Source organism: Yersinia sp. 22-579, assembly GCF_030433455.1.
Taxonomy (GTDB): domain Bacteria; phylum Pseudomonadota; class Gammaproteobacteria; order Enterobacterales; family Enterobacteriaceae; genus Yersinia; species Yersinia enterocolitica.
Map to the genome: position 1 here is coordinate 1 of NZ_JAUJTZ010000012.1, position 57,671 is coordinate 57,671.

Here is a 57,671-nt window from a genome sequence, read left to right on the forward strand (position 1 = left end):
TCTTCTGCCTGCCGAAACAGGCTTCGATATCGTCTTGCGAGTGCCCACACAGATTGTCTGATAAATTGTTAAAGAGCGTTCGTTACCCGTTTGCCTTGCGGCGAATCTTACGGTAACGCGGGAGGCAGATAATACGCTTTCCCGCTGAAGAGTCAAGAGTTTATTTGGTTTCTTTCGAAGTCAAACTCAATCATTTCTCTTCCTGACCCGGCGAAGTGTGTTTCGTTGTTCCCGGTCAGTGGAGGCGCATTATAGGGAGTTCCTGACAGCCTGCAACCCCTAATTTCAAAAAACTTTTCAACCGTGTTTTTTTTCAGCAAAAATGGGGAAAAAGGCCAGAATTTAAACAATTATTAAGCTAAACATTAACTACCCAAGTTAAACAGTAGAGTAAAATAGAAGTATAAGAAGATAGATAGGACAAAACACCATGCAACTAAATACCCAACAGCAGGCCGCCCAGCGTAATCTTTCGTATCTGTTGGCCGAAAAAATTGGCCAGCGCATTCTTGCGGGGGAATATGAAGCCGGCAGTATATTGCCTGGCGAGATAGAGTTGGGAGAGCAATTTGGTGTCAGCCGTACCGCAGTACGTGAGGCGGTAAAGATGCTCGCCGCAAAAGGCATGTTATTACCGCGTCCGCGTATCGGCACCCGAGTGATGCCGCAAACCAATTGGAACTTCCTTGACCAAGAGTTGCTGACCTGGTGGATGACCAGAGAGAACTTCGATCAAGTGATGCAGCACTTCCTTATATTAAGGAGATCACTCGAGCCTCAAGCCTGTTCTCTGGCGGCTATCAATGCCAGCGGAAAACAAAAAGCCCTGTTAGCATCGTTAATGACAGAAATGTGCGAGCTGCATGCCTATTTTAATCGCGAACGATGGATTCAAGTGGATGCCCAATTTCATCAATTGATCTATGAGGCCAGTGGTAATCCATTTTTAACGTCTTTCGCTAATTTGTTCAGTTCGGTTTATCACAGTTACTTTCGTTCTATTACCGGCGATGAGGTGATTAAGCTGCAACACCATCAAAATATTGTTGATACCATTCTGGCTGGCGATAGCCAAGGTGCGTTGCTAGCTTGTCAGGTGTTATTAAAAGAGAAAGACTAACGGTCAGATGTTCTTTATATCTATATATAGATAGAGAGGGTACTCACGCCCACCCAATATAATCAGGACGGACAATGATAAAATCTGCGCGCAGCATGGCGGGTCTCCCTTGGATAGCCGCCATGGCTTTCTTTATGCAGGCTTTGGATGCCACCATACTGAATACGGCACTCCCTTCAATCGCTGAAAGCCTTAATCGCTCACCTCTAACCATGCAATCAGCTATTATCAGCTATACCCTCACAGTGGCGATGTTGATTCCGGTGAGTGGTTGGTTGGCAGATCGTTTCGGCACTCGGCGCATTTTCATTTTGGCTGTTTCATTATTTACACTAGGGTCATTACTGTGTGCGCTTTCAGGTTCTCTACCATTTTTGGTGGCATCCCGAGTTATTCAAGGGGTGGGTGGTGCCATGATGATGCCCGTCGCCAGGCTAGCACTTATCCGGGCTTATCCACGCAGTGAGTTATTGCCAGTATTAAATTTCGTCACCATCCCCGGATTAATCGGCCCTGTCATGGGACCATTATTAGGGGGGTTATTGGTCACCTACGCCACATGGCACTGGATTTTTATCCTTAATATTCCCATCGGCTTACTGGGTATCTTTTATGCCCGTAAATATATGCCCGACTTCACCATGCCGAAACGCGCTTTTGATATTATCGGTTTCCTGTTATTCGGTAGCAGCTTGGTTATGATATCCGTGAGCCTGGAAATAATGGGCCGCCCAGATATTGCCAGCTACCTGCCAGCTGCTGTGCTATTGGGCGGTTTATTAATGCTGCTCTTCTATATATTCCACGCCAAAGGCCATCCTAACCCACTAATTGGTTTACCGCTGTTTAAAACCCGAACCTTTTCCGTCGGCATTGCGGGTAACGTAGCTTCACGTTTAGGCACTGGCTGCGTTCCTTTCCTGATGCCACTCATGTTACAAGTCGGGTTTGGTTATTCCGCTATTATTGCTGGTTGCATGATGGCCCCCACCGCCATTGGTTCGATGATGGCAAAATCAGCGGTAACTCAAGTTTTGCGCTCACTGGGTTATCGCACGGTGTTGGTGGGCATTACGGCTATTATTGGTGTACTGATCGCCTTGTTTGCTTTTCAAGCACCGGGGATGTCACCTTGGTTGATGATATTGCCACTGTTTATATTGGGTATGGCGATGTCGACACAATTTACAGCAATGAACACCATTACTCTGGCTGATTTAACCGATAACAATGCCAGCTCAGGTAACAGTGTTTTAGCAGTGACCCAGCAACTGGCGATTAGCTTTGGTGTTGCCATCAGCGCTGTGGTTTTGCGGTTTTACGATGGGTTGTCGTTTGGGAATAATATTGACCACTTCCACTACACCTTTATTACGATGGGTGCCGTGACATTGCTGTCATCCGTGGTGTTCTTATTACTCAAACCTAGAGATGGCGATAACTTGATTCAGGGCCGTAATGTGAAAAAGGTTACGCAGCCCGCAGAGAGTGAAGTTTAACGAGTAGCGACCGACCCGCGCTCGATTAGCTCGGGAGTGAGAATCAGAACTTGTGGTTCCGCTTCCGGGTTATTTAGCCGATGAATAAGAGTATCAATAGCCAACTCACCGAGATCATCTTTGGGCTGATGAATGGTCGTCAACGGCGGCGTCATATATTGTGCAATTTCGATATCATCATAACCAATGACTGCCATGTCCTGCGGAATCGATAACCCAGCCTGATGTAAGGCCTGATAAACCCCAACCGCCATCGCATCATTACTGGTAAAGACCGCTTCAGGGGGCTGCGGCAATGCCAGTAGCTGCTTCATGGCAACCAAGCCGCCCCCAAATTCAAAATCACTGGCCACTTCATAATCAGGGAGCACCGGTAGGCCCGCGCGATCCATTGCCTGGCGGAATCCTTGCAAACGTTCTTTAGCCGGTGTTTTATCTTGTGGGCCAGCAATACAGGCGATACGAGTATATCCTCTGGCAATCAGGTACGAGGTTGCCATTTCCCCGCCTAATAAAGAGTTATCCTGGATGACATCATTCACCCCTTCAAAAGGGGCCCAGTCCATCATAATGATCGGTAGAGAAGGGTAGCAGCGCAGAATATCCTGTGACGGGCGATGACTTTCGGTACACATCAGTAGCAAACCATCGACACGTTTTTGCATGAGAGTTTCAATACTACGACTCATGCGATCGATGTCACCTTCGGTATTACACAAAATCAAACTGTAACCGCGCTCATAGCAACTGCGCTCCACACCACGAACCACTTCAGCGTAAAACGGGTTGCTACTGGCAGTGACTAACATGCCGATAGTCCGGGTTTCATTGAGTTTTAAACTACGCGCTAACGCAGATGGGGCATAGTTAAGTTGCTTGATGGCAGCGAGCACTTTGTCGCGAATAGGATCGCTAACAAAACGATTTTTATTAATAACATGCGAGACAGTAGAGGTTGATACGCCCGCTAAGCGGGCGACATCTTTCATGGTGGCCAAAGTTATACCCGATCTTGTAAGAAACTATCGATCTCGGCCCGCCAAGGAATGGAAGGTTGTGCGCCAGGGCGAGTCACTGCAATCGCAGCCGCAGCATGAGCAAAACGGACGGCTGAATCCATTGATTGGCCTTCCAGTAAAGCAGTCAATAATGCGCCATTGAATGTATCACCGGCGGCAATGGTATCTACTGCATTAACTTTAAAGCCAGCGACTAATTTGCCCAGGCCTTGCTCACTAAGCCACACTCCACGGCTACCCAAAGTAATAATCACAGTGGCGATACCTTTATCATGCAAAATTTGCGCGGCTTTCGCTGCGTCATCATCCTGCTCAATATGAATGCCCGTTAAGCGCTCAGCTTCTGTTTCATTTGGAGTAATCATATCCACCAGCGATAACAGCTCATCTGGCAGTTCGCGTGCAGGGGCTGGATTCAGGATAACCTGAGTTTGATGCTGTTTTGCCAATTTAGCGGCGGCGATAACCGTCTCAAGTGGAGATTCCAGTTGCATCAATAATGCATCTGAATCAATAACTTGCTGTTGATAACAGCCAAGATACTCCGGTGTGACTGCCGAGTTTGCCCCAGCATGAATACCAATGACGTTCTCGCCTTCACCATTAACAAAAATCAGCGCTACCCCTGTCGTGGTGCCTGCTACCGCCTCAATAGGTGCGGTATCAATATTGTCACTGGCTAATTGCAGACGTACCCGGTCACCAATATCATCTTCACCCACACAGGCAATAAACGCGATATTCGCCCCACTACGGCCAGCAGCAACGGCCTGATTAGCTCCTTTGCCACCGAAAGCAACTTTATACTGCTTCCCGATCACCGTTTCACCTGGACGCGGAAACTGCTCAATATTCAGAATATGGTCGGCATTGATGCTGCCCAAGACCACCAGTTTACCTGTTTCCATCGTATTTATTCCTTTGTAAATGACGCCGCTGCCGGTACGTTTTGTTTTCCGTTTTAAGGCAGCGGCGTTATATGCCATGCTTTTCGATATTATTAGTGAATGACGATATTATTTAGTCACTAACTTCAAATCTACTGGGATAACGGCCTGGACTTTCTCGCCTTTCAATACTTTATCCGCAGTTTGTACACCAATGACACCAATCTGGTCTGGGCGTTGAGCAATAGTTGCGCCCATTTTGCCACTTTCGACAGCTTTAATACCATCGTCAGTGCCATCAAAACCAACCACTAACACATCAGTTTTGCCCGCAGTCTGCAAGGCGCGTAAAGCACCCAGCGCCATTTCGTCATTCTGAGCAAACACAGCCTGAACATCTGGATGAGCTGTCAGCAAGTTCTGCATAACGTTCAAACCTTTAGTCCGATCAAAATCTGCTGGCTGACTAGCTAACAACTGGAATTTGTTTTTTTCCATTGATTGTTTGAAGCCTTCGCCGCGCTCACGAGCAGCAGATGCACCAGCTATCCCTTCCAACTGAATGACTTTGGCATCACTACCGACTTTCTTAGCAATGTAATCACCCGCCATTTTGCCACCGAAACGGTTGTCAGAGGCTACGTGGCTCACCACCGTGCCTGCATTAGCCAGACGGTCGAGAGTAATGACGGGAATGTTTGCCTGATTGGCCATTTTAACCGCGTTGCCCACGGCATCTGAATCAGTTGGGTTGATCAATAGCAATTTGGTGCCGCGCACAGTTAAATCCTGCACGTTAGCTAATTCTTTAGCTGGGTTGTTTTGGGAATCCAAAATCACCAGGTTGTAGCCCAGTTTATCCGCTTCTTTTTGTGCACCGTCTTTCATTGAAACAAAGAACGGGTTATTCAGCGTGGAAACAACCAACGCAATCGTGTCTTTTGCCAACGCGTTAGCACTGACGGTAGCGCTCAATGCAACAACAGAGATCAAAGTAGCCAGTTTCTTCATTTTCATGGTCGCAATTCCTGTAGGGAGAGAGGTTATTTGCTGCTTTTATTGTCTACCAACACCGCAAGCAGGATAACCACTGCTTTGACGATCATTTGGTAGTAAGAGGAGACACCCAATAAATTCAAACCGTTATTTAAAAATCCGAGGATTAATGCGCCGATCAGGGTGCCAACAATCCGCCCTTTACCCCCAGCAAGACTGGTACCACCCAAAACTACGGCTGCTATAGCATCCAGTTCATAACCGGTACCGGCAGTAGGTTGTGCTGATGATAAGCGGGCAACTTCGATAATCCCTGCCAATGCCGCTAACAACCCACAGAGTGAATAAACAATAATTTTAACTTTATCAACACTGATACCAGAGAGGCGTGTTGCGGACTCATTGCCCCCCAGCGCATAAATATAACGACCCAGACGCGTGTGGTGTAGCATGTACCATGCGGCAATAAAGACAATCGCCATCAGCCAGATAGGCGTTGGGATACCCAATGGACGACCAATACCGAACCAACCAAAGGTATCTGCTACATCAGTAAAACCGGTGTTTATCGGGCTACCATTGGTATAAACCATGGTGACACCACGCAGTAACAGCATCATGACCAGGGTAGCAATAAAGGCCTGCACTTTGCCTTTAGCCACAATCACCCCAGTGATGCCGCCGACAAACGCCCCCAATGCCAGCGCGGCCCCCACGGCAACCAGCGCATTAACTTCCAACCCGACAATGGAGGCCGCAACAGCGCCGGTCAGCGCCAATAATGACCCCACTGACAGGTCAATCCCTGAAGTTAGGATAACCAGTGTCATCCCGACGGCCATAATGGCGTTGACGGAAGTCTGCTGGAGAATGTTAAACATGTTATTCAGAGTAAAGAAGTTCGGGCTTAGTGACGAAACCACAGCAATCAGCACCAGCAGCGCAATCAGTGATTTTTGTTCTAATAACCATTCTTTACTGAACCAGCGCTTGGTATTAATCGTTTGGGAACTCATATCTGATTACTCCTGCTCTGCACACTTTCACTTACCAATAAATCGCGCTTGCCGACGGCAGCGGCCATCAACACTTCCTGGGTAGCCTGTTCAATAGAGAACTCACCGCTTAGTTGGCCTTCATGCATCACAATGATACGGTCACTCATGCCCAGCACTTCCGGCATTTCCGAGGAGACCAATATGATGCTCAGCCCTTCTTGTTTGAATTGATTGATTAACTGGTAGATCTCTTTTTTGGCCCCGACGTCCACACCACGAGTCGGTTCATCAAGGATCAACACTTTTGGTCGGGTCATCAAACCGCGAGCGATAGCCACTTTTTGCTGATTACCACCAGATAACAGACCAATCGGCTGTTCCATGGAAGGCGTTTTAATGTTAAATAAACGAATGAAATCCGCCACCGCCTGCTGTTCATCAGCATGTTTGAGCGAACCGCCTGAACGGCTGAAATAACGCAATGCAGTCAAAGACATATTCTCTTTAACTGACATTCCGAGTACTAAACCATCCCGTTTACGGTCTTCAGAAATATAAACAATGCCATTGGCTAAACCGTCCTGCGGTGAATGAGTCACGACTTCACGGCCATCCAACATCACAAAGCCCGATTTACGCGGCAGCGCACCATAGATGATTTTCATCAGCTCAGTGCGGCCAGCGCCCATCAGGCCAGCCACTCCCAAGATCTCGCCACTGTAGAGTGTGAAATTGACATTCTCGACGCCAGGGCCGCATAGCTGTTTGACCTGTAAACGTTTTTCGCCGCGCGGTAAATTCAGACGCGGGTATTGCTCTTCCAATTTACGGCCAACCATCATTTCAATCAGAGAGTTTTCAGTGAGTGTATTAACCGGTTTTTCGGCGATAAACTGCCCATCACGAAATACGGTGACGTCATCGCAAATCTCAAAGATTTCTTTAAGACGGTGGGAAATATAAACAATGCCACGACCTTCCGCTTTCAACTCTTTAATGACATTAAATAAAGAGGCTGTTTCGGTATCAGTCAGAGCATCAGTAGGCTCATCCATAATGATGACTTTGGATTCAAAGCTCAGCACTTTGGCGATTTCCACCATTTGCTGATCACCAATCGAAAGCTCGCCCACCAGCCGATGGCTGCTGTAGCTGATATTAAGGCGCGCCAACAGTAAATCAGCTTCGGCATACATTTTTTTCCAATCAATGCCGCCAAAGCGATTAACAAACTCGCGCCCTAAAAAGATATTTTCTGCGATGGTTAACTGTGGAATCAGGTTAAGTTCCTGATGAATAATGCCGATACCCGCTTCCTGCGACTCTTTCGGGCCATTAAACACCACTTCTTTACCCAAAAAGTGCTGGCTGCCGGCATCCTTATTGTAGATGCCGGTCAGCACTTTCATCATGGTCGATTTTCCGGCCCCATTTTCGCCTACCAGTGCCATCACCCTGCCAGGATAGACACTTAGCGCAGCACCTGAGAGTGCTTTGACGCCGGGAAAGGCTTTATCAATCCCTTTCAGTTGCAGCAAAGGTTGCATAAACGCCTCAGAAAGTTACGCCGGAGCAGAGAATGATGTTAGCAAAGGGGGAACATTCCCCGCTACGAATCACTGCCCGGCTTTGTTTGGTCTGCTCTTTAAAAGCCTCATGGCTGATATAGTGCAAAGCAATTTGGTTTCCCTGGTGTTGCTCAAGTTGTGATAGTTGTGCGAGTAACGTTTCATGGAGTTGCGGGTTATTTTTAACAATCTCCTGCGCCAGGTAAGCACTCTCAACCTGCATTTCTTGCGTTACCACCTCAAAAACCTGAAGGAATCCAGGGACGCCTTGAGTCAGTGCCAAATCGATACGCGTGGTGGTTGCCGGTATTGGCAGCCCCGCATCACCTATCACAATCTGATCGGTATGGCCCAAGCGAGAGATAACAGCGGAAATATCAGAATTTAGTAATGCACCTTTTTTCATTTTCTACTCCAACAGCGAAACGTTTCGCTGATACTGAGTTTAGAAAAATGGCAGCAGAAGGCAAACCCAATTTGGTGAAATTGTGATCGCCATCGAAACGTTTCGCTGAACAAATGAAAAATGGAATGATGAATGTAAAAAAGGTGAGGTTAAAGTGCCCGTAACGGTGAAAACAGGCGGATCGTAAAGACGCCACACTTCTTTTGTTAAAACAAGCTTCCCTGGGAGCTCGACTCGCGCCGTCCCTGGCGCGTACGCTTTACTCTTCTACCTGCCTTCACCTTGCAAGATCGAATCCTTAGGGTTTGTCAGCGATCTGAGGCCGTTATGTTTAACGGCCTTCTAAGTTAAATCTCTACCTGCGTCCCTAGCTCAATGACCCTATTCGGTGGGATCTCAAACTGATCGGCTGCGCGCAGCGCATTACGACTAAGGGCCACAAACAACTTGCCGCGCAAGAACAAATACCACGGCCGCTTGGTCAGGATAAGTGACTCGTGGGACATAAAGAATGACGTTTCCATCATCTGGCAAGGTAACCCCTCCAAACCACAGCGATGGAAAATCTCTTCCACATTCGGGGTTTCGCGCCAACCGTAACTCGCCACAACCCGCCAGAATGTCAGAGATAGCTGCTCGATAGTCACTCGATTAACATTATGGACATAAGGCGCATCTTCAGTTCGCAGTGTCAGTAGAACAACCCGATCATGTAACACTTTGTTATGTTTAAGGTTATGTAGTAATGCAAACGGGATGACATTCATCGCCCGAGACATATACACCGCCGTGCCAGGAACACGTACCGGAGGCGATTTCTCCAATGAGGCAATCATCGCCTCCAGAGAGTTACCGTGTTCGTGCATACGGCGCAGCAAGCTGAAACGCTCACTCTTCCAAGTGGTCATGATGATAAACATCACCAGGCCCAATGACAGTGGTAACCAACCGCCGGAGAACAATTTCAATGCGTTAGCAGAGAACATCGGCACATCAATAACCAATAATGCCACCAGCAAGAAGTAGACAAAGAAGCGATTCCAGTGCCAGTTTTTCAGTGCCACGGTGCAGAACAGAACACTGGTAATAACCATCGTGCCCGTTACCGCGATGCCATAAGCCGCTGCCAAATTACTGGAACGTTCGAAGCCGACAATCACCAATACCACCGCCAGATACAGTGTCCAGTTAATCACCGGGATATATATCTGGCCTGACTCCATTTCCGAGGTATGAATAATACGCATCGGCGGCAAATAGCCTAAACGGACGGCTTGCCGGGTCAAGGAGAATACACCGGAGATAACAGCCTGTGAGGCAATTACCGTCGCCAACGTTGCCAGTATTAACAGTGGAATCAATGCCCAGTCAGGGGCGAGTAGGAAGAAGGGGTTTTTGATAGCTTCTGGGTTTTTCAATAATAACGCGCCCTGGCCAAAATAATTCAGCACCAATGACGGTAAAACCACAGTAAACCACGCCAATCGAATAGGAAATTTACCAAAGTGCCCCATATCTGCATATAAGGCCTCCACCCCTGTAATTGCCAACACCACCGCACCAAGGGCAAAGAAAGAAACAGACTTATATTCAGTAAAGAAGCTGATTGCCCATTTAGGATTCAGTGCAGCCAATACTTCTGGATTGGCGATAATGCTGCGCAACCCCAGCAGCGCCAGTGTCAGGAACCAAACCAGCATCACCGGGGCAAATAATTTACCCACGCTACCGGTACCGTGTTTTTGAATAACAAACAGCAGAGTTAAAACAGCAATCGAGCAAGGGACAATATAAGGATCAAGTGCAGGTGCGGCAATTTCCAGCCCTTCGATAGCCGACATAACGGATATGGCTGGAGTGATAACCACCTCGCCATAAAAGAAGCTACCGCCAATTAAGCCGAGAATAACCAAAATTGAAGTGGCTCTGGAAGAGGTATTACGCCCAGCCAAAGACATTAACGTTAAAATCCCCCCTTCACCGGCGTTATCCGCGCGCATGACATAGGTCAGATATTTAACCGAGACAATCAGAATTAACATCCAGAAGATCAGTGATAAAAAACCAAATACCACATCAGGACGGACATCAAAACCATAATGACCAGAAAAACACTCTCTCAGGGTATAGAGTGGGCTGGTACCAATATCACCATAAACGACCCCTATTGCAGCCAGGGTTACCGCCGATAAAGATTGTTTTTTATGTTCTGTGCTCATAATTGATTTCTTTTTGCTAGAACATCCATAAGCCGATGCGTGCACTTAGTCATCGCTACTGCCTGTTATGTATTCTTATACGCCTGCCAAAAGGCGCACAGTATGCACCATTTCAATAGATTGCCTACTCTTAAATCAAACAACAAAAAGTACGAAAATAGATCGACTACAAATAGCTGATGATATAAAAATATTACTAATCAATGAGCTATCCTATTAAGAAAAAAATGCTATACCACTAAGAAAAAGAGGATCTATTCCCCCTGATCAGGTAAAAATCAATCAACTAACGGAATATATAGAGCAATTATGGCGCAATCATCACAATTAGCAGAAAGAATCTCCCGCTTGAGCAGTGCCCTTGAAAGTGGTCTGTATGAAAGACAGGAAGCTATCCGCTTGTGTTTGCTGGCCGCACTGAGTGGCGAAAGCGTATTCCTGCTCGGCCCACCGGGGATTGCTAAAAGTCTGATTGCTCGACGCCTAAAATTTGCTTTTAGAAATGCCCGGGCATTTGAATATCTGATGACCCGTTTTTCGACACCGGAAGAAGTATTTGGCCCACTCTCGATTCAAGCTCTGAAAGAAGAGGGGCGCTATCAGCGCATGACTGGTGGTTATTTACCCGAAGCTGAAATCGTATTTCTGGATGAAATTTGGAAAGCTGGTCCAGCCATTCTGAATACTTTGCTGACCGCTATTAATGAACGACGCTTTCGTAATGGTGATCGGGAAGACAGTATCCCAATGCGTTTGTTGGTGACGGCCTCTAACGAATTACCCGATGCAGATAGCAGCCTGGAAGCGCTTTATGACCGAATGCTGATCCGCCTATGGCTGGATCGCGTGCAAGAAAAGCAGAACTTCCGCTCATTACTACTCAGCCGACAAAATGAAAATCATAATCCGGTAGCTGAAAATCTCAGTATCAGCGATGAAGAGTTTTATCAGTGGCAACCCTTAATAGACAAAATAGCCCTACCGGATAACTGTTTTGAGCTTATTTTTCAGCTACGTCAGCAGCTCAGCGCACAAGAGCAAGCGCCGTATGTCTCTGACCGACGGTGGAAAAAGGCTCTGCGTTTGCTGCAAGCTAGCGCCTTCTTCAGCGGACGAAATGAAATAACGCCAATAGACTTAATTTTGCTGAAAGATTGCTTATGGCATGATTTAAGTTCGCTTAAATTGCTACAGCAACAGCTTGAACAGTTGCTAACTGAACAGGGGTATCAGCAACAAAGCCTATTAATGAAGCTCCAGCATATCAATGCTCAATGGTTGAAACACCAACAGCAGCAAAGTGACCATCAAGCACTGACGGTAACCAAACAAAGCGGTATGTTCAGCCGTAAACCGCAATATTCTCTGCCAGACCATCTTACTGATAGCACCCTGACACTGTTCTTGCAAAAACCACTCAGTTTACATGACATTCAGGTCAATCACCTGCAAATAGAGAAAGAGGCGCTGGCTCAATGGTTAAATAAAGGTGGGGTTTTACGCGCCAAATTAAATGGTGTCGGTTATGCCCAATCTATTGATGCTGAAGTTGATGATCAACTGCATATCACGGTGCTGGATGTCAGTCGCCAATCATCAATACTGTCGCAACCCGGAGCTTCCACTGCCAGTGTGCCCCCCGAGCTGCTGGTGGAGTTGGCGGAATTGGAAAATAGCCTGGCAGAGCAACGGCGGCTATTCAGTCAACATCAACCTTGCTTGTTTACGCCGTCCTCTTGGTTAGCAAAAATAGAAGCCAGCTTATTGAATGTGGCTGAGCAAGTGAAACAGCTACAACAAAAACTACGCGGTCATTGATCTATGCTCAGCCTGGCAACATTGGATTTGCTGCTATCGATAAGTGAAAGTGAGCTTATCGAAGAGATGGTGGTGGGGTTACTGGCCTCACCGCAGTTAGCCATATTCTTTGAAAAATTTCCGCGCATTAAACGGGCACTAATGAAGGATATCCCCGGCTGGAAGCAAAACTTACAACAGCGAATTCGGGAGGCAAAAGTCCCCGCTGGTCTGGCAAACGAGTTTGCTTTATACCAACAGAGTCAATTGGAAGATAGCCCGCTATTTTATGCCCATCTCCCGCAGATTGTGGTGCAACTGCAACAATGGCATTCCCCTTTCGCCACACAAGCTAAAACATTGCTGCACACCGCTGATTTAGATACAAATCCCCAAACCGGTGATAGTTTTCAAACTCTCTTCTTACAGCGCTGGCGTGTCAGCCTAACCTTACAAACCATCACCATCCATCATCAACTACTGGAACAAGAGCGAGAGCAACTTTTAGCTGAGTTACAACAGCGGCTTGCGCTCAGTGGTGCTTTGGAACCCATTCTTGCAACTAATGATGGAGCGGCAGGGCGGCTTTGGGATATGAGCCAGGGGCATTTGCAACGTGGTGATTATCAGTTATTGCTGCAATATGGCGATTTTCTGCAACAGCAGCCGGAATTACAGCAACTTGCAGAGCAATTGGGGCGCAGTCGATCCGCCAAAGCGCAACCTACCCCTGATGCCCGCTTTGAACCTTATACCGTGATGGTTCGCCAACCTGATACCGTGCCAGAAGAGGTCAGTGGCATTCACCAGAGCAATGATATTCTACGATTATTGCCGACCGAGTTGGTCATGCTAGGAATGAGTGAGCTGGAGTTTGAGTTTTATCGCCGCTTACTGGAGCGACGTTTACTCACCTATCGCTTACAAGGTGATAATTGGCAGGAAAAAACCTTACAGCGCCCTATCAGCCTTAAAAGTCATGACGAACAACCTCGCGGCCCCTTTATTGTCTGTGTCGATACATCGGGTTCGATGGGTGGCTTCAATGAACAATGTGCCAAAGCTTTCTGTCTGGCCCTGCTACGTATTGCGCTGGAGGATAATCGCCGCTGTTACATCATGCTGTTCGCGACAGAAATCATTCACTACGAGCTATCATCAGCCAGTGGTATTGAGCAGGCGATACGCTTTCTCAGCCAACATTTTCGTGGCGGCACCGATTTGGCGGCCTGCTTAGCCAGCACTCTAAGCAAAATGGAAGAACGAGATTGGTATGATGCCGATGCCGTGATTATTTCAGATTTCATTGCCCAGCGCTTACCCGAGGAATTGATCCGAAAAATTAAAATCCAGCAGCAAGCTCATCAACACCGGTTCCATGCCGTGGCGATGTCGGCCTATGGCAAGCCCGGTATCATGCGGATTTTTGATCATATCTGGCGCTTTGATACCGGGTTAAAAAGCCGTTTAATGCGCCGCTGGAAGCGCTAAGAAACTATTCTCGCTAAGAGACTATTCTAGTTCAGTAACCCAGCCCCGACGTTAATTGATAATCCCAAGATCGTCATATTGAAAATAAAGGATAATACTGACTGCAAGAGCACCACTCGACGGATATCTGACGTGCCAGTCGAGACATCAGCGGTTTGGGAAGCGACCCCTATAGTGAATGAAAAATAAAGAAAATCCCAATAAGTAGGCTCAGTAACCTCTTTAGGGAAAATTAACGGGAGAACAGCGTCTGACTCATCGCGGGATAAATAAAATAAATGGGCATAATGCATAGTAAAAGCGGTTGGCAATAATAACCACGAGACCAATAAAGTCATTCCTGTGAGGACTAAATGGAATGCTTTGGCAGAACCCGATAACTGATTCGCCGTGCTTAACTCAAACAGAATAACCAGAATACTCGCCAAACACGCCATGCTAACAATACTTAGCACCATACTGGCACTTTCATCCTGCACACGAGCTATTAATCTGATTTTTTTCGGATCATTGCGCAATAATTGCAGCCATAAAAAGAACAAATAGAGCCATGCAAATATATTCCAACTCACCATCAAGCGCAGTAATACAGTGAAATGTGATGGCAACAGGAAGTAAGTGATTATTCCAGCACCAACAGATAATAGCAGCCTTGGACGCGCATGTGAGTAATGTTTAAGAGGGTGAAATCGGGCCATAACGTCAACAACCTTATAGGTGAAATACCTCAGTATTATGCCACCTACAGCATAGATGAAAGAACCCGCTTATGTTTATGATGTTAAAAACCCGCTATAGCTGCATAAGCCATAACGGGTTTAAATAATTCAGAGATGATCTGCTGGGAATTATAGCAAGCCTTCTACCTTCTCGCTGACTTCTGCCCCCCACACACCACATTGCACCTGACCAATATGCTGTAGTTGCAGCAATAACATCACTAAACGGGACTGACCAATACCCCCACCGATTGTCTGCGGCATTTCACCTTTCAGCAGCGATTGATGCCATTCCAGTTTCAGACGATCTTCATCTGATGTCAGCGCTAATTGGCGTTTCAGTGCTTCTGCATCGACGCGAATACCCATGGATGAAATTTCAAAAGCATCTTCCAGCACGGGGTTCCAGACAATAATGTCACCGTTTAGCCCAGCAAAACCTTCTGCACTCGGAGAGGTCCAGTCATCATAATCCGGGGCACGAACATCATGAGATTTACCGTCAGCTAATTTGCCGCCAATCCCAATCAAGAAAACAGCACCCAGCTCTTTAGCAATGGCGCGTTCGCGACCTTTCGCATCCAGATCAGGGAATTTAGCGCGCAGGCTTTCACTGTGGATAAAATGAATCTGTTCTGGCAAGAAAGGTTTTATATCAAATTCTGCACTGATCGCTGCTTCGGTTTCTTTAATAGCCGCGTAGATTTTGTTAACCGTGGATTTCAGATAAGCCAGGTTGCGCTCGCCATCACCCATGACGCGCTCCCAATCCCACTGATCGACATACACGGAATGAATGGCGCTCAAGCGATCTTCATCAGGACGCAATGCTTTCATATGGGTGTAAATTCCTTGGTCAGCACCAAAATCAAAGCGACCTAAGGTTTTACGCTTCCATTTAGCTAATGAATGAACAACTTCAAAAGTTGCGTCTGGCAAGCTTTTTACTTTTACCTGAACGGCTTTCTCTGAACCAGACAGGTTATCTTGGGTACCGTCACCCACACGGCTCAGGATGGGTGCCTGCACCTCAATTAGGCCCAATTGCTGCTCTAGTTGACGGGAAAAGAAGGATTTTACAAAACTGATCTGTTGTTGTTTTTGGATAAATTGCTTTTTCATTGTCATTTTCTCAATTCGTTGCTGTCGATTATGCAAATTGTCTGTTGTGCCGTTTGGCTTGTCATCGATTAAGCAACAGAATGAGGGTTAAATTCAATATCCAATAAACAATATTGCCTTTTCACTTTTAATCATTCATTTTTATGTGTCTATAATTAGATAATCGATAAAAAAAGGGGGTTAATATGAGTGAAATTTATCAAATCGATAATCTCGATCGTGGCATCCTGAACGCATTAATGGAAAATGCGCGTACACCTTATGCGGAATTAGCCAAAAATTTTGGTGTTAGCCCAGGAACCATTCATGTCCGAGTTGAGAAAATGCGTCAGGCAGGGATTATCACCGCAGCTTGTGTTCACGTTAATCCAAAACAGCTGGGTTATGACGTGTGCTGCTTCATTGGCATCATTTTGAAAAGTGCCAAAGATTACCCCTCTGCGTTAAAAAAACTGGAAAGTTTAGAAGAAGTTGTCGAGGCTTATTACACCACAGGCCATTACAGCATCTTTATTAAGGTCATGTGTAAATCGATAGATGCACTACAACAGGTACTTATCAACAAGATCCAAACCATTGATGAGATCCAGTCAACCGAGACTCTTATTTCCCTGCAAAACCCCATCATGCGTACCATCGTGCCCTGAGCACTAAATAACTATACCCACATTATCCACAGGTAGATCCCAGCTGATTCACAGCGTACAATACCGGTTCATTACTTCGGTTGGGTTCTTTATGGCTGACATTACCTTGATCAGTGGCAGTACGCTTGGCAGTGCTGAATACGTTGCTGAACATTTAGCTGAGAAATTAGAAGAGGCGGGTTTCACGACAGAAACTCTGCATGGTCCGGAATTAGACGAGCTGGCCCTGGATGGTATGTGGCTAATTATCACTTCCACTCATGGTGCAGGTGATCTACCAGACAATCTTCAACCCTTATTAGAACAAATCGAGCAGCAGAAACCGGATCTCTCACAGGTTCGCTTTGGTGCTGTTGGTTTGGGCAGTTCAGAATATGACACTTTCTGTGGTGCGGTCAGAAAATTAGATCAGCAACTGATCATCCAGGGAGCCATGCGTGTAGGTGATATTTTAGAAATTGATGTCATCAAACATGAAATTCCTGAGGACCCGGCAGAGATTTGGGTTAAAAACTGGATTAATTTACTCTAATTTGCTTAAAGATCACGCGAACGAATGTGGATAAGTAAGCTTGAAAGCAGGGTATAAGCAGTACATATCCACATAACAACCTTAGTGACTTAAAGTGCCTGTGCATAACATGCCATTTAGATCCCAGCTTATACGCAATAGGATCACCGATCATTCACAGCAAACGATCCTCCTTAATTACATGATCTTAAATGTGAATAATCACTTATCCACAGAGGATCATGATCCTAATAAGAGATCTAATAAAGAGATCTTTAAATAAAAAGATCTTCTTTTAATTAAGAGCGATCCTAAGCTGCTTGGTCGATCGTCTAAACTTGAGTAGAATCCCCCACCCCAGGGCAAACACAGAAATTCGCATAACGGCGAGGTGCAGTACCATGTTTTATCCAGATCAATTTGACGTCATCATCATTGGTGGTGGCCATGCCGGCACGGAAGCTGCAATGGCAGCGGCACGCATGGGACGTCAGACCTTATTGCTGACGCACAATATCGACACGTTGGGACAAATGTCTTGTAACCCAGCGATTGGCGGTATTGGTAAGGGGCATTTGGTAAAAGAGATCGATGCTCTGGGCGGGTTAATGGCAATGGCAACTGACCAGGCCGGTATTCAGTTTAGGATACTAAACGCCAGCAAAGGGCCAGCGGTAAGAGCAACCCGAGCCCAAGCCGACCGTGTTCTGTATCGCCAAGCGGTACGTACCGCATTGGAAAACCAGCCTAACTTGATGATTTTCCAGCAGCCAGTAGAAGATCTGATTGTTGAAAACGATCGTGTGGTCGGTGCTGTGACCAAAATGGGGTTAAAATTCCGCGCTAAAGCTGTGGTTTTAACCGTCGGCACTTTCCTCGATGGCAAAATTCATATTGGCCTTGAGAACTACAGCGGCGGCCGTGCAGGTGATCCGCCATCCATATCGTTGTCACAACGCCTGCGTGAATTACCGCTACGAGTAAATCGCCTTAAAACCGGTACTCCGCCACGTATTGATGCTCGAACTATTGATTTTAGCCAATTAGCCCCGCAACTGGGCGATACACCTATTCCGGTCTTTTCATTCCTGGGGAATGCCAGCCAGCATCCAGAGCAAATGGCATGTCATATCACCTACACCAATGAAAAAACCCACGAAGTGATCCGTAATAACCTGGATCGCAGCCCAATGTATGCGGGGATCATTGAAGGGATCGGGCCACGTTATTGCCCATCGATCGAAGACAAAGTCATGCGCTTTGCTGATCGTAATTCACATCAGATCTTCCTTGAACCTGAAGGTCTGACCAGTAATGAGATCTACCCAAACGGTATTTCTACCAGCTTGCCTTTTGATGTTCAGATGCAGATAGTCCGCTCGATGAAAGGGCTGGAAAATGCACGCATCGTTCGTCCTGGTTATGCCATTGAATATGATTTCTTTGATCCTCGTGATTTGAAACCGACTCTGGAAAGTAAATATATCCAGGGCTTGTTCTTTGCCGGGCAAATCAATGGGACTACGGGCTATGAAGAAGCTGCGGCTCAAGGGCTGCTTGCAGGCCTCAATGCTGGCCGTTTCGCCAACGATGAAGATGGATGGTCACCTCGCCGCGATGAAGCTTACCTTGGCGTGCTGGTGGACGATTTAAGCACCCTCGGCACCAAAGAGCCGTACCGTATGTTTACCTCACGAGCGGAATATCGGTTGATGCTGCGTGAAGACAATGCGGATCTGCGTTTGACTGAAATGGGCCGTAAGTTAGGGCTGGTCGATGATGCTCGTTGGGCTCACTTTAGCCAAAAAATTGAGCAAATTGAAAAAGAACGCCAGCGCCTACGTGATATCTGGGTTCATCCTCATTCTGAGAACGTAGCTGAAATCAATGCGGTGCTGAAAGCTCCATTGTCTAAAGAAGCCAATGGAGAAGAATTACTGCGTCGCCCTGAAATCGACTATCGTTTGTTAACAACGTTGCCTTCATTTGGCCCAGCATTAACCGATCCCCAAGCAGCAGATCAGGTTGAGATTCAGGTTAAATATGAAGGTTATATTGCCCGTCAGCAGGAAGAGATCGAAAAACAGTTACGGAATGAGAATACCTTATTGCCCGCTGATCTCGATTATCGCCAAGTGTCTGGTTTGTCGAATGAAGTTATTGCTAAATTGAATGATCATAAACCTAACTCGATCGGGCAAGCTTCACGTATTTCAGGCATTACACCTGCGGCAATTTCCATCTTGTTGGTTTGGCTGAAAAAACAAGGTTTGTTGCGCCGTAGCGCATAACCATCAAACATTTGCCGGGCTGCAAGAATAAGCAGCCCGGTCATTCAGCCACAACCAACTATTCAAACCACCGCTAAGCTAGATTATCATTCCACATATTGGCTTATTACACGCTGACAGAGTTTTTTCAGTCAGAGGATACTGTTGTGTTAAAAAAATTAGATTCCCTGCTGAATGCAGCAGGTATTGAGTTACCCGATCAGCAAAAACACCAATTGATAGGCTATGTGGAACTGCTTGATAAGTGGAACAAAGCTTATAATCTGACTTCCGTGCGTGACCCAATGCAAATGCTGGTGCGGCATATTCTGGATAGCATAGTCGTTAACCCACACTTGCAAGGCAGCCGTTTTATTGATGTCGGCACGGGGCCAGGGCTTCCAGGGATACCGTTGGCCATCGTGCGGCCCGATGCACACTTCGTCTTGCTTGATAGCTTGGGTAAGCGTGTTCGCTTTTTACGGCAGGTACAGCATGAGTTAGGGTTAAGCAATATCGAACCGGTACAAAGCCGTGTTGAGGACTTTGCCGCAAAACCGCCATTTGATGGTGTAATAAGCCGTGCATTTGCATCCTTACAAGATATGCTGTCTTGGTGTCATCATTTGCCCGCTAAGCCTGAAGGGCGCTTTTATGCGCTTAAAGGGGTAAGGCCGGATGATGAATTAGCAACATTGCCTGAAGGGATAGTTGTTGAGTCGGTTGTTCGACTGCAGGTACCAGAGTTGGACGGTGAACGTCATTTGGTTATTCTTAAGTCAAACTAACTTTGTTATTTATCAAAAAAATGTAATAAATCCTTAGAGTAAGTAAGGTGAATTGTCTGCGATAGCACTTTTAATATTGGCTATTATTTAGCCGCTGACTATAGTTCGGAAAGATTATATTTAACGCCTTGTTTACAATATCAGCAGCAATGAACGACATAATCATATTGAAGATGTTCAAATAGTCACTCTGGTCATTATTTTATCGGAGATATCATTCTTTTTATGTGTCCGAAGTGTTGCTGGATTATTATCTGAAATGTCAACGGTAAGTTTTTACTAAGTAGATAAGTTGTTTGATAATAGTTTAAATTTAACATTATGATTTATAAAAGTTTTTAATGGCTCTTTTCGTTAAAGACAAAGCAGGCTGTTATGGGCTATAAATCGTTTTGTTTTAAGTTTTGTGATCAGTTGCACGCTTTATTGATAATAATTGGAATCGTCAGACAATTGAATTTGGCCTATATTCCGAGAGCAATCTGCTGAAAAGAGCCAGAAAGTAAAAAAATTGAATAATTGTTCACCTTTTCGTTACTTATCGATTGAATTCGTTTGAGTGGCCCGTATAATTTGCTCGTTTTTTGCTGCTTGACTCAATGGGGTAAAAGGCAGTTCTATACCTCACTTAATATGCCTTTAGTGTGGTTCGGAGAGAACAAACGTCATGTCTGTATCCCTTTACAGTGGGAAAATTGCACGAAAGTTACTGTTGTTGCAGTTAATGACTTTTGTTGTTCTCAGTGCTGTTTTTGGTTTTAGAAGCCTGGAATGGAGTGCTTCTGCTTTGGCAGGAGGATTGGCAGCCTGGTTACCCAGTGCCATATTTATGTTGTTTGCTTGCCGCCATCAGGCAAAAACAGCTGCTCCGGGTCGTGTTGCGTGGTCATTTGCTATTGGCGAAGGGTTAAAAGTTATCATGACGATAATTTTGCTGATTGTGGCATTAGGGCTGTTTAAAGCAGCATTTACGCCACTCGGTTTAACCTATTTAGCGGTGCTGATTGTGCAGATATTGGCACCGGCCGTGATAAGCGGCTACCGTACTTAACAGTTATCGTATTTAACGGTCACCGTATTTAACTACAAAAAGGGTAAGAGGCATCATGTCTGCATCAGGAGAAATCTCTACTCCAAGGGACTACATAGGTCACCATCTGAATAACCTTCAGTTGGACCTGCGTACCTTTGAGTTGGTCAATCCCCACTCACCTGGCCCTGCGACGTTCTGGACGTTGAACATTGACTCTTTGTTCTTCTCTGTCGTGCTGGGGTTAGCTTTTCTGTTTGTTTTCCGCAAAGTTGCGGCAGGTGCCACCAGTGGCGTACCTGGCAAATTGCAGACGGCTGTTGAGTTAATTATCGGTTTTGTCGATAACAGCGTACGGGATATGTACCACGGCAAAAGTAAAGTCATCGCACCATTAGCCCTGACCGTGTTTGTTTGGGTTTTATTGATGAACATGATGGACTTACTACCAATCGATTTACTGCCTTACATTGGTGAACATGTCTTTGGGTTACCTGCGCTGCGTGTAGTACCTACCGCAGACGTGAGTATTACCTTGTCCATGGCATTGGGTGTCTTCATCCTGATCCTGTTCTATAGCATTAAAATGAAAGGTGTAGGCGGCTTCGTAAAAGAATTAACGATGCAGCCGTTCAATCACCCGATATTCATTCCAGTTAACTTAATTCTGGAAGGTGTCAGCCTGCTGTCCAAACCGGTTTCACTCGGTCTGCGACTGTTCGGCAACATGTATGCGGGTGAGTTGATCTTCATCCTGATTGCTGGCCTGTTGCCGTGGTGGTCACAGTGGATGCTCAGTTTACCTTGGGCTATCTTCCACATACTGATTATTACGTTACAAGCCTTTATCTTCATGGTTCTGACGATTGTCTATCTGTCGATGGCGTCCGAAGAGCACTGATTTTCTTATAACACTACTGCGTTTTAACTGAAATAAACTGGAGACTGTCATGGAAAACCTGAATATGGATCTGCTGTACATGGCTGCCGCTATAATGATGGGTTTAGCGGCAATCGGTGCTGCGATCGGTATCGGCATCCTGGGTGGTAAATTTTTGGAAGGCGCTGCACGTCAGCCTGACCTGATTCCTCTGCTGCGTACACAGTTCTTTATCGTCATGGGCCTGGTTGACGCCATCCCTATGATCGCTGTTGGTCTGGGTCTGTACGTGATGTTTGCTGTCGCGTAAGTAGAGTTTTCTCTACTGTGAACTACACCAAACTATTAACTTTTAAAGAGGCATTGTGCTGTGAATCTTAACGCAACAATCCTCGGCCAGGCCATCGCGTTTGTCCTGTTTGTCCTGTTCTGTATGAAGTATATATGGCCGCCGATTATGGCTGCCATCGAGAAGCGTCAAAAAGAAATTGCTGACGGTCTCTCTTCTGCAGAGCGTGCCAAAAAAGATTTGGACTTAGCGCAAGCCAATGCGACCGACCAACTGAAGAAGGCCAAAGCAGAAGCACAGGTGATTATTGAGCAGGCAAGTAAACGCAAAGCTCAGATCCTTGATGAAGCTAAAGCAGAAGCTGAACAGGAACGTAACAAAATCGTGGCGCAAGCGCAGGCAGAGATCGACGCCGAACGTAAGCGTGCTCGTGAAGAGTTGCGTAAGCAAGTCGCGATGTTGGCTATAGCTGGCGCCGAGAAGATCATCGAACGTTCCGTGGATGAAGCTGCTAACAGCGACATCGTTGATAAACTGGTCGCTGAACTGTAAGGAGGGAGGGGCTGATGTCTGAATTTGTAACTGTAGCTCGCCCCTACGCCAAAGCAGCTTTTGACTTTGCTGTTGAGCACCAGGCGGTTGATCGTTGGCAAGATATGCTGGCGTTTACTGCCCAAGTGACTCGCAATGAACAGATCGCTGAATTGCTTTCCGGTGCTGTAGCGCCAGAAACAATGTCTAAGACGTTTATTGCAGTCTGTGGTGATCAGCTCGATGAACCCGCACAGAACTTCATTCGAGTTATGGCGGAGAATGGCCGTTTACTGGTTCTTCCTGAGGTATTACTGCAGTTTATTCAACTGCGTGCCTCGCTGGAGTCGACCGTCGACGTTGAAGTGAGCTCTGCGAGCCCATTGAACGACGAACAGCTGGCTAAAATTGCCGCTGCGATGGAAAAACGTCTATCACGCAAAGTTAAGCTGAATTGCAAAATCGATAAGTCCGTAATGGCCGGCGTAGTAATACGTGCAGGCGATATGGTGATAGATGGCAGCGTTCGCGGTCGTCTAGAACGCCTGGCGGACGTCTTGCAGTCTTAAGGGGACTGGAGCATATGCAACTGAATTCCACCGAAATCAGCGAACTGATCAAGCAGCGCATTGCTCAGTTCAATGTAGTGAGCGAAGCTCACAATGAAGGTACTATTGTTTCCGTTAGTGACGGGATCATTCGTGTACACGGTCTGGCTGATGTAATGCAAGGCGAGATGATCGCACTGCCTGGCAACCGTTACGCAATCGCACTGAACCTGGAGCGCGACTCCGTAGGTGCTGTAGTTATGGGTCCGTACGCCGATCTTGCTGAAGGCATGAAGGTTAAATGTACTGGCCGTATCCTGGAAGTTCCAGTCGGTCGTGGCCTGTTGGGCCGCGTCGTCAATACTCTGGGTGAACCTGTTGATGGTAAAGGTCCGGTAGAAAACGACGGCTTCTCAGCTGTTGAAGCTATCGCTCCTGGCGTTATCGAACGTCAATCCGTTGATGAACCTGTTCAGACTGGCTATAAGTCAGTCGATGCCATGATTCCAATCGGTCGTGGTCAGCGTGAATTGATCATCGGCGACCGTCAGACAGGTAAAACTGCTCTGGCGATTGATGCGATCATCAACCAGCGCGATTCAGGCATTAAATGTGTGTATGTTGCTATCGGCCAGAAAGCCTCTACTGTTGCAAACGTAGTGCGTAAACTGGAAGAACATGGCGCGTTGGCTAACACCATTGTGGTGGTAGCTACAGCATCAGAATCTGCGGCATTACAATACCTGGCACCTTACTCCGGTTGTGCCATGGGTGAATATTTCCGCGACCGCGGTGAAGATGCTCTGATTATTTATGATGACCTGTCTAAACAGGCTGTTGCATATCGTCAAATCTCCTTGCTGCTCCGTCGTCCACCAGGTCGTGAAGCTTATCCTGGCGACGTATTCTACCTCCACTCCCGTTTGCTGGAGCGTGCTGCGCGTGTTAACGCCGATTACGTTGAAGCCTTTACCAAGGGTGAAGTGAAAGGTAAAACCGGTTCTTTGACCGCATTGCCAATCATTGAAACCCAAGCAGGGGACGTTTCCGCATTCGTTCCGACCAACGTAATTTCTATTACTGATGGTCAGATCTTCCTGGAATCCAGCCTGTTTAACGCCGGTATTCGTCCTGCGGTTAACCCAGGTATCTCCGTATCCCGTGTGGGTGGTGCAGCGCAGACCAAGATCATGAAAAAACTGTCCGGTGGTATCCGTACCGCTCTGGCACAGTATCGTGAACTTGCGGCGTTCTCCCAGTTCGCATCCGATTTGGATGATGCAACACGTAAACAGCTGAGCCACGGTCAGAAAGTGACCGAGCTTCTGAAACAGAAACAATACGCACCGATGTCAGTTGCGCAGCAGTCTCTGGTTCTGTTCGCAGCTGAACGTGGTTATCTGGGTGATATCGAGTTGGCGAAGGTAGGTAGCTTTGAAGCTGCGCTGTTGGCGTTTGCTGACCGTGAGCATGCCGAGCTTCTGCAACAAATCAACCAAACTGGCGCGTATAACGATGAGATCGAGGCCAAGCTGAAAGGCATCCTTGATACATTTAAGGCAACCCAGTCCTGGTAACGCTATACGGCCCTGCTTTTCATTAGGAAAGCAGGCCGTCTGGCAATGAGGAGAAGCAGAAATGGCCGGCGCAAAAGAGATACGTTCCAAGATCGCCAGCGTGCAAAACACGCAAAAGATCACCAAAGCCATGGAGATGGTCGCCGCCTCCAAAATGCGTAAATCGCAGGAACGCATGGCGGCCAGCCGTCCTTATGCAGAAACAATGCGTAGTGTGATTGGTCACCTTGCGCTAGGTAATCTGGAATACAAACATCCATACCTGGAAGAGCGTGATGTTAAGCGCGTTGGGTATCTGGTGGTTTCTACAGACCGTGGCTTGTGTGGTGGTTTGAACATTAACTTGTTCAAAAAACTGTTGGCTGAGATGAAAGGTTGGTCTGAAAAAGGCGTTGAATGCGATTTAGCGCTGATCGGATCAAAAGCAGCGTCTTTCTTTGGCTCCGTGGGCGGCAAAATTGTTGCTCAAGTGACTGGCATGGGAGATAACCCTTCTCTGTCAGAACTTATCGGGCCAGTGAAAGTCATGCTGCAAGCCTATGATGAAGGTCGTTTAGATAAACTGTATATCGTTAATAACAAGTTTATCAATACGATGTCTCAGGAACCACGGATCATGCAGCTATTACCACTTCCGCCAGCGGAAGACGGTGAGCTGAAGAAGAAATCCTGGGATTACCTGTATGAACCTGATCCTAAAGCACTGCTGGATACCCTCCTGCGTCGCTATGTGGAATCGCAAGTTTATCAGGGCGTCGTTGAAAACCTGGCCAGCGAACAGGCCGCGCGAATGGTAGCGATGAAAGCCGCCACCGATAACGGCGGTAGTCTGATCAAAGAGCTGCAGTTGGTTTACAACAAGGCTCGTCAGGCCAGCATCACTCAGGAACTCACCGAGATCGTCGGGGGAGCCTCCGCGGTTTAACCAGGTTATTACCCTAAATAGTTCAGATTGCGGGAAGGCGGCAACTGAGCAAATCCCCAGGCGCTTACTCAAGTAAGCAATTCGGGTGAGAGAAGGCAGCCAACGCCCCAGCAATTTGGAATATGACGGGTAAACGTATTACGTAGAGGATTCAAGATGGCTACTGGAAAGATTATCCAGGTAATCGGCGCCGTAGTGGACGTCGAATTCCCCCAAGACGCTGTACCAAAAGTGTACAACGCCCTTGAGGTTGAAGGCGCAGCTGAGAAGCTCGTGCTGGAAGTTCAGCAACAGCTGGGCGGTGGTGTTGTTCGTTGTATCGCAATGGGCTCTTCCGATGGTCTGAGCCGCGGGTTGAAAGTCATCAACCTGGAACACCCAATTGAAGTGCCAGTGGGCAAGTCAACTCTGGGCCGTATCATGAACGTATTGGGTGACCCAATCGACATGAAAGGTCCTATCGGTGAAGAAGAGCGTTGGGCAATCCACCGTGAAGCGCCTTCTTACGAAGATCTTGCCAGCTCGCAAGACTTGTTAGAAACCGGTATCAAGGTAATGGACTTGATTTGTCCGTTCGCTAAGGGCGGTAAAGTTGGTCTGTTCGGTGGTGCGGGTGTAGGTAAAACGGTAAACATGATGGAGCTTATTCGTAACATTGCGATTGAGCACTCAGGTTATTCCGTATTTGCTGGCGTGGGTGAGCGTACTCGTGAGGGTAACGACTTCTACCACGAGATGACTGACTCCAACGTTCTGGACAAAGTATCCTTGGTTTATGGCCAGATGAATGAGCCACCAGGAAACCGTCTGCGCGTTGCACTGACCGGCCTGACCATGGCGGAGAAATTCCGTGATGAAGGTCGTGACGTATTGCTGTTCATCGATAACATCTATCGCTATACCTTAGCCGGTACGGAAGTTTCCGCACTGCTGGGTCGTATGCCATCTGCCGTAGGTTACCAGCCAACTCTGGCAGAAGAGATGGGTGTGTTGCAGGAACGTATTACTTCCACCAAGACGGGTTCAATCACCTCTGTTCAGGCCGTTTACGTGCCAGCGGATGACTTGACTGACCCATCTCCAGCAACCACCTTTGCTCACTTGGATGCAACCGTCGTTCTGAGCCGTCAAATCGCCTCTCTGGGTATTTACCCAGCGGTTGACCCGCTTGACTCCACCAGCCGTCAGCTTGATCCGCTGGTTGTTGGTCAGGAGCACTACGATGTAGCGCGTGGCGTGCAGTCTATTCTGCAACGTTACCAGGAACTGAAAGATATTATCGCAATCTTGGGTATGGACGAGTTGTCAGAAGATGACAAACTGGTGGTATCCCGTGCGCGTAAAATCCAACGCTTCCTGTCTCAACCGTTCTTCGTGGCAGAAGTCTTTACCGGTTCACCGGGCAAGTTCGTATCGCTGAAAGATACCATTCGTGGTTTCAAAGGCATCATGAACGGCGACTATGACCACCTGCCGGAGCAGGCGTTCTACATGGTTGGCACCATTGAAGAAGCAGTGGAAAAAGCCAAGAAACTGTAACGCTGTTGACTGGAGGGTGACATGGCTGCAATGACTTACCATCTGGATGTTGTGAGCGCTGAGAAGAAGATGTTCTCTGGCGTGGTACAAAAAATTCAGGTGACGGGTAGTGAAGGAGAGCTAGGGATTTTCCCTGGTCACGCCCCACTGCTCACTGCCATTAAGCCTGGCATGATACGTATCGTTAAGCAGTTCGGTGAGGAAGAGTTTATTTATCTTTCTGGCGGCATCCTTGAGGTGCAACCGAGTGTGGTGATCGTATTGGCTGACACTGCTATTCGTGGAACTGATCTGGATGAAGCTAAGGCGTTGGAGTCTAAACGCAAAGCAGAAGAACATATCAATAACTCCCACGGCGATGTCGACTATGCACAGGCATCCGCTGAATTGGCGAAGGCGATTGCAAAACTACGTGTAATCGAGCTGACCAGGAAAGCGATGTAATTTTACAGTGGTGGGTTTTTAGTAACCCACTAATTTGTAAAATTATTATATATTTAAAGTAATTGAGGATGTTGGTTACTAGCGAAGGTTGCTAAACCGCCCACAACTTCAAATACGAAGAATATAAAGAACGATAGAATGCCAGTCAGTAAAACTGATTGGCATTTTTTTTACCTTCATACGCAATAATATGCATTCGTTAATCACCTTCTTCCGACTTTCTGCTATTTAATTAAGCCTCAGCTAAACTTAAAGCGTTTCTTTCTGAAAACTCTTGTTTCTTGTCGTAAAATAAGTAACTAGTGACCTGCGTAGATGGGGGCATTTTAATAAAAATAGGTCATAAAACGTCGTCGATCGCAGACACTTTTATCTGCATTTTTTTATTACCTGCTCTATCGCTACAACCCTTTAACCATGCGGGTTGAGTACGTTTTTCGCTGAGAAATATGTAGTAATTATTTCGCTAAACAGGTTTACTTCCGTCTATTAATTTGGAGTTATCAGGTTGCTTATGTCTAACAGCTCAATGAGTGTAGTCATCCTTGCCGCAGGTAAGGGGACACGTATGTATTCCGACCTTCCTAAGGTGTTACACCCACTGGCAGGCAAGCCGATGGTTCAGCATGTTATTGATGCTGCCATGAAGTTGGGTGCTCAGCAGGTTCATCTGGTTTATGGGCATGGCGGCGAGTTGCTGCAAAAAACACTCACTGACCCGGCATTGAACTGGGTGTTGCAAGCTGAGCAGTTGGGTACCGGCCATGCGATGCAACAAGCTGCACCACATTTTGCTGATGATGAAGATGTCCTGATGCTGTACGGCGATGTGCCGTTAATCTCAGTTGATACTCTCCAGCGCTTGTTAGCGGCGAAGCCACAAGGTGGTATTGGCTTGCTAACGGTGAAGCTGGATAACCCTAGTGGTTATGGCCGTATTGTGCGTGAGAATGGCGATGTAGTCGGGATTGTTGAGCATAAAGATGCCAGCGACACGCAGCGTGAGATTAATGAAATAAATACCGGGATTTTGGTTGCCAATGGTCGTGATTTAAAGCGTTGGTTATCACTGCTGGATAACAATAATGCCCAAGGTGAGTTTTATATCACCGATATTATTGCGCTGGCCCATGCTGATGGTAAGAAGATAGCTACTGTGCATCCCGCTCGTCTGAGTGAGGTTGAAGGTGTCAACAACCGGCTGCAATTAGCCGCTCTTGAACGCGTTTATCAGTCAGAGCAAGCTGAGAAGCTTTTGCTGGCTGGGGTGATGTTGCTGGACCCAGCGCGCTTTGATTTGCGCGGAGAATTAACACATGGCCGTGACATCACTATTGATACCAATGTCATCATTGAAGGCCATGTGACTTTAGGTGATCGAGTTCGTATTGGAACTGGGTGTGTTCTTAAAAACTGTGTGATTGGTGATGATTCCGAAATCAGCCCATACAGTGTATTAGAAGATTCTCGTTTGGATGCTGGTTGTACTGTTGGGCCATTTGCCCGCCTGCGGCCTGGTGCGGAATTAGCTGAAGGCGCGCATGTCGGTAACTTTGTTGAGATCAAGAAAGCCCGCTTGGGTAAAGGCTCTAAAGCTGGTCATCTCTCCTATTTAGGCGATGCTGAAATTGGCTCTGGCGTAAATATTGGCGCAGGAACTATAACTTGCAACTATGATGGAGCTAATAAGTTTAAAACTATTATTGGCGATGATGTCTTTGTCGGGTCCGATACTCAACTGGTGGCTCCCGTCACGGTTGCAAACGGCGCGACGATTGCTGCAGGGACAACTGTCACCCGTGATATCGCCGAAAACGAGTTAGTGCTTAGCCGCGTTAAGCAAGTCCATGTGCAGGGTTGGCAACGTCCGGTTAAGAAAAAATAATCTATACCCGTCATACTTCAAGTTGCATGTGCGTTGGCTGCTTTCGTTCCCCCCAGTCACTTACTTATGTAAGCTCCTGGGGATTCGCTCAATTGCCGCCTTCCTGTAACTCGAATTATTTAGGGTATATAAAACAGTCCCTTCAACGTACGTTATTCTGCATTGAAGGGATGTTTTGCCCTGTATTTTTGGCATATATATTTCTGCTGAGAGTACAGAACAAAACATAATAATCCCCAACTCTACAGGCTCGGGGAACCCGGAAAATCCGGAAATTCAGGTCACTGACATCGACAAGGTTCTAAAAGAACCTTACATAGGAATAAAACAGATGTGTGGAATTGTTGGCGCAGTAGCGCAACGTGATATCGCTGAGATTCTGATCGAAGGTTTACGTCGTCTTGAATACCGTGGCTATGACTCAGCCGGTTTAGCTGTAGTGGATGCTGAAGGTAATCTGACTCGTTTACGTCGTGTGGGTAAAGTTCAGGCGCTGTCTGATGCGGCCGAAAATCAGGCTTTACATGGTGGAACCGGGATTGCACATACCCGTTGGGCTACTCATGGTGAGCCATCAGAGGCCAATGCGCACCCTCATGTTTCTGACTATATCTCCGTGGTTCACAACGGTATTATCGAAAATCACGAACCATTACGTGAATTGCTGATTAGCCGTGGCTACCGTTTCAGTTCTGAAACTGATACTGAAGTTATTGCTCACCTGGTGCACTGGGAGCTACAGCAGGGCGGTTCTTTGCTGGAAGTGGTCAAACGTGTGATCCCGCAATTGCGTGGTGCATACGGCACTGTGGTAATGGATAGCCGTGACCCAAGTCGCTTGGTCGCCGCCCGTTCTGGTAGCCCGCTGGTGATTGGCTGTGGTGTAGGTGAAAACTTTATCGCCTCCGACCAACTGGCTCTATTGCCGGTAACCCGCCGCTTTATCTTCCTGGAAGAAGGGGATGTGGTTGAAGTAACTCGCCGTAGCATCGCCATTTTTGATAAGCAGGGTAACGCTATTGAGCGCCCTGAAATCGAATCTCAGGTGCAATATGATGCCGGTGATAAAGGTGTTTACCGCCATTACATGCAAAAAGAGATTTATGAACAGCCGATGGCGATTAAAAATACGCTGGAAGGCCGTTTAAACCACGGTGCGATTGATTTATCAGAGCTTGGCCCGAAAGCCGATGCTCTACTGGCGGATGTGCAACATATCCAAATCATAGCCTGTGGTACTTCTTACAATTCAGGTATGGTTTCACGCTATTGGTTTGAGTCATTAGCCGGTGTGCCTTGTGACGTAGAAATAGCCTCTGAATTCCGCTACCGCAAATCTGCTGTGCGCCCTAATAGCTTGCTGATCACCTTGTCACAATCGGGTGAAACTGCGGATACGCTGGCTGCTCTGCGTTTATCCAAAGAGTTAGGATACTTAGGTTCGCTGGCAATTTGTAACGTCGCCGGTTCTTCGCTGGTTCGTGAATCAGATTTGGCCTTGATGACCAAAGCTGGTACCGAGATTGGCGTGGCCTCAACCAAAGCCTTTACCACTCAGCTGACCGTGTTATTAATGCTGGTGGGGCGTATCGGCAAGTTAAAAGGTGCTGATGCCAGTCTGGAGCACGATATTGTTCATGCGTTACAGGCGCTGCCTGCTCGCATCGAGCAGATGCTGTCTCTGGATAAAACCATTGAAGCGCTGGCTGAAGGTTTCTCTGATAAGCACAATGCATTGTTCCTTGGTCGTGGTGATCAATACCCGATTGCGATGGAAGGTGCGTTGAAACTGAAAGAGATCTCTTATATTCATGCCGAAGCTTATGCTGCGGGTGAATTGAAGCACGGCCCATTGGCATTGATTGATGCTGACATGCCGGTCATCGTGGTCGCGCCAAATAACGAATTGTTGGAAAAACTGAAATCTAACATTGAAGAAGTACGCGCACGCGGCGGTTTACTGTATGTATTCGCTGATCAAGATGCAGGTTTCACTGATAGCGAAGGCATGAAAATCATTCAGTTACCGCATGTGGAAGAGATTATTGCCCCTATCTTCTACACTGTACCGCTACAGTTGCTGTCTTACCATGTCGCACTTATCAAAGGTACCGATGTGGATCAGCCACGTAACCTGGCAAAATCGGTCACAGTTGAGTAATAAGCGGAAAATCACATAAATAAAAGCCGGCATTTTGTCGGCTTTTTTGTGTTTATAGTTCCGTCATAAAATGTCATTTTTGCGCAAAAAATAAACCAGCAATAGGGCGTGTTAGAACAAGTAAAGTGAGTTTTTTACGAAATAAAGGATAAAGTAATTGCTATAAATTGATGTTAATTTATTGATATTAAATGTATTTATTTAAATCCTTCTTGTTTGTCATATAACTGTAATATTCCGTACATTTTTCTGTCATTAAACTGTCCTATTTTCCCTCCTGCACCATACTTAATCTGATGAAAACATTTTAGAGTTAATTCTAATATCCCATTAGGAGGGATTATGAAACTGATGCGTACCACCGTAGCCAGCATTGTGGCAGCGACTTTATCTATGACCACTGTGTCCGCGTTCGCTGCTGCAAGCCTGACAGGTGCAGGTGCGACATTCCCCGCGCCGGTGTATGCCAAGTGGGCAGATTCTTATCAGAAAGAAACAGGTAACAAAGTTAACTATCAAGGGATCGGTTCTTCAGGCGGCGTGAAACAAATCATTGCTAATACTGTGGATTTCGGTGCTTCTGATGCGCCATTAGCAGACGACAAACTGGCTGCTGAAGGTTTGTTCCAATTCCCGACAGTGATTGGCGGTGTGGTGTTGGCCGTGAATATCCCTGGCATTAAATCCGGTGAGCTGACTTTAGACGGTAAAACACTGGGTGATATCTATCTGGGCAATGTGAAAAAGTGGAATGACCCGGCTATCACTAAGTTGAACCCAGGCGTTAAATTGCCAGATCAAAATATCGCTGTAGTACGCCGCGCTGACGGTTCCGGTACCTCATTCGTATTCACCAGCTACTTGGCTAAAGTGAATGCAGAATGGAAAGAAAAAGTGGGTGCAGGTTCTACTGTTAACTGGCCGACCGGTTTGGGTGGCAAAGGTAATGACGGTATTGCCGCATTCGTACAGCGCCTACCAGGCTCCATTGGCTATGTAGAATATGCTTACGCCAAGCAAAATAACCTGGCTTACACCAAACTGGTTTCTGCTGATGGCAAACCCGTTAGCCCGACTGAGCATAGCTTTAGCTCTGCGGCAAAAGGTGTAGACTGGAGCAAAACATTCGCTCAAGATTTAACCAATCAAAAAGGTGATGATGTATGGCCAATTACATCAACAACTTTCATCTTGGTACATAAAGAGCAAAAAAATGCCGCTAACGGCGCTGAAGTATTGAAGTTCTTTGACTGGGGTTACACTCACGGTGCTAAACAAGCCAACGAGCTGGATTATGCAACATTGCCAGCTGAAGTTGTCGAGCAAGTCCGTGCTGCCTGGAAAACTCAGATTAAAGACAGCAGCGGTAAGCCAATCTTTTGATTTACTGGCAACAAGCGGTTTATGAAATATTGATTCACAATATATACCCTAAATAATTCGAGTTGCAGGTAGGCGGCAATTGAGATAATCCCCAGGAGCTTACTCAAGTAAGTGACTGGGGTGAGCGAAAGCAGCCAACACCCCTGCAGCTTGAAGTATTAGGGGTAGGATGAGAAGAGAGTCTATGGCTGCGAACAAGCCGACAATCAAAGCACCGAGTCAATACGGTGACATCATTTTCAGTGCGCTGGTTAAACTGGCTGCGCTGATTACGCTATTTCTGTTGGGCGGCATTATCGTTTCACTGATTATTGCTTCCTGGCCAAGTATCGAGAAATTTGGTTGGGCTTTCCTGTGGACTAAAGAGTGGGATGCTCCAGCTGAACAGTTTGGTGCATTAGTGCCGATTTACGGTACGGTTGTTACCTCGGTTATCGCTTTGCTCATTGCGGTTCCAGTTAGTTTCGGTATTGCTCTGTTTCTCACTGAACTCGCGCCGAACTGGCTAAAACGCCCGTTAGGTGTGGCGATTGAATTGCTGGCGGCTATTCCAAGTATTGTTTATGGCATGTGGGGTCTTTTCGTTTTCGCTCCGCTGTTTGCCCGCTACTTCCAAGAGCCCGTCGGCAACGTGATGTCCGGCATCCCCATTGTTGGCGTATTGTTCTCTGGCCCAGCATTCGGTATTGGTATTCTGGCCGCCGGTGTCATCCTGGCTATCATGATTATTCCTTACATTGCCGCGGTTATGCGCGATGTGTTCGAACAAACCCCCGTGATGATGAAAGAGTCGGCCTATGGTATTGGCTGTACCACATGGGAAGTAATTTGGCGCATTGTGCTGCCTTATACCAAAAATGGCGTTATCGGCGGTGTGATGTTGGGCCTGGGTCGTGCGTTGGGTGAAACCATGGCAGTGACCTTTATTATCGGTAATACCTATCAGCTCGACAGCTTCTCGCTGTTTATGCCGGGCAACAGCATTACCTCTGCGTTGGCAAATGAATTTGCTGAAGCTGAATCTGGTTTACATACCGCCGCGTTGATGGAACTGGGTCTAATCTTATTCGTTATTACCTTTATCGTACTGGCTTTATCTAAGCTAATGATTTTGCGTCTGGCTAAGAAAGAGGGGCGCTAAGATGACAACGATGAATATGCAAAGTGATGCGACGCTGATGGAAACCCGCCGTAAAAAGCAGGCCTGGCGTCGTCAAAAAAATCGGATTGCCTTGATACTTTCAATGGCAACTATGGCGTTTGGCCTGTTCTGGTTAGTGTGGATTTTATTTTCTACCGTCACCAAAGGTATTGACGGCATGTCTTTGGCGCTGTTTACCGAGATGACACCACCACCTAATACCGCTGGCGGTGGTTTGGCTAACGCCATTGTCGGGAGTGGATTATTGATTCTGTGGGCGACCGTCATCGGCACCCCATTGGGCATCATGGCGGGAATTTATCTGGCGGAATATGGCCGTAAATCCTGGCTGGCAGAAATTACCCGCTTTATTAATGACATTTTGCTATCAGCTCCTTCTATCGTGGTCGGTTTGTTTGTCTACACCATTGTGGTTGCCAAGATGGAGCATTTCTCGGGCTGGGCTGGGGTGATTGCACTGGCGCTGTTACAGATACCTATTGTTATCCGTACCACTGAAAACATGTTGAAACTGGTGCCTGATAGCCTGCGCGAAGCGGCCTACGCATTAGGAACGCCAAAATGGCGCATGATATCGGCCATTACGTTGAAAGCCTCTATATCAGGTATTTTGACCGGGATCTTGCTGGCAGTCGCACGTATTGCCGGTGAAACGGCACCTTTGCTGTTCACGTCGCTCTCCAACCAATTCTGGAGCACCGATCTGACGCGGCCTATTGCGAACTTGCCGGTCACTATCTTTAAGTTTGCCATGAGCCCGTTTGCCGAATGGCAGCAGCTGGCATGGGCCGGGGTGCTGTTAATCACACTATGTGTACTGTTATTGAATATTCTGGCTCGTGTTATTTTCGCTAAGAAAAAATATTAATCGGCTGAGAAAGTGCCATTAATTAGCAAAGAAAATAACGATTCGCCAATAAATTCCAAAATGCGGCTACGGCGGCATTGGCTAAAAGAGAGAAGTCTTGATGAGTATGGCTACTGACATCAACAACAGCAAAATTCAGGTTCGCGATCTGAACTTCTACTACGGCAAATTTCATGCGCTGAAGAATATTTCGCTGGATATTGCCAAAAACCAGGTCACAGCATTCATTGGCCCATCAGGCTGCGGTAAATCAACACTACTGCGTACATTCAATAAAATGTATCAGTTGTACCCGGATCAGCGTGCTGAAGGTGATATTTTGCTTGATGGGCAGAATATCCTGACTGATAAACAAGATATTGCGTTACTACGGGCCAAAGTGGGTATGGTTTTCCAAAAGCCAACGCCATTCCCAATGTCGATTTACGATAACATCGCCTTTGGTGTGAAACTGTTTGAGAACTTGTCTCGCGCTGATATGGATGAACGCGTGCAATGGGCATTGACTAAAGCGGCTTTGTGGAATGAAACCAAGGATAAGCTGCACCAGAGCGGTTATAGCTTGTCGGGTGGGCAGCAGCAGCGTTTATGTATCGCCCGTGGCATCGCCATCCGCCCTGATGTGTTGTTGCTTGATGAGCCTTGTTCAGCACTTGACCCAATTTCTACCGGTCGAATTGAAGAGCTGATTAGTGAGTTGAAGTCAGACTATACCGTGGTGATTGTAACGCACAACATGCAGCAAGCCGCTCGCTGTTCAGATCACACTGCATTTATGTATCTGGGCGAGCTAATTGAATTCAGTGATACCGATACCCTGTTTACCGCGCCACAGCAGAAACAGACGGAAGATTATATCACCGGTCGCTATGGCTGATTTCACTCATAGGCTACTACATCAATTTTGCCTACTGCCTTTGGGATAGGCTATAAGAACGGGAAGTATCATGGATAATTTGAATCTTAATAAACATATTTCCGGCCAGTTCAATGCAGAACTTGAACATATCCGCACCCAGGTTTTGACTATGGGCGGGCTGGTGGAGCAACAATTATCTGACGCGATCACCGCCATGCACAATCAGGACGGTGAGTTGGCGCAGCGCGTCATCGAGGGCGATAAAAAGGTCAATATGATGGAAGTGGCTATTGATGAAGCCTGTGTGCGCATCATTGCCAAACGTCAACCGACGGCGAGTGATTTACGCCTGGTGATGGCTATCATCAAAACTATTTCTGAGCTGGAACGCATCGGTGATGTGGCGGATAAAATCTGCCGTACTGCGCTGGAAAAATTCTCGCATCAGCACCAGCCTTTGTTAGTCAGTTTGGAGTCTTTAGGCCGCCATACTGTGCAGATGCTGCATGATGTCCTGGATGCCTTTGCCCGTATGGATTTGGATGAAGCTATCCGAATTTATCGCGAAGATAAGAAAGTCGATCAGGAATATGAAGGCATCGTGCGCCAGTTAATGACGTATATGATGGAAGATCCACGCACCATACCCAGCGTGCTAACAGCACTGTTTTGTGCCCGTTCAATTGAGCGTATTGGCGATCGCTGCCAAAATATTTGCGAATTCATCTTCTACTTTGTCAAAGGGCATGATTTCCGTCACTTGGGTGGCGACGATTTAGAAAAACTGCTTTCTAATAAAGCTGAAAAGTAACAAGTCTCCCCCAATCAGGTTAAGCATTCATATTTGATTGGGGGATGTTTTTATCAATATCCTTCCTATATTCATCTGCATTTTCTCCACTCATTTAATCTCGTTTTATCTTTGTTTATATTTAATCCTCCATTGATTGACATAATAAAACCGTATTGTATGGCTGTGGGGTTGTATATTTAAATGGTTTTTTATTCTGAGGAAATATAACTTCCCTTATAGAGGAAAGTATACTTCCTTATTATGGTTGAATTCCGATTTTAATATCCAACCACATAAGCTCATATGAATTTTAATATGCGTTTACATTGGGCGGGATAAGTGAACATACGTCTGTATATGCCAAGGGATGTCGCTCTTAGCCTGCTGTGGGTGATATGGGGCGCGTGCCTAGTCAGCTATATAGTCTACAATTTATTTTTTTATCTTCTTCTTGCTCCTACTTTATTCCTCATTTTTATTTTGATAAATATTATGTTTAAAAAGAAAGCAAGCAGTTATGACAAGGTGTCTCCTATGACCAATTCATCTCTACAATCTACGGCATCATTATCTCATTCTCCATCAGATACCGCTAAGACGAATACGATTATAGCCGTGGGGACAAAATTAAAAGGCGATATCAACCTTGATGGTGATATTCAAATTTATGGTGTTGTCACCGGCGATATAGTCGTCAATGAGGGTACATTGAGATTAATGCGCAGTGGGCATATTGAGGGAAATTTAACGGCTCCTCATATTACGGTTGATGGGCGAGTTGAAGGGGTTTGTGTTTCCGATCATTTGGAAATTTTGGAGAATGGTCGTTTAAACGGCATTGTAAAAGGTAGTAATTTCTCCATCAAAAAAGGTGGCATTTTCATTGGCCAGTCAGAAATTACTGAAGAGTCAGTGGAACCCGCGAAGACCAAAGTTAAACCCACTTCTGCGAATCATCACGAAAAAGTGAAAGCAGAAGAAATACCAACTGAAATAGCGTAAAGCCGCAGATAACTCTACTGGAATGATTGTTACTCATACGTACTAGAAATGCGATTTGGCCGGGAATTCACGGCCATAATCGCTCGTTTACCCTGCCAACGATTTAACTTTTTCTCTCAATATAAGCAAACTTATACGCTGAGATTATTTGGTTATAAATATATCGTTTTATATTATTTCCTGACCTAACGCCGAATTGATAGCTTACACACAACGCAACATCTTAATCATCTTAGGAGCTTTCAATGAAGCAATCTCTATCCACAAAAAAAAGCGTTCTGGCACTAACGTTGTTAGCAAGCCTGGCCACACTTTCTGGTGCGGCTCATGCAGATAAACTGGATGATATTAAGAAGGAAGGAGTGGTGCGGATTGCTGTTTTTGATAGCAACCCTCCATTCGGTTACATCGACCCACAGACCAAAAAATTGGTGGGATATGATGTGGATGTGGCGAATGCTATTGCGAAAGATTTAGGCGTAAAAGTTGAATTGCGGGCAACCAACCCGGCTAACCGTATTCCATTACTGACATCTAAGAAAGTGGATTTGATTGCTGCCAACTTCACCATTACTGATGACCGTGCCAAGGAAGTGAACTTCAGCTTGCCGTATTTTGCCACAGGCCAGAAATTTATTGCTCATAAAGGCGTGCTGAAAACGCCAGAAGATATCGGCAAATTACGTATCGGTGCGGATAAAGGCACGGTACAGGAAATAACCTTGCGTGACCGTTATCCAACCGCGAAAGTCATTTCCTATGATGATACTCCTGTGGCATTTACCGCTTTGCGCAATGGTAATGTTCAAGCTATCACTCAGGATGATGCCAAATTAGTCGGGCTACTGGGTAATCTGCCTGCGGCACAAAAAGCAGATTTTGAAATCTCACCATTTAGTATTACCAAAGAATATCAAGGCATTGGTATTCCTAAAGGCGAAGATCGTTTAACCGCTGAAGTGAACGAGACTCTGGTTAAACTGGAAAAAGATGGCGAAGCAGCAAAAATTTATGACCGCTGGTTCGGGCCAGAAACCAAAGCCGCTCAACCACGTGGCGATTTCAAATTTGCACCATTGGATCAACAACCTAAAGCGTAATTCAATGTGATGTTGAAAACACCAAAGCCCTGCATTGTTATGATGCAGGGCTGTTTGCTTTTAAGCAGGTATGGGTATCAGGATATATGAATCTACATCACCTTACTGACTGGTTACTGGCCCCGCAATATCTTGGCTGGTTGTGGCACGGTTTTCTACTGACGTTATGGATTTCAGCCTGCACGGTGGTGGCCTCGACGTTGTTGGGCTTTTTGCTGGCCGCCGCCAGAGACAGTGAACTCAAAGGGCTGCAATGGTTTGCCATTGGTTACAGCACCCTATTCCGCAACACACCACTACTGATCCAGTTGTTCTTTTGGTACTTCGCTGCCAGTCAGTTTCTACCCGCATCCTGGATACCTTGGCTTAATACACCTCATGAAATCACGTTTTTCGGGTTAACCCTCGGCTGGCCTTCTTTCGAATTTTTGGCTGGTTTTATCGGGTTGACCTGTTATTCCACGGCATTTATTGCTGAAGAGTTGCGCTCGGGGATTAGCGGGGTTGCGAAGGGGCAAAAGTATGCTGCCCATGCACTGGGATTGACGGGATGGCAGGCCATGCGCCATGTGGTGTTGCCGCAGGCATTGAAGATAGCGATGCCGCCGTTACTTGGCCAATATATGAATATTATTAAAAACTCGTCGTTAGCCATGGCTATTGGGGTGGCTGAGCTCTCTTATGCCTCTCGCCAGGTTGAAACAGAAACATTGCGAACATTCCAGGCTTTCGGTGTTGCGACGGTGTTGTATATCGCGATTATTGCGTTGATTGAGGCCTGGGGTATGTGGCGTCAGCAACGAACCCTCGCTAAGGGGCACTGAGATGGATTTTACGATTATTGCTGATAACTGGACTTATCTGTTGTGGGGCACTTTTCCTGATGGCCCACTAGGCGGAGCTGCATTAACCTTGTTGATCAGCCTGTTGGCTGGGGTGGCTTCGGCAATTTTAGGCACGGCGCTGGGCGTGGCGTTGGCGATGTCCCGTGGTGTTTGGGCCGCAGTATTGGCCGCAGCTCTCGGTTTTTTCCGCGCAATTCCGGTGATTATGTTGATTTTTTGGACATATTTTCTTCTGCCAATTGTGTTTGGTGTGGATATACCGGAAATCACCACGGTGGTGTGTGCGCTGGCACTGATTGCATCGGCTTATCTGGCTCATGCGGTGAAAGCCGGGATCGTGGCAATCGGGGCTGGGCAGTGGCAGGCGGGTTTGTCATTAGGTTTCAATCGCTGGCAGGTTTTGTGGTTTATCGTCTTGCCACAAGCCTTACGCATGATGGTGCCATCGTTCATCAATCAATGGATTTCTTTGATTAAGGACACCTCGCTGGCCTATATCGTCGGGGTAAATGAACTGACATTTTTGGCCACTCAGGTTAATAACCGCAGCATGGTTTACCCGATGGAAGTGTTCCTGTTCGTGGCATTGGTCTATTTCGTTTTATGTTTGACGCTGGACTTATTAGCCAATGGTCTTAATCGCCGTTTTAGTCCGCAACATACCATTAATAAGCAAAGCGCCATGAAGCGATCATGGCGTTGGTGGCGAAATAAGTCAGTATTGCCAGCAAGTTAATGGCTGGTAATCTGCCAGCCTCTGTCACGCCATAAGTCAGGCAGTTGCCGCATATCATCAAACATGGTGACCAATGGGTGGTGAATCGGCTGGTTATGTGGGTCGGCGCAGTAATAATACACCGGTATCCCTGCGGCTATTCCGGCATGGGTACCGGCTGCGGAGTCTTCAACTAATATGCAGCGCTCGGCCGCGACATGCATCTTTTCTGCTGCATGATAAATCAGTGTCGGATCGGGCTTCCAACGCTGGATGTCATAGCCGCTATAAAGTTTGTCTTCAAAAAACGGCAGTAATCCGGTCAGGCCAAGCGAGTGCTGCATTTTACTCACCGGCCCATTGGACACCACGCAAACCGGCAACGTGATTTGCTCTAACAGGGCTTTTGCACCAGCGATGGGTTGTAACTCGGCATCAAATAAGCGGGCAACTTCGGCACGGTAGAGTTTTTCCAGCTTTTCTATGGGTTCATCCAGGCCGTTTTCTTGACTCACCCGCGCGACAATCTCATTGAGTTTTACACCTTTAAAACGCTTAATCACTTCTTCCAGTGACAGGTGAATATCATAATGGGCAAACATCACGACATAGGCCCGACAACACAGGACTTCACTGTCGACCAACGTTCCGTCGCAATCGAACATAACGCATTCAATATTACTCACTTATTTCTCCCTTTAATCATACCAACCCTCTTTATCCCACTTTAACTATCCTGCCCCAGAATGCGATAGTTAATTACTCCCGCATCAATATTACTCATATCAAATGAATAAAATTCAATAAGTTGAATGAGTAATGGTTAATATTTGATCATCTGTTGCGCAACAAGGCTGATAAAAAATAGCCAAATAGAGTGTGATCTCGCTCTAAACAACGGTTTTTTTGTTATAGGATATCCCTAACTATCACTCCCTTCTGTGGAACTCCTCGAATGAGTAAACCAAACCTTGATACTGAGCAGGGGCTGCTCGAACGTGTTTTTAAACTGAAGCAACATGGGACTACCGCACGTACTGAGTTAATTGCGGGTATCACAACCTTCCTGACCATGGTCTATATCGTGTTCGTTAACCCACAGATTTTAGGGGTTGCGGGTATGGATGTGCAGGCCGTATTTGTGACGACCTGTCTGATTGCCGCTTTTGGTAGCATCTTTATGGGCCTATTGGCTAACTTACCGGTCGCTCTGGCACCGGCGATGGGGCTTAATGCTTTCTTCGCTTTTGTGGTGGTTGGCGCGATGGGTATTTCATGGCAAGTCGGCATGGGTGCTATTTTCTGGGGCGCAATCGGTTTCCTTTTGCTCACCATTTTCCGTATCCGATATTGGATGATCGCTAACATTCCGCTGAGCCTGCGGGTGGGTATCACCAGCGGTATCGGCCTGTTTATTGCGATGATGGGGCTGAAAAATGCGGGCATCGTGGTGGCAAATCCAGACACGTTAGTCGCGGTGGGTAATCTAACCTCTCACAGTGTGTTGTTGGGGGCGCTGGGCTTCTTTATTATCGCGGTTCTGGCATCTCGCAATATCCATGCCGCAGTCTTGGTATCGATTGTGGTGACGACATTAATCGGCTGGGCGCTGGGCGATGTCCATTACTCTGGCATCTTCTCCATGCCGCCAAGTGTGACCTCAGTGGTTGGGCAGGTCGATTTAGCCGGTGCGCTGAATATTAGTATGGCCGGAATCATTTTCTCCTTCATGCTGGTTAACCTGTTCGATTCATCCGGTACATTGATTGGTGTGACGGATAAAGCCGGTTTAACCGACCATAAAGGCAAGTTCCCGCGCATGAAACAAGCGCTGTATGTGGACAGCATCAGCTCTGTTGCCGGCGCGTTTATTGGTACGTCATCAGTGACGGCTTATATCGAAAGCTCTTCCGGTGTTTCTGTCGGTGGCCGTACCGGCTTAACTGCGGTGGTGGTGGGGATTTTATTCCTGCTGGTGATGTTTGTTTCCCCACTGGCGGGAATGGTGCCTGCCTACGCTGCAGCGGGTGCGTTGATTTATGTTGGCGTACTGATGACTTCCAGCCTATCCCGAGTGAAATGGGATGACCTGACCGAAGCAGTTCCGGCGTTTGTTACCGCAGTGATGATGCCGTTCAGTTTCTCGATTACTGAGGGGATCGCGCTGGGCTTTATCTCTTATTGCGTGATGAAGTTGGGCACAGGTCGCTGGCGTGAGATCAGCCCATGTGTGGTGGTGGTTGCGCTACTGTTTATACTGAAAATTGCGTTTGTTGATCACTAATCGCAAATTCTGTTGATCATTAATAGCAAATAGCGAAACGGCCCGCTCTCAGTATTGAAAGTGGGCCGTTTTATTGAATATCGTATTACTTCAACTGAGCGCTGATTTGCTCCAGTGCTTTTGTGGCACATTGTGCATCCAGATGCCCGCCGGGCGCACCAGCAACACCTATCGCACCGACCACCTCATCTCCTGCTTTCACCGGTACACCGCCACCTAAGAGTAAGAAACCGGGAATATCTTTCAGGTTATTGGCCGCGGGTGTTTTCTGACTGTTTTCCATAACTGTCCCACTTGGGGTTTTGGTCGACAGCGCAGTAAAGGCTTTTTGCTCACTGGCTTTTACGGTATGTGGGCCAGCATTATCAGCACGCAGCACAGTTTTGATGATGCCAGCGCGATCCACAACGGTGACCGCAACGTTATAGCCGTCAGCCTGGCAAACGACAAGGGTACGGCTTGCCACATCGGTAGCCAGAGCCAAAGAGATATTGCGTTCAGTATTCAGACCCGCAGCAGAAGCTTGAGTTATCAGGCCGATGAATAAGGCAGAGGTCAGGGCAATAGGCTTGATCATATAAAATCCTTATTGTTAGCGAAGTGAATTCCTCACAGTAACGCTATGCTACGGCGAAAAGTGGTGAAAAAACATTCGGCTAACTACCCGTTTTACTAGGTACTTATACTTATTCAATAATGATTAATGACGCGTAATGATGAATAAGTAATGCCAGCGAGTTGACCTCTAGCTTGGCAAAGATATTCGCGCGGTGAGCCTCAACCGTTCGTGGAGACAGCGATAATGTATGGGCAATCTGTTTGCTGGTTTCCCCTTGAATAATCAGGGCGGCAACTTCCCGCTCGCGAGCAGAGAGTTGGTTGAATAGCTGTTGATAGCTCTCTCGTTGCTTATGGGCTGTCAGCGATTGTTCATGCTGCTCCAGCGCCATACTGACGGTTTCGATCAGGACGTCGGCATCAATAGGTTTGGTCAAAAACTCCAGTGCACCACCTTTAAAGGCTCGGCGGCATAATTCAACATTACCATGCCCCGTCATAATGATGACCGGCAGGGCGCTATTACGCTCTTGGATAGCCTCTAATATCGTCATGCCACTTTTACCTGGCATACGAATATCGAGCAGTACACAACTTGGCTGAGTAATGGCAAAGGTATCGAGGAATATCTGGCCGTTACTGAATGCTTTAACCTCCCAGCCCATAGTCGTGAGTAATGCATTCAACGCTGCGCGAACACCCTCATCATCATCAATCAGATAAATGTGTTTTGTCATGTGTACTCCCGGCAATTAGAGGAAAAGTGAGGGTAAAGCAAGCGCCCCCATGTTCATTGTTTCCCGCTTTTATGTCGCCTCCCATTCGTTGTACCAAGGTTTCACAAAGAGTCAGTCCTAAGCCCAACCCGCTCTCTCGAGTGGTATAGAAGGGGGTAAACAGGCTATCTAACTGCTGATGAGTGAGACCCGGCCCATTATCTTCAATCTGAATAACCCACTGTTTGGCTGTGATATTTACTGTGAAAGTCACCGTAGGGATAGGGGTGTGTTGGATCGCCTGAATAGCATTGCTGAGTAAATTATGAAAAACCTGCTCCAGCCATAAAGGGTCACTTTGCAGTGTGGGTAGATTTGCCGGAATCATATTTATGATTTTGACATTCGCCGCGGCTATTTCCTGACTCAACAACACATTCACTCGCCGCCAGATATCAGCCACGACAACCGGTTGTAAATTTATCTGCCCACGGCTGAGTAAGGTTCGCAGCCGATCTAATAAAGCGGCAATGCGTTTGATTTGCTCGACAGAGGCCACCAGCAATGGGGCAACTTGCGAGTCCTGCGGCGGTAACAGCCGTAGCGCGGTCTGGTTATAGGTCAATGTTGCGGTGAGTGGCTGGTTTAATTCATGGGCGATGCCGGTCGCAATTTCCCCCATGGCATTGAGTCTGGCTTGATCGGCAAACTTGGCGCGCTGCTCGGCATGTAAACGGTGTTGAGCCAATAGTTGCCAGCGCTGCCAACTGTACAAGGCAGCGGCTATTATCAGTGAAAGCAATAGGGCGGTGAACCAAGGTAAATCACGCCAAACCGGGGTGGCATGACCGATTAAAGTGAAAGATTGCGCCCCTTCGCCCACCGGTTTTTGCCACTGCCAGAAACTTTCAGGCGCTGAATGGCCCAAAATCGCGAGTTGATGCTGCTGATAGCGCAATACCAGACTGTCAAAATGAGGCGGTAAACCTACCACTTGCAGCAACTTCTCGGCATTAACCTGCAAACCACTGCCGCTGTAGGAGTTCGCTAAACGATAATCTCCATCCTGAAGGTGCAAGGTGAGTTGGCCGGGTTTCGATTGATCTGCTGGTGTTTGGTTTATCGCTACCAGTTGTGGGAAATGGCGCTGTAATTGCACCAGTTGGCTCGGTTCCAACGCCAAAAATAAAATCGCCTGCTGCTGCGCCAACTGTTGGCTCAATTCGCGATGAATAGTACGAAAATCAGCCTCTCGCTCAGCTTGCTGTGTATTTAGCCCGTACCAGCCCAGCCAGAGAGTGGACATCAGGGTCAGGATAAACCAGACAGTGATTTTAAAGGCCATGAGTGGGTCGTATCCACAAAAGAGAAGGTGGCTATTGATAACATGGGGCGCGATACAGAGGAAACCCCCAATACCGCATGTCATGGGGGTTTTGTAACCTTCGAGAGTTATTTCACCCGAACGCGCTCAATGTAAGTGGCAAAGGCAGCAAGCTGTTTGGTCAGAAAATCCAGCGTTCCTTGATCCGTCAGTTCTTTAGTTTGTTCATCGACTTTGCTTTGAATCACGCCGCCCATAAATTCAGGTTTATTCATCACCATTGCTTCAAGGAAAACCAAAATCTGACGTAGATGATACTGACAACGCGCTCCGCCAATCGGCCCCATAGAGCTGGTCTGAATGGTCACCGGTTTGTTGGCGAGTGGCTGGTTGGGTAAACGGGATAACCAGTCGATGGCATTCTTCAACCCGCCGGGGACGGAATAGTTATATTCCGGTGTCACCATAATGACCCCATCGGCCTGACGAATCTGCTCAGCAATGGCCTCAATTGTGGACGGGAACCCCTCTTCCTGCTGAAGATCAGCATCATAAAGCGGGATATCACGAATAGATGGCAGAGCTTCGATAATCACACCAGTTGGCGCTAATTTAGGCAGCGCTCGCGCCACCATGGCATTGTAGGAACCACTACGCAAGCTACCCAATAGGGTAACGATTTTAAGGGATGGTTGTGACATGGCATGCTCCCGATAAGTGAATAAATGGTGCTGTTCCATCCCCAGAGTAGGGCAAACTTATGCGATAAAACAATGACTATCTATCCTGTTATCTCTTTAAATTTCACTTAAATGAGTCTCAGTTGTGGATTTATTGCACTGAAATTGTGATCGCAGGATAAAAACGGAAAAATCGTTTCTTACTGTTATCAAGTCTATGAGTGGAATGCCGTTAATAGATCTGGAGCTATCCAGCTCTCTTACATTGAGCGACACGATAATGCTAAAAACCACTCAAGCCCGATTCACCTTACTCGTTAGTGCGTTTTTCATTTTCTTGCTGATAATCACCGTGGTGGTTATTCAGCTTTTTGTGACACCACAACTCAAACAATCTGAAAGTACCATTGTTAGTAATAGCGTTGACCAAATCGCGACTGCAATCACCGCACAAATGAACAAGGTGGAAGCACAAGCCCGCAGTATTACCCAGGCCGTTGCCATAATGGACAGTAATACCATTGACTCATTATTGCCGGGGTTAGTGGATCAATATGGCGATAGCAATGTCTTTGGTGGTGGGATTTGGCCATTACCCAATAAACGCGAGCAAGGGGTGATTAAATTCAGCACTTTCTTTGCCCGTAATGGGGAAAATAAATTAACGGTGAATACCCACTGGAATTCGCCAGAGTCACAAAATTATTTTGAACAACCGTGGTACAAAGATGGCTTAAATGCCCCGAAAGGTTTCTGTGCCTGGGCTAAAGCTTATCAGGATGATGCCAGCCCGCAGCCGAGAACCAACTGCGCGATGGCGATTTATAAAGGTGACGAGGCTTATGGTGTTTCTACCATTGATGTCACTTTAGGCTTCTTTAACCGCCTGGTTAAGGAGATGGAACAGAAGGTCAATGGCACCATTCTGATTGTTGAAGCTGATGGCAAGATTGTGGGCAGCAGCGCCTTGGCCGATGGCAAAGCAGAATTAAAAAACCTGTCCGACTTTGCTGCCAGCTCACCAATGGCGGCAGAAACACAGCGGCTGTTGGCACAGATGAAAGACCAGAAATCACTGGAAAGTGAATTTGATGTCGATGGCACTTCTCATACTCTGTTTATCCGCCCGATCGCCAATAGCCCGTGGTATTTGGTCACTGACCTGCCAACTAGCTTATTGGTCAAACAGAGCCACAGTATCTTGCTGCATTTGGGGTTAGTACAGATCCCCATTATGTTGATATTGCTGTTGTTCCTGGTGTTCTCTATTCGCGTCTTTATGAAACGTCTGGCGGCTTTGAAAGAGAATATTACCGCATTATCTGCGGGAGGGGCTGATTTAACCCAGCGCTTGCCACAAAGCAGTAGCCCGGAATTCAACGCTATTAACCAGAGTTTCAACGATTTTATCGACTATTTGCAGCAAATGATGCGTCAAGTCGGTGAAAGTAGCTTAGCTATCGCGTCGGCATCACGCCAAATTGCCAGTGGTAATCTGGATTTATCCGCTCGCACTGAAGATCAAGCCAGTTCGATTGAAGAAACCGCTGCTTCAATGGATGAACTGACCAGCACCGTTAAACAGAATGCGGATAATGCCAGCCATGCTAACCAGTTGGCGATGGATGCTTCCACTGTGGCGGTGAAAGGCAGCACGGTAGTGAAGAAAGTGGTGGATACCATGGGGTCAATCAACCATTCGTCGAAGAAAATCGTCGATATTATCAGTGTGATTGATAGCATTGCCTTCCAAACCAATATCCTGGCATTGAATGCGGCAGTAGAAGCAGCAAGAGCGGGTGAGCAAGGGCGAGGTTTTGCGGTCGTTGCTTCTGAAGTGCGTAATTTAGCACAGCGCTCAGCAACTTCTGCTCGCGAAATTAAAAAGCTGATTGAAGACTCAGTGGCTGATATTGCGATTGGTACGGGTTTGGTGGCAGATGCGGGTACCACGATGGATGACCTGATGAGTGGGGTTTCCAATGTGGCGGCATTAATGAATGAAATTATGTCATCAAGCCAGGAGCAAAGTTTGGGTATCGAGCAGGTTAATCTGGCTATTAATCAGTTAGATAACTCAACGCAGCAAAATGCGGCGCTGGTGGAACAAGTGGCGGCGGCAGCTCAAGCTATGCAGGATCAAACCTTGCAGTTAGAAAGTGTGATTAGCGGCTTTAAGGTTTAATCAATGGAGTGTGAAGGGGTGACCGTACCCAGGGGCGCTTCGGTGGCTTACGCCATTTGTATTTTAACCCCTACGACCCCAACGGTACGTTTCCCCTTCATTTGACTTGTTAGCTATCTGAATCCCCTCTGTCTAGCTGAAAGGGGGGGATTATCTATGACTCACGGCGAATTTTACTGGCAAATAAGTTTCCCAGTGATTGGATTAACTGCACGGTGATAATCAATACAATGGCCGTGGTCACAGTGACGAAAGTATCAAAGCGCTGATAACCATAAGTAATGGCTAAATCACCAATCCCACCACCGCCTACAGTACCTGCCATCGCCGTGGCACCAATCAAACCAATAGTGGCTGTGGTCAGCGCCAATATTAAAGATGAGAGTGCTTCGGGTAGTAAAAAATACCAAATGGCTTGTAATGGGGTGGCTCCCATCGATTTCGCAGCTTCCAAAATACCGGGATTGACATCCAGCAGTGAGTTTTCTACCAGGCGGCCAATATAGGGCGCGATAAAAATAATCAGCGGTACAATCGCCCCCGGTGTTCCTATGGTGGTATTCACAATAAGACGGGTGAGCGGGATAATCGCTACCATCAAAATAATAAAAGGTAGTGATCGGATGATATTGATAATGGGATTAAGAATATTATAAAAAGTGCGGTTCTTAATTAATCCGCCCGGCCGGGTCACTACCAGTAAAATGCCTAAGGGAATACCAATAAGGGAACCGATCACCAATGAAATACTGACCATAACCAAGGTGTCGTGTAGCGCCTGGACGAATTGGTCTAACGTAATTGCGGTTTCGATCATCAATTTATTTCCTGTATATCAATTCCTGTTCCTGCCAGATAATTAACAGCACTATCAATGGTGTGATTCTCGCCGGTTAATAACAGCACCATATGGCCCAATGTGGTGTCTTGTATTTCTGACATATTGGCAAACAGAATATTGACGCCAATATCGTATTTCCTAATTAGCTGGTTGATTACCGGTTGGGTGGCTATCGCTCCGACAAATGCCAAACGGAATTGACGACCGGTGTGGCTATTATTCAATAACTTTTTCACGCTCTCGGGTAAGCTATCTTTGATGACGGTACGAACAAAGTTAATGGTTGTAGGATGAGTTGGATGACCAAACACCGTCAATACTGAACCTTGCTCAATAATTTGACCGTTTTCCATGACCGCCACCTTATTACAGATTTTTTGAATAACTGACATTTCATGAGTAATCAGTAAAACCGTAATATTGTATTGCTGATTAATTTTCTTCAGTAACAACAAAATCTGAGCGGTAGTTTGGGGGTCTAGCGATGAGGTGGCCTCATCACACAGCAAAATAGATGGATTAGTTGCCAGCGCACGGGCAATGCCGACCCGTTGCTTCTGCCCGCCTGATAATTCGTTAGGAAAACTGTGACTTTTATCCCCCAGCCCGACAAAATCCAACAGTTCAGCGACACGTTCCTGAATGAATTTTTTGTTTTTCCCTAATAAAATAAGTGGCATCGCGACGTTTTTAAAAACGGTCTTTGATTCCAGTAAATTAAAGTTCTGGAATATCATGCCAATATTTTTTTTCAATAGCCGGAGTTGCTCTTGGCTGAAATCATGCATGTTCTTGCCATCAATAATGACATTTCCGGCCGTTGGGCTTTCCAGCGAGTTGACCATCCGTAATAAAGTACTTTTCCCTGCACCGCTGTAGCCGATGATGCCAAATATATCGCCATCCTCGACGGTTAAATTAACATCATTAAGTGCCTGTAGTTTTATACCTTTACGTTCAAAGGTTTTAGAAATATGCTGAAGCTCAATCATCTGTTATCCCATTAGTTTAGATAATCAGGCAGCATATAACCTGTGTACTTCTCGTTTTCCAGAATATATTTTTTGAATTCAGGAGAGTGATATCCTGCAATAATATCTTTGGCGAACTCGGCATCTTTATTTTTACCGGCAACGGTCACCACATTAACAAACTGAGTGGTGGGTTTTTCAAGTTGCAGGGCAGAAGTCAGTTTTATTCCATTAGAAACCGCAAAATTACCTTGGATGGCACCGTAATCGACATCAGGTAATGCTCTGACTTGTTGAGCATTATCCATTTCTTTGATGACTAAATGATAAGGGTTTTCTGCAATATCTCTTTGCGAGAAGGTGGCCGGATCAATTTTTTCTTTCAGCTTTATCCAGCCAATAGATTGCAGTAACAGCGCTGCCCGGTATTCGTTTGAGGGTTGATTTGGGACTGAAATCCATGCACCATCTTTAGGCTTATCTTCTTTTTTATGCTTATTAGAATAGAGACCCATCGGTGGGGTTGGAACCTGAACAATCCCTGTATTATCAATTCGTAAGCGCTCATTTATCGCTTGCAGATAAATGGGATGCTGCATGATGTTGCCATCAATTTCACCGGTACTGACGGCGTTATTGACCTGAATCCCATCATTGAAGTCTTTATATTCGACGCTGTAGCCTTTCTTGATGAGATAAGGTGCTACGCCTTTCTCAAATTGCTCTTTATAGGGGCCAGGATTAAATCCTAATTTAATCACTTTCTTCTCCTCACTATGGGCATTCAATGAGGTTAAAATAATTAAACCAGATAAGGCTATTGCCAGTGAACGTATTTTCATCATCATTTCCCTGTGGAATAAATATTAATTCAGACTCTAAAGAGGAATTTATTCACAAGGTTGCAGGCTATTGGGTTCTCCGTAAACGAAGAATATAGACTTAGCTTATCCATTATCTATATATAGGATATGGAGATGGTATATCCAGATGGAATAACGAGAGGGGGCGATCAGTCGATTAACAACCCACTGCATCATACGCAGTGGGTTGTTGCGATATAAACCTGAGTTTAGCCCTGAATCAAATTAGGGATCTTCACCGCTGGGTTAACATCGGCTTCATAGTCCACACCGTCGATGGCGAAACCGAACAGATTTAAGAACTCGGTTTTATAGCCGGTGAAATCGGTCAACTGGTAAATATTGTCGTTGGTCACCTGATCCCACAACTGCTGTACCTGGTTTTGAACTTCAGGATCCAGTTCTTTGTAATCTGCACGCAGACGACCTTCCTGGTCCATATGTGGCGCGCTACCACAAAGGCTATCTTTATACAGTGAATAAACCTGCTCGATACAACCCTCATGAGTGCCTTTCTCTTTCATCACTTTGAATAACAGTGACAGATACAGTGGCATCATTGGAATGGCAGAGCTGGCTTGAGTGACCACCGCTTTCAATACTGAAACACGCGCATCGCCGCCACCATGAGCAGACAAGCTATCGCGGATCGCCAGAACTTTTTGATCCAAGTCTTTCTTAGCCGCGCCAATAGAGCCGTTCCAATAGATATCATGGGTGATTTTTTCGCCCAGATAGGTGAACGCCGTGGTTTGTGCGCCTTCGGCCAACACGCCAGCTTCCAGCAGTGCATCAATCCACATCTGCCAATCTTCGCCACCCATTACTGCGACAGTGTTGTCTATCTCTTCTTGAGTTGCCGGTTGCAGCACCGCTTCTTTGATAACTTCTTTATCGGTATCAAGGCCACGGAACTTAACTTCATGCCCAATTGGCTTCAGTGTGGAGTTAAACACTTCGCCAGTTTTCGGGTGAGTACGGCGCGGTGAAGCCAGGCTGTAGATGACTTGATCAACCTGACCCAAATCTTGTTTGATAGCTTCAATCGTCAGACGTTTAATCTCATCTGAGAAAGCATCGCCATTGATACTTTTCGCGTACAGGCCTTTTTGCTCGGCAAATTTATGGAATGCGGCGCTGTTGTACCAACCAGAGGTGCCTGGTTTGCCTTCTTCACCTGGACGCTCAAAGAACACACCCAGTGTATCGGCACCACAACCAAATGCTGCTGTAATGCGGGCTGCCAGCCCGTACCCAGTTGACGCACCAATCACTAATACTCTTTTTGGGCCGTTAGCGATTGGGCCTTCTGCGGTGACATAGTCGATTTGCTTTTTGACGTTAGCTTCACAGCCCGCCGGATGAGCAGTCACACAGATAAAGCCGCGTACACGTGGTTTTATAATCATGGAAACCTCAGGTTTATAGATATAGTTAAGTGTTTGAGCCGTGTTCAGATTGATGGACGGTTCAGACTCATAGAGCAAGCTTATCAAAATGCCTCTATGGCATCACACTCATTTTCCAATACAGAAACTGGAGAAAATCCGCCCCAGTAAGTCATCAGAGCTAAATTCACCGGTAATTTCGCTCAATGACTGTTGTGCTAAACGTAATTCTTCCGCCAGTAACTCACCAGCGTAAGCGCTTACTAACTGTTCGTGACCTTGTGCCAGATGCTGTGCGGCTGTTTCCAGTGCTTGCAAATGACGGCGGCGGGCCAGGAAACCGCCTTCGGTGTTGCTGGTAAAGCCCATACTCTGTTTGAGATGGTTACGCAGCAGGTCAATGCCTTCACCGGTTCGGGCTGACAAGCGAATTAGTGAGTGACCATTTACTTCGGTCAGACCTAAGGTTTCGCCTGTAATGTCAGCTTTATTACGTACCACGGTGATCGGCAGTGTAGCAGGCAAGCGCGCCATAAACTCTGGCCAGATAGCCGCCGGTTCAGTGGCGTCGGTGGTAGTGCCATCAACCATAAATAGCACCCGATCAGCTTGTTCAATCTCATGCCACGCACGTTCGATACCAATGCGCTCAACTTCGTCACTGGCTTCCCGTAGGCCTGCTGTATCAATTATATGCAATGGCATCCCATCGATATGAATATGTTCTCGCAACACATCACGAGTGGTGCCGGCAATATCGGTGACAATTGCGGCTTCACGTCCCGCTAACGCATTGAGTAAACTTGATTTTCCAGCATTCGGTCGGCCGGCAATGACCACTTTCATCCCTTCGCGCAGCAAACTGCCTTGTCGGGCTTCAGTGCGCACTTGTTCCAAATCTGCCATCACCCCATTCAACTGACCTTCAATCTTGCCATCAGACAGGAAATCAATTTCTTCATCTGGGAAGTCAATCGCAGCTTCGACGTAGATTCGCAAGTGAGTAAGTGCTTCCACCAATTGATGGATACGGACTGAAAATGCGCCCTGTAATGAATTCACTGCCGAGCGTGCTGCTTGCTCTGAGCTGGCATCAATGAGATCAGCAATAGCTTCTGCTTGTGCCAGATCCAGCTTGTCGTTTAAGAATGCGCGCTCAGAGAACTCTCCTGGACGTGCAATACGCAGCCCTGGCAGGGCCAGAATGCGTTTTAACAGCAAATCTAGTATGACTGGGCCACCATGACCTTGTAGTTCCAGTACGTCTTCGCCAGTGAAGGAATTTGGGCCAGGAAAGTAGAGTGCGATACCTTGGTCCAAGGTGCTGCCATCGACATCTTTAAACGGTAGGTAATCGGCATAGCGTGGCTTGGGTAATTTCCCCAAAACTGCTTGCGCAACCGTGGCGGCAGCGCGACCTGAAACACGTAAAATACCAACGCCACCACGGCCTGGAGGTGTTGCTTGTGCCACGATAGTATCAGTGGTGCTCATGGTTATGCCTCTCTTTAAAAGAATAAGGCGGTCATATAATTATGACCGCCTCATATACCCTTCGTATTTGAAGTTACAGCGTTGTTAGCTGCTCTCCCAAGTCACTGACGTATGCCAGTGGCTTGGGTATCTAGCTGTTACTCCAATGACTTGGGGTATCTATCATGTTAAGACTGTTTTTTCTTATCGCGGCTGTGTAAACCACGTTTTTCCAGACCACGATAGATCAACTGCTGTTGCAGGATGGTCACCAGGTTACTGACGATATAGTACAGAACCAGACCGGCCGGGAACCACAGGAAGAACACTGTGAAGATAACTGGCATGAAGGTCATGATTTTCTGCTGCATCGGGTCAGTCACGGTAGTCGGTGACATCTTCTGAATGAAGTACATGGTGATACCCATCAGAATTGGCAGAATGTAGTACGGGTCTTGCGCTGACAAGTCATGAATCCACAAGATGAATGGCGCATGACGCAATTCAACGGAACTCATCAACATGTAGTACAACGCCAGGAAGATTGGCATCTGAATGACCAGCGGTAAGCAGCCACCCAGCGGATTAACCTTCTCAGCTTTGTACAACGCCATCATTTCCTGACTCATACGCTGCTTATCGTCGCCGATACGCTCACGCATGGCAGCCAGTTTAGGCTGTAGCAAACGCATTTTCGCCATCGAGGTGTATTGCGCTTTAGTCAGCGGGTACATGATACCACGCACGATAAAGGTAATAACGATGATGGAGAAGCCCCAGTTACCGACAAAGCTGTGAATGAATTTCAACAGTTTGAACAGTGGCTGAGAGATAAACCATAACCAACCATAGTCAACAGTCAGGTCAAGATGTGGCGCGATAGCGGCCATTTTGTCCTGAATTTCTGGGCCAACCCACAAGGTGGCACCCAGTTGTTTCTGCTCACCAGGCTGAATAACGACCGGTGCACCTTTAAAGCCGATGGCAGCCAAACCGTTACCTAAGTCAGCGGAATAGAAGGTGTTGGTTTCGTTAGCTGCTGGGATCCACGCGGTTGCAAAATATTGCTGCAACATCGCAACCCAGCCGCCTTTGGTGGTGATGTCCAGGCTCTTATCTTCGATATCACTAAAGCTATATTTTTTATATTTAGTTTCATCAGAAGAGTAAGCCGCACCACGATAAGTATGCAGCGCAAAGTTATTGCTGCCGGTATCACGGTGTTTAGGCAAGTTGATGCTTTGCTTTAACTGACCAAACAGCGTCAGCTCCAGCGGGGCAGCAGAGGCGTTTTTAACGTGATAATCCACACCGATAGCGTAGTCATTACGTTTCAGCACAAAAGTCTTGGTGAAAACGGAGCCATCTTTGCCGGTGAAGGTCAATGGAATACGCAGTTCGTCCTGGCCATCAGCTAATACAAAGCTGGTTTGAGGAACTTCAAACAGTGGGCGCTCGCCATTAGCTGGATTATCCGGACCGCTTTTACCTGTCAGGCCACTTTGCGCCTGATAAATGAACGCAGGGGTGGTTTCCAGTAATTCGAAAGTTTTATCTGAACCCAGAGCATCCGGGTAAGCCAGCAGGTTAGCCTGCTCGATGTCACCGCCACGGGTATTAATGGTCAGAGACAGCACATCAGTTTTTACAGTAATCAGTTGACCCTGACCACTGCCTGGCACGGCCTGGCTTGCTTTATCACCGGTAGCAGTATTCGCAGTCTGTTGCGTGGTCTGAGCGGCTGGTTGTGGATTGTTGTCCACTTGCCAGGCTTGCCAGATCATGAAAGACACGAACAGCAGAGCGATGAGTAGAAGATTGCGTTGCGAATCCATCGTTAGTGTTCTCTGTTATCGTCGGGTTTCGGCGGCACGGGATCATCGCCACCTGGGTTCAAAGGGTGGCATTTTAATACGCGTTTCAGTGTTAACCAACTGCCTTTTATCATACCAAACCGGCTCAATGCCTCAATTCCGTAATGAGAACATGTCGGATGGAAACGACAACGCGGCCCCAACAGCGGACTAATCACGAGCTGATAGCCCCTGATTAGCCCGATCAGGATGCGGGAGCCTGGCGACAGTGGCGACGCCATAATTTTTCCAAAGCTTCCGTCAACGCACGGTTATCGAGGTCAGCCACACCCTTTTTCACCAAAACGACAAAATCCATAGACGGTAACGTATGTTGATGCAATCGGAAGCTTTCGCGAGCTAATCGCTTGATCCGATTACGTTCATGAGCACGTTTGACATGTTTTTTGGCGACGGTAAGACCGATGCGGGGATGCCCCAGCTCGTTCAGGCGGCCGAGGATGGTGATTTGCGGCGTGCCAGCCCGTTGTGGCTGCTGGAAGACGAAAGTGAAATGACTGGGAGTTAACAAACGTAACTCCCTAGGAAATGCTAGCTTAACCACTTAGATGGTTAGCTTTTATTACTTAGAAACAGTCAGACGAGAACGGCTTTTCGCACGACGGCGAGCCAGAACTTGACGACCATTTTTGGTGGCCATACGAGCACGGAAACCGTGGCTACGGTTGCGCTTCAATACGGACGGTTGGAAAGTGCGTTTCATAGCGATTTCTACCTAAACTTAAAATAATTACTGATTCAGTAAACGCGTTTGGCTGCTCGGAGTGAAGACACCGACGCCTCAATCGCAACATATAAAGAAGCGGGATTGTAATAATTGTACAGTCCTGAGTCAATTGACATTGCGCCCGCCCACACAGAAGTTTTCTGTATCGGGAGTTTACCAAGAGCCTGTCCGTGTTCACCGCTGGTTTCTTTTTGACCGAGGTCATCAAGAGAACAGGCATCACACGTAGGGCTGAGGATTATACGGACTCCCTGATAAATCGCAAGGATCGCCGTGAGATCCTTTGCATATTAATGAGGATCTGTGATTGGAAATGGGGAAGGTGATACCAGTATATTCCGAAATTATTCCGGATCGCGGCTATTGAGGGGCATGAAAAGCTGTGCGCCAGGTTACACTCCCAGCAGAAGTTATGGCCTGTGGATAAAAAGGATCTAATCTGTGAGGAAGGGGAGGATCTATTCCTCCTTTTGCGCTATGATCCGCCATTCCGATCACATCCACTACTCTGGGATCACTACTCCGAGATCGTGGGGGGATGTTAGTCGTAAAAACAACCGAAAAACGGTTCGCATGTCACTTTGGCTTGCTACAGGCCATATTGGCGTGTGTCAAAAACGATGAGTTACAAAAAATCCTGATTTCTTTCTTTTATTGATCTTGTTCGAGTGGAGTCCGCCGTGTCACTTTCGCTTTGGCAGCAGTGTCTTGCCCGATTGCAGGATGAGTTACCTGCCACAGAATTTAGTATGTGGATACGCCCCTTACAGGCGGAACTGAGTGACAATACTCTGGCGCTTTACGCACCTAATCGTTTTGTACTGGACTGGGTCCGTGATAAGTACTTAAACAATATCAATGGCTTACTTAATGATTTCTGTGGCAGCGAGGTTCCCTTACTGCGTTTTGAAGTGGGGAGTAAACCTGCTGTAAGAGCACACAGTCATCCAGTTACAGCCAGCGTTAGTGCGCCTGTTGCTCCGGTTACCCGCAGTGCACCTGTGCGCCCGAGCTGGGATAGCTCGCCTGCTCAACCTGAACTGTCTTACCGTTCGAATGTGAACCCTAAGCACACATTTGATAACTTCGTTGAAGGTAAATCGAACCAATTGGCTCGTGCAGCTGCACGTCAGGTTGCAGATAATCCGGGTGGTGCGTATAACCCGTTATTCCTTTATGGCGGTACAGGTTTAG

Annotated in this window: 54 protein-coding genes (1 of these 54 running past the window's edge); 31 read left to right on the plus strand and 23 right to left on the minus strand. The window is 46.9% G+C overall.

Features of this window, described 5'->3' with window-relative positions; translation table 11 throughout:
- Positions 1-430: 430 nt before the first annotated feature.
- Together QSV56_RS14990 and mdtD are read left to right on the plus strand one after the other, a co-directional pair.
- Complete coding sequence (locus tag QSV56_RS14990) at positions 431-1,120, plus strand: FadR/GntR family transcriptional regulator (RefSeq protein WP_046695621.1); 690 nt, start codon at positions 431-433, stop codon at positions 1,118-1,120.
- A gap of 74 nt (positions 1,121-1,194) precedes the next feature.
- Entirely contained in the window at positions 1,195-2,619 is a 1,425-nt protein-coding gene (gene mdtD / locus QSV56_RS14995) for a multidrug transporter subunit MdtD (protein ID WP_046049935.1), read from the plus strand.
- Here mdtD and rbsR read toward each other — a convergent pair.
- From rbsR to kup, 7 genes are all read right to left on the minus strand, one after another.
- Complete coding sequence (gene rbsR / locus QSV56_RS15000; protein WP_019081488.1) at positions 2,616-3,617, minus strand: ribose operon transcriptional repressor RbsR; 1,002 nt, start codon at positions 3,615-3,617, stop codon at positions 2,616-2,618. The genes mdtD and rbsR overlap by 4 nt on opposite strands.
- A 2-nt stretch (positions 3,618-3,619) precedes the next feature.
- On the minus strand, positions 3,620-4,546 hold the full coding sequence (gene rbsK, locus QSV56_RS15005; RefSeq protein ID WP_046695622.1) for a ribokinase: 927 nt from the start codon (positions 4,544-4,546) through the stop codon (positions 3,620-3,622).
- Between the two features lie 108 nt (positions 4,547-4,654).
- Entirely contained in the window at positions 4,655-5,542 is an 888-nt protein-coding gene (gene rbsB / locus QSV56_RS15010) for a ribose ABC transporter substrate-binding protein RbsB (protein WP_005175185.1), read from the minus strand.
- Positions 5,543-5,568: 26 nt separating this feature from the next.
- Positions 5,569-6,537, minus strand: coding sequence for a ribose ABC transporter permease (gene rbsC / locus QSV56_RS15015; RefSeq protein WP_005175184.1), 969 nt, complete (start codon positions 6,535-6,537; stop codon positions 5,569-5,571).
- Positions 6,534-8,066, minus strand: coding sequence for a ribose ABC transporter ATP-binding protein RbsA (gene rbsA / locus QSV56_RS15020; RefSeq protein WP_019081486.1), 1,533 nt, complete (start codon positions 8,064-8,066; stop codon positions 6,534-6,536). The genes rbsC and rbsA overlap by 4 nt, the downstream gene beginning before the upstream one ends.
- A 7-nt stretch (positions 8,067-8,073) precedes the next feature.
- The gene (rbsD, locus tag QSV56_RS15025) at positions 8,074-8,493 is read right to left on the minus strand and encodes a D-ribose pyranase (RefSeq protein WP_005161210.1); all 420 of its coding nucleotides are present in this window, start codon (positions 8,491-8,493) and stop codon (positions 8,074-8,076) included.
- Positions 8,494-8,840: 347 nt separating this feature from the next.
- A complete protein-coding gene (kup, locus tag QSV56_RS15030) occupies positions 8,841-10,712 on the minus strand; it encodes a low affinity potassium transporter Kup (protein ID WP_301212959.1) in 1,872 nt (623 codons plus the stop codon).
- A gap of 309 nt (positions 10,713-11,021) precedes the next feature.
- Between kup and ravA the strand changes: the two genes are divergently transcribed.
- Positions 11,022-12,530 (plus strand): ATPase RavA, encoded by a 1,509-nt coding sequence (gene ravA / locus QSV56_RS15035; protein ID WP_019081484.1) that lies wholly within the window; start codon positions 11,022-11,024, stop codon positions 12,528-12,530.
- Positions 12,531-12,533: 3 nt separating this feature from the next.
- Positions 12,534-14,000 (plus strand): ATPase RavA stimulator ViaA, encoded by a 1,467-nt coding sequence (gene viaA / locus QSV56_RS15040; protein WP_046049931.1) that lies wholly within the window; start codon positions 12,534-12,536, stop codon positions 13,998-14,000.
- Positions 14,001-14,026: 26 nt separating this feature from the next.
- On the opposite strand, the gene QSV56_RS15045 is transcribed toward viaA, so the two are convergent.
- Both QSV56_RS15045 and asnA read right to left on the minus strand, forming a co-directional pair.
- Positions 14,027-14,698, minus strand: a complete 672-nt coding sequence (locus QSV56_RS15045) for a DUF1345 domain-containing protein (protein WP_019081482.1) — start codon at positions 14,696-14,698, stop codon at positions 14,027-14,029.
- Positions 14,699-14,848: 150 nt separating this feature from the next.
- On the minus strand, positions 14,849-15,841 hold the full coding sequence (gene asnA, locus QSV56_RS15050) for an aspartate--ammonia ligase (protein WP_019081481.1): 993 nt from the start codon (positions 15,839-15,841) through the stop codon (positions 14,849-14,851).
- Between the two features lie 185 nt (positions 15,842-16,026).
- Here asnA and asnC point away from each other — a divergent pair, with 185 nt between their 5' ends.
- The 24 genes from asnC to QSV56_RS15170 all read left to right on the plus strand — a co-directional run bounded on the left by asnC (position 16,027) and on the right by QSV56_RS15170 (position 40,614).
- Positions 16,027-16,488 carry a transcriptional regulator AsnC gene (gene asnC, locus QSV56_RS15055; protein WP_005161192.1) on the plus strand — a complete coding sequence of 154 codons (462 nt, stop codon included), beginning with the start codon at positions 16,027-16,029 and terminating at the stop codon, positions 16,486-16,488.
- A 91-nt stretch (positions 16,489-16,579) separates the two neighbouring features.
- Positions 16,580-17,020, plus strand: coding sequence for an FMN-binding protein MioC (gene mioC, locus QSV56_RS15060; protein ID WP_019081480.1), 441 nt, complete (start codon positions 16,580-16,582; stop codon positions 17,018-17,020).
- Between the two features lie 380 nt (positions 17,021-17,400).
- Positions 17,401-19,290: a tRNA uridine-5-carboxymethylaminomethyl(34) synthesis enzyme MnmG gene (mnmG, locus tag QSV56_RS15065; RefSeq protein WP_011817477.1), complete on the plus strand. Its 1,890-nt coding sequence runs from the start codon at positions 17,401-17,403 to the stop codon at positions 19,288-19,290.
- Between the two features lie 146 nt (positions 19,291-19,436).
- The gene (gene rsmG, locus QSV56_RS15070) at positions 19,437-20,057 is read left to right on the plus strand and encodes a 16S rRNA (guanine(527)-N(7))-methyltransferase RsmG (RefSeq protein ID WP_019081478.1); all 621 of its coding nucleotides are present in this window, start codon (positions 19,437-19,439) and stop codon (positions 20,055-20,057) included.
- A 667-nt stretch (positions 20,058-20,724) separates the two neighbouring features.
- Positions 20,725-21,108, plus strand: coding sequence for a F0F1 ATP synthase subunit I (gene atpI, locus QSV56_RS15075; protein ID WP_005161181.1), 384 nt, complete (start codon positions 20,725-20,727; stop codon positions 21,106-21,108).
- A 55-nt stretch (positions 21,109-21,163) separates the two neighbouring features.
- A complete protein-coding gene (gene atpB, locus QSV56_RS15080) occupies positions 21,164-21,988 on the plus strand; it encodes a F0F1 ATP synthase subunit A (protein WP_005161179.1) in 825 nt (274 codons plus the stop codon).
- A gap of 49 nt (positions 21,989-22,037) precedes the next feature.
- Complete coding sequence (gene atpE / locus QSV56_RS15085; protein ID WP_004393045.1) at positions 22,038-22,277, plus strand: F0F1 ATP synthase subunit C; 240 nt, start codon at positions 22,038-22,040, stop codon at positions 22,275-22,277.
- Between the two features lie 60 nt (positions 22,278-22,337).
- Entirely contained in the window at positions 22,338-22,808 is a 471-nt protein-coding gene (gene atpF, locus QSV56_RS15090; protein WP_004393038.1) for a F0F1 ATP synthase subunit B, read from the plus strand.
- Between the two features lie 14 nt (positions 22,809-22,822).
- Complete coding sequence (gene atpH / locus QSV56_RS15095; protein ID WP_005175171.1) at positions 22,823-23,356, plus strand: F0F1 ATP synthase subunit delta; 534 nt, start codon at positions 22,823-22,825, stop codon at positions 23,354-23,356.
- Positions 23,357-23,370: 14 nt separating this feature from the next.
- Positions 23,371-24,912: a F0F1 ATP synthase subunit alpha gene (atpA, locus tag QSV56_RS15100; protein ID WP_005161175.1), complete on the plus strand. Its 1,542-nt coding sequence runs from the start codon at positions 23,371-23,373 to the stop codon at positions 24,910-24,912.
- A 61-nt stretch (positions 24,913-24,973) separates the two neighbouring features.
- The gene (gene atpG, locus QSV56_RS15105; protein ID WP_011817476.1) at positions 24,974-25,837 is read left to right on the plus strand and encodes a F0F1 ATP synthase subunit gamma; all 864 of its coding nucleotides are present in this window, start codon (positions 24,974-24,976) and stop codon (positions 25,835-25,837) included.
- A 156-nt stretch (positions 25,838-25,993) separates the two neighbouring features.
- A complete protein-coding gene (gene atpD, locus QSV56_RS15110) occupies positions 25,994-27,376 on the plus strand; it encodes a F0F1 ATP synthase subunit beta (RefSeq protein ID WP_005161168.1) in 1,383 nt (460 codons plus the stop codon).
- 21 nt (positions 27,377-27,397) lie between these two features.
- Positions 27,398-27,820, plus strand: coding sequence for a F0F1 ATP synthase subunit epsilon (locus QSV56_RS15115; RefSeq protein ID WP_005175169.1), 423 nt, complete (start codon positions 27,398-27,400; stop codon positions 27,818-27,820).
- Positions 27,821-28,334: 514 nt separating this feature from the next.
- The gene (gene glmU, locus QSV56_RS15120) at positions 28,335-29,705 is read left to right on the plus strand and encodes a bifunctional UDP-N-acetylglucosamine diphosphorylase/glucosamine-1-phosphate N-acetyltransferase GlmU (protein ID WP_046051942.1); all 1,371 of its coding nucleotides are present in this window, start codon (positions 28,335-28,337) and stop codon (positions 29,703-29,705) included.
- Positions 29,706-30,036: 331 nt separating this feature from the next.
- The gene (gene glmS, locus QSV56_RS15125) at positions 30,037-31,866 is read left to right on the plus strand and encodes a glutamine--fructose-6-phosphate transaminase (isomerizing) (protein ID WP_005161161.1); all 1,830 of its coding nucleotides are present in this window, start codon (positions 30,037-30,039) and stop codon (positions 31,864-31,866) included.
- A 342-nt stretch (positions 31,867-32,208) separates the two neighbouring features.
- A complete protein-coding gene (gene pstS / locus QSV56_RS15130) occupies positions 32,209-33,249 on the plus strand; it encodes a phosphate ABC transporter substrate-binding protein PstS (protein ID WP_005175162.1) in 1,041 nt (346 codons plus the stop codon).
- Between the two features lie 184 nt (positions 33,250-33,433).
- The gene (gene pstC, locus QSV56_RS15135; RefSeq protein WP_005175159.1) at positions 33,434-34,390 is read left to right on the plus strand and encodes a phosphate ABC transporter permease PstC; all 957 of its coding nucleotides are present in this window, start codon (positions 33,434-33,436) and stop codon (positions 34,388-34,390) included.
- A 1-nt stretch (position 34,391) separates the two neighbouring features.
- Complete coding sequence (pstA, locus tag QSV56_RS15140) at positions 34,392-35,279, plus strand: phosphate ABC transporter permease PstA (RefSeq protein ID WP_301212960.1); 888 nt, start codon at positions 34,392-34,394, stop codon at positions 35,277-35,279.
- Between the two features lie 100 nt (positions 35,280-35,379).
- Positions 35,380-36,156 carry a phosphate ABC transporter ATP-binding protein PstB gene (pstB, locus tag QSV56_RS15145; RefSeq protein ID WP_004713904.1) on the plus strand — a complete coding sequence of 259 codons (777 nt, stop codon included), beginning with the start codon at positions 35,380-35,382 and terminating at the stop codon, positions 36,154-36,156.
- A gap of 70 nt (positions 36,157-36,226) precedes the next feature.
- Positions 36,227-36,949: a phosphate signaling complex protein PhoU gene (gene phoU, locus QSV56_RS15150; RefSeq protein ID WP_005161145.1), complete on the plus strand. Its 723-nt coding sequence runs from the start codon at positions 36,227-36,229 to the stop codon at positions 36,947-36,949.
- Positions 36,950-37,315: 366 nt separating this feature from the next.
- Positions 37,316-37,933: a polymer-forming cytoskeletal protein gene (locus tag QSV56_RS15155; protein WP_032902061.1), complete on the plus strand. Its 618-nt coding sequence runs from the start codon at positions 37,316-37,318 to the stop codon at positions 37,931-37,933.
- A gap of 245 nt (positions 37,934-38,178) precedes the next feature.
- On the plus strand, positions 38,179-39,033 hold the full coding sequence (locus QSV56_RS15160; RefSeq protein ID WP_019081474.1) for an ABC transporter substrate-binding protein: 855 nt from the start codon (positions 38,179-38,181) through the stop codon (positions 39,031-39,033).
- Between the two features lie 86 nt (positions 39,034-39,119).
- Positions 39,120-39,857: an amino acid ABC transporter permease gene (locus QSV56_RS15165; protein WP_005161138.1), complete on the plus strand. Its 738-nt coding sequence runs from the start codon at positions 39,120-39,122 to the stop codon at positions 39,855-39,857.
- A gap of 1 nt (position 39,858) precedes the next feature.
- On the plus strand, positions 39,859-40,614 hold the full coding sequence (locus tag QSV56_RS15170) for an amino acid ABC transporter permease (RefSeq protein WP_057620650.1): 756 nt from the start codon (positions 39,859-39,861) through the stop codon (positions 40,612-40,614).
- On the opposite strand, the gene yieH is transcribed toward QSV56_RS15170, so the two are convergent.
- On the minus strand, positions 40,611-41,279 hold the full coding sequence (yieH, locus tag QSV56_RS15175; RefSeq protein WP_019084194.1) for a 6-phosphogluconate phosphatase: 669 nt from the start codon (positions 41,277-41,279) through the stop codon (positions 40,611-40,613). The two genes, QSV56_RS15170 and yieH, sit on opposite strands and share 4 nt — an antisense overlap.
- A 269-nt stretch (positions 41,280-41,548) precedes the next feature.
- On the opposite strand from yieH, the gene QSV56_RS15180 reads away from it, so the two are divergent.
- Positions 41,549-42,877 carry an NCS2 family permease gene (locus QSV56_RS15180; RefSeq protein ID WP_019081471.1) on the plus strand — a complete coding sequence of 443 codons (1,329 nt, stop codon included), beginning with the start codon at positions 41,549-41,551 and terminating at the stop codon, positions 42,875-42,877.
- A gap of 85 nt (positions 42,878-42,962) precedes the next feature.
- Here QSV56_RS15180 and QSV56_RS15185 read toward each other — a convergent pair whose 3' ends face one another.
- From QSV56_RS15185 to QSV56_RS15200, 4 genes are all read right to left on the minus strand, one after another.
- On the minus strand, positions 42,963-43,454 hold the full coding sequence (locus QSV56_RS15185; RefSeq protein WP_046051939.1) for a heme-binding protein: 492 nt from the start codon (positions 43,452-43,454) through the stop codon (positions 42,963-42,965).
- 109 nt (positions 43,455-43,563) lie between these two features.
- On the minus strand, positions 43,564-44,172 hold the full coding sequence (locus tag QSV56_RS15190) for a response regulator transcription factor (RefSeq protein ID WP_263700162.1): 609 nt from the start codon (positions 44,170-44,172) through the stop codon (positions 43,564-43,566).
- On the minus strand, positions 44,147-45,496 hold the full coding sequence (locus QSV56_RS15195; RefSeq protein ID WP_046695628.1) for a sensor histidine kinase: 1,350 nt from the start codon (positions 45,494-45,496) through the stop codon (positions 44,147-44,149). Before QSV56_RS15195 ends, QSV56_RS15190 begins: the two co-directional genes overlap by 26 nt.
- 107 nt (positions 45,497-45,603) lie before the next feature.
- Entirely contained in the window at positions 45,604-46,176 is a 573-nt protein-coding gene (locus QSV56_RS15200; protein ID WP_046051937.1) for an NADPH-dependent FMN reductase, read from the minus strand.
- A gap of 259 nt (positions 46,177-46,435) precedes the next feature.
- Here QSV56_RS15200 and QSV56_RS15205 point away from each other — a divergent pair, with 259 nt between their 5' ends.
- Positions 46,436-48,340, plus strand: a complete 1,905-nt coding sequence (locus tag QSV56_RS15205) for a methyl-accepting chemotaxis protein (protein ID WP_005175141.1) — start codon at positions 46,436-46,438, stop codon at positions 48,338-48,340.
- 154 nt (positions 48,341-48,494) lie between these two features.
- Here QSV56_RS15205 and QSV56_RS15210 read toward each other — a convergent pair whose 3' ends face one another.
- The 9 genes from QSV56_RS15210 to rpmH all read right to left on the minus strand — a co-directional run bounded on the left by QSV56_RS15210 (position 48,495) and on the right by rpmH (position 56,453).
- Positions 48,495-49,157 carry a methionine ABC transporter permease gene (locus QSV56_RS15210; protein WP_019084191.1) on the minus strand — a complete coding sequence of 221 codons (663 nt, stop codon included), beginning with the start codon at positions 49,155-49,157 and terminating at the stop codon, positions 48,495-48,497.
- Positions 49,157-50,173, minus strand: a complete 1,017-nt coding sequence (locus QSV56_RS15215) for a methionine ABC transporter ATP-binding protein (RefSeq protein WP_019084190.1) — start codon at positions 50,171-50,173, stop codon at positions 49,157-49,159. The genes QSV56_RS15210 and QSV56_RS15215 overlap by 1 nt, the downstream gene beginning before the upstream one ends.
- A gap of 11 nt (positions 50,174-50,184) precedes the next feature.
- Complete coding sequence (locus tag QSV56_RS15220) at positions 50,185-50,994, minus strand: MetQ/NlpA family ABC transporter substrate-binding protein (RefSeq protein ID WP_019084189.1); 810 nt, start codon at positions 50,992-50,994, stop codon at positions 50,185-50,187.
- Positions 50,995-51,224: 230 nt separating this feature from the next.
- Positions 51,225-52,424 (minus strand): enoyl-ACP reductase FabV, encoded by a 1,200-nt coding sequence (gene fabV / locus QSV56_RS15225; protein ID WP_005161110.1) that lies wholly within the window; start codon positions 52,422-52,424, stop codon positions 51,225-51,227.
- A gap of 108 nt (positions 52,425-52,532) precedes the next feature.
- Positions 52,533-53,897: a tRNA uridine-5-carboxymethylaminomethyl(34) synthesis GTPase MnmE gene (gene mnmE, locus QSV56_RS15230; RefSeq protein ID WP_005175133.1), complete on the minus strand. Its 1,365-nt coding sequence runs from the start codon at positions 53,895-53,897 to the stop codon at positions 52,533-52,535.
- Positions 53,898-54,064: 167 nt separating this feature from the next.
- A complete protein-coding gene (gene yidC, locus QSV56_RS15235; protein ID WP_005161105.1) occupies positions 54,065-55,711 on the minus strand; it encodes a membrane protein insertase YidC in 1,647 nt (548 codons plus the stop codon).
- 2 nt (positions 55,712-55,713) lie between these two features.
- The gene (yidD, locus tag QSV56_RS15240; protein ID WP_005161103.1) at positions 55,714-55,971 is read right to left on the minus strand and encodes a membrane protein insertion efficiency factor YidD; all 258 of its coding nucleotides are present in this window, start codon (positions 55,969-55,971) and stop codon (positions 55,714-55,716) included.
- Positions 55,935-56,294, minus strand: coding sequence for a ribonuclease P protein component (rnpA, locus tag QSV56_RS15245; protein WP_005161101.1), 360 nt, complete (start codon positions 56,292-56,294; stop codon positions 55,935-55,937). Before rnpA ends, yidD begins: the two co-directional genes overlap by 37 nt.
- A gap of 18 nt (positions 56,295-56,312) precedes the next feature.
- Positions 56,313-56,453 (minus strand): 50S ribosomal protein L34, encoded by a 141-nt coding sequence (gene rpmH / locus QSV56_RS15250; RefSeq protein ID WP_002220736.1) that lies wholly within the window; start codon positions 56,451-56,453, stop codon positions 56,313-56,315.
- Between the two features lie 704 nt (positions 56,454-57,157).
- Between rpmH and dnaA the strand changes: the two genes are divergently transcribed.
- Positions 57,158-57,671 carry the beginning of a chromosomal replication initiator protein DnaA gene (gene dnaA, locus QSV56_RS15255; RefSeq protein ID WP_050162778.1) on the plus strand. 875 nt of this gene lie beyond the right edge of the window, so the window shows 514 of its 1,389 coding nt (coding positions 1-514); it begins with the start codon at positions 57,158-57,160; its stop codon lies off the right edge, out of view.

Bases quoted from the DNA above. Each gene is read 5' to 3' on its own strand.
- QSV56_RS14990 (WP_046695621.1), top strand. From the start codon at position 431: ATGCAACTAAATACCCAACAGCAGGCCGCCCAGCGTAATCTTTCGTAT.
- mdtD (WP_046049935.1), top strand. From the start codon at position 1,195: ATGATAAAATCTGCGCGCAGCATGGCGGGTCTCCCTTGGATAGCCGCC.
- rbsK (WP_046695622.1), bottom strand. From the start codon at position 4,546: ATGGAAACAGGTAAACTGGTGGTCTTGGGCAGCATCAATGCCGACCAT.
- rbsB (WP_005175185.1), bottom strand. From the start codon at position 5,542: ATGAAAATGAAGAAACTGGCTACTTTGATCTCTGTTGTTGCATTGAGC.
- rbsC (WP_005175184.1), bottom strand. From the start codon at position 6,537: ATGAGTTCCCAAACGATTAATACCAAGCGCTGGTTCAGTAAAGAATGG.
- rbsA (WP_019081486.1), bottom strand. From the start codon at position 8,066: ATGCAACCTTTGCTGCAACTGAAAGGGATTGATAAAGCCTTTCCCGGC.
- rbsD (WP_005161210.1), bottom strand. From the start codon at position 8,493: ATGAAAAAAGGTGCATTACTAAATTCTGATATTTCCGCTGTTATCTCT.
- kup (WP_301212959.1), bottom strand. From the start codon at position 10,712: ATGAGCACAGAACATAAAAAACAATCTTTATCGGCGGTAACCCTGGCT.
- ravA (WP_019081484.1), top strand. From the start codon at position 11,022: ATGGCGCAATCATCACAATTAGCAGAAAGAATCTCCCGCTTGAGCAGT.
- viaA (WP_046049931.1), top strand. From the start codon at position 12,534: ATGCTCAGCCTGGCAACATTGGATTTGCTGCTATCGATAAGTGAAAGT.
- QSV56_RS15045 (WP_019081482.1), bottom strand. From the start codon at position 14,698: ATGGCCCGATTTCACCCTCTTAAACATTACTCACATGCGCGTCCAAGG.
- asnA (WP_019081481.1), bottom strand. From the start codon at position 15,841: ATGAAAAAGCAATTTATCCAAAAACAACAACAGATCAGTTTTGTAAAA.
- asnC (WP_005161192.1), top strand. From the start codon at position 16,027: ATGAGTGAAATTTATCAAATCGATAATCTCGATCGTGGCATCCTGAAC.
- mioC (WP_019081480.1), top strand. From the start codon at position 16,580: ATGGCTGACATTACCTTGATCAGTGGCAGTACGCTTGGCAGTGCTGAA.
- mnmG (WP_011817477.1), top strand. From the start codon at position 17,401: ATGTTTTATCCAGATCAATTTGACGTCATCATCATTGGTGGTGGCCAT.
- atpI (WP_005161181.1), top strand. From the start codon at position 20,725: ATGTCTGTATCCCTTTACAGTGGGAAAATTGCACGAAAGTTACTGTTG.
- atpB (WP_005161179.1), top strand. From the start codon at position 21,164: ATGTCTGCATCAGGAGAAATCTCTACTCCAAGGGACTACATAGGTCAC.
- atpE (WP_004393045.1), top strand. From the start codon at position 22,038: ATGGAAAACCTGAATATGGATCTGCTGTACATGGCTGCCGCTATAATG.
- atpH (WP_005175171.1), top strand. From the start codon at position 22,823: ATGTCTGAATTTGTAACTGTAGCTCGCCCCTACGCCAAAGCAGCTTTT.
- atpA (WP_005161175.1), top strand. From the start codon at position 23,371: ATGCAACTGAATTCCACCGAAATCAGCGAACTGATCAAGCAGCGCATT.
- atpG (WP_011817476.1), top strand. From the start codon at position 24,974: ATGGCCGGCGCAAAAGAGATACGTTCCAAGATCGCCAGCGTGCAAAAC.
- atpD (WP_005161168.1), top strand. From the start codon at position 25,994: ATGGCTACTGGAAAGATTATCCAGGTAATCGGCGCCGTAGTGGACGTC.
- QSV56_RS15115 (WP_005175169.1), top strand. From the start codon at position 27,398: ATGGCTGCAATGACTTACCATCTGGATGTTGTGAGCGCTGAGAAGAAG.
- glmU (WP_046051942.1), top strand. From the start codon at position 28,335: ATGTCTAACAGCTCAATGAGTGTAGTCATCCTTGCCGCAGGTAAGGGG.
- glmS (WP_005161161.1), top strand. From the start codon at position 30,037: ATGTGTGGAATTGTTGGCGCAGTAGCGCAACGTGATATCGCTGAGATT.
- pstS (WP_005175162.1), top strand. From the start codon at position 32,209: ATGAAACTGATGCGTACCACCGTAGCCAGCATTGTGGCAGCGACTTTA.
- pstC (WP_005175159.1), top strand. From the start codon at position 33,434: ATGGCTGCGAACAAGCCGACAATCAAAGCACCGAGTCAATACGGTGAC.
- pstA (WP_301212960.1), top strand. From the start codon at position 34,392: ATGACAACGATGAATATGCAAAGTGATGCGACGCTGATGGAAACCCGC.
- pstB (WP_004713904.1), top strand. From the start codon at position 35,380: ATGAGTATGGCTACTGACATCAACAACAGCAAAATTCAGGTTCGCGAT.
- phoU (WP_005161145.1), top strand. From the start codon at position 36,227: ATGGATAATTTGAATCTTAATAAACATATTTCCGGCCAGTTCAATGCA.
- QSV56_RS15160 (WP_019081474.1), top strand. From the start codon at position 38,179: ATGAAGCAATCTCTATCCACAAAAAAAAGCGTTCTGGCACTAACGTTG.
- QSV56_RS15165 (WP_005161138.1), top strand. From the start codon at position 39,120: ATGAATCTACATCACCTTACTGACTGGTTACTGGCCCCGCAATATCTT.
- QSV56_RS15170 (WP_057620650.1), top strand. From the start codon at position 39,859: ATGGATTTTACGATTATTGCTGATAACTGGACTTATCTGTTGTGGGGC.
- QSV56_RS15180 (WP_019081471.1), top strand. From the start codon at position 41,549: ATGAGTAAACCAAACCTTGATACTGAGCAGGGGCTGCTCGAACGTGTT.
- QSV56_RS15185 (WP_046051939.1), bottom strand. From the start codon at position 43,454: ATGATCAAGCCTATTGCCCTGACCTCTGCCTTATTCATCGGCCTGATA.
- QSV56_RS15190 (WP_263700162.1), bottom strand. From the start codon at position 44,172: ATGACAAAACACATTTATCTGATTGATGATGATGAGGGTGTTCGCGCA.
- QSV56_RS15195 (WP_046695628.1), bottom strand. From the start codon at position 45,496: ATGGCCTTTAAAATCACTGTCTGGTTTATCCTGACCCTGATGTCCACT.
- QSV56_RS15200 (WP_046051937.1), bottom strand. From the start codon at position 46,176: ATGTCACAACCATCCCTTAAAATCGTTACCCTATTGGGTAGCTTGCGT.
- QSV56_RS15205 (WP_005175141.1), top strand. From the start codon at position 46,436: ATGCTAAAAACCACTCAAGCCCGATTCACCTTACTCGTTAGTGCGTTT.
- QSV56_RS15210 (WP_019084191.1), bottom strand. From the start codon at position 49,157: ATGATCGAAACCGCAATTACGTTAGACCAATTCGTCCAGGCGCTACAC.
- QSV56_RS15215 (WP_019084190.1), bottom strand. From the start codon at position 50,173: ATGATTGAGCTTCAGCATATTTCTAAAACCTTTGAACGTAAAGGTATA.
- QSV56_RS15220 (WP_019084189.1), bottom strand. From the start codon at position 50,994: ATGAAAATACGTTCACTGGCAATAGCCTTATCTGGTTTAATTATTTTA.
- fabV (WP_005161110.1), bottom strand. From the start codon at position 52,424: ATGATTATAAAACCACGTGTACGCGGCTTTATCTGTGTGACTGCTCAT.
- mnmE (WP_005175133.1), bottom strand. From the start codon at position 53,897: ATGAGCACCACTGATACTATCGTGGCACAAGCAACACCTCCAGGCCGT.
- yidC (WP_005161105.1), bottom strand. From the start codon at position 55,711: ATGGATTCGCAACGCAATCTTCTACTCATCGCTCTGCTGTTCGTGTCT.
- yidD (WP_005161103.1), bottom strand. From the start codon at position 55,971: ATGGCGTCGCCACTGTCGCCAGGCTCCCGCATCCTGATCGGGCTAATC.
- rpmH (WP_002220736.1), bottom strand. From the start codon at position 56,453: ATGAAACGCACTTTCCAACCGTCCGTATTGAAGCGCAACCGTAGCCAC.